This is a genomic window from Caballeronia choica, assembly GCF_001544535.1.
GTDB classification, from domain to species: domain Bacteria; phylum Pseudomonadota; class Gammaproteobacteria; order Burkholderiales; family Burkholderiaceae; genus Caballeronia; species Caballeronia choica.
Genome location: NZ_FCON02000017.1, coordinates 1 through 55427, shown reverse-complemented (window position 1 = coordinate 55427; position 55427 = coordinate 1). Strand labels below are relative to the sequence as shown.

The window sequence follows — 55427 nt, the reverse complement described above, 5'->3', positions numbered from 1 at the left end:
TCGGCGGCGGCGCGCGGCGGCAGAACAGCGTGATCGGCTTGCTCGGGCCCGGCACCGGGCTCGGTGTCTCGGGCCTGATTCCCGCCGACGACCGCTGGATCGCGCTCGGCAGCGAAGGCGGACACGCGAGCTTCGCGCCGTCGAACGAAAATGAAGACCTGGTGCTGCGCCACGCGCGCCGCAAGTGGCCGCATGTGTCGTTCGAGCGCGTCGCGGCGGGGCCGGGGCTGGAGTTGATCTATCGCACGTTCGCGGAGCGCGACGGCGTGACGGTCGCGGAACCCTTCACGAGCGCCGACGTCACGAAGCGCGCCCACGACGGCGAAGCGCTCGCGCTCGAAGCGGTCAATTGCTTCTGCGGCATTCTCGGCACGTTTTCCGGCGATATCGCGGTGACGCTCGGCGCGCTCGGCGGCATCTTCATCGGCGGCGGCGTCGTGCTGAAGCTCGGCGAACTGTTCCACAAGTCGCCATTCCGCGAGCGGTTCGAGGCGAAAGGGCGCTTCCAGCAGTATCTGTCGGGCGTTCCCACCTATGTCATCACCGCGGAATATCCGGCATTCCTCGGCGTCTCGGCGATTCTCGCGGAGCAACTGTCGAACCGCGCGAACAGCGGCTCGTCGGCGGTGTTCGAGCGGATTCGCCAGATGCGCGATGCGCTCACGCCGGCCGAACGGCGCGTCGCCGATCTCGCGCTCAATCATCCGCGCTCGATCATCAACGATCCGATCATCGACATCGCACGCAAGGCCGACGTCAGCCAGCCGACGGTGATCCGCTTCTGCCGGTCGCTCGGCTGCACGGGGCTGTCCGACTTCAAGCTGAAGCTGGCAACGGGCCTGACCGGCACGATTCCGGTGAGCCACAGCCAGGTGCATCTCGGCGACACCGCCACCGACTTCGGCGCGAAGGTGCTGGACAACACGGTATCGGCGATCCTGCAGTTGCGCGAGCATCTCAATTTCGAGAGCGTCGAGCGCGCGATCGACATCCTGAACGGCGCGCGTCGCATCGAGTTCTACGGCCTCGGGAATTCGAACATCGTCGCGCAGGACGCGCACTACAAGTTCTTCCGCTTCGGCATTCCGACGATCGCTTACGGCGACCTGTACATGCAGGCGGCGTCCGCCGCGCTGCTCGGCAAGGGCGACGTGATCGTGGCGGTGTCGAAATCGGGGCGCGCGCCGGAGTTGCTGCGCGTGCTGGAAGTGGCGATGCAGCAGGGCGCGACGGTCGTCGCGATCACGTCGAGCAACACGCCTTTGGCCAAACGCGCGACCGTGGCGCTCGAAACCGACCACATCGAGATCCGCGAGTCGCAGTTGTCGATGATTTCGCGCATCCTGCATCTCGTCATCATCGATATCCTCGCGGTCGGCGTGGCGATCCGGCGCGCGGCGCCGAAGCCGGGCGCCAAGCTGAACGAGACGGTCGAAAAGGTGCGCGATTCCGGCGACGAGGAAGCGGGCGCGGTGCTCGACTGGCTGAGCCACGGCGCATCGGGCGCGGCGCGCGACTGACGCGTTTCGTTGCAAAAGAGCAGGGCGCAAAAGCAAAGGCCGCCGGTGCGAACCGACGGCCTTTGTCATATGAACGTGCGGCGAAGTCAGGCCGTTTCGACGGTTTCCCTGTCCAGTTGCTCGGCAAGCGCGACGTAGCGGCGCATCGCGTCGTTCGCGTCGACGCCGGCGAGCCTCGCCCACGCCGTGTGCTTCGCGCGCGCCTTCGGGTCGAGTGCGGATGGCTGTGCGCCGGACGCGTCACCGTCGGTTGCCTGCTTGTAACATGCGTACAAACGCAGGAGCATGTCGTTCGACGGTCGGCGGGCAAGCGCCTTCACGCTCGACTGCGCCCGCTCGAAGCGCTGGCGCAACGCGTCGCCGCCGAGCGCGGCAAGTTCGGTCGACGGCGTGTCACACACGGGCGCGGCCTCCGACCCGCTGCCCCAGAACGCGGCTTCAGCGGCGGCGTCGTCAGGTTCGTACACGACGTGCGAAATCCGTCCGTTGCGCAGGACGAACGTCTGCTTCGCGGCGCCGTGGAACGTCCGGCCGGCGCGCGTCGCGGTGAAGGCGACATCGGCGGTGACCGTCTGCCCTTCGAAGCGGGGCTCGCCGAACGACTGCACGGCGAACGAGCCGTCCGAGCGGTCCAGCAGCGACGAGAACAGGTCGATCAGCGCGGTGCGTCCTGCGTAGTCGCGGGCAAGCGGCCCGACGCCCCGCTGCTCCCAGACCACCTCCGAGGCGAAGAGCGGCAGCGCTGCTTCGAACTGGCGCGCGCTCATCGCGCTCATGTAGCGTGCCGCCAGCGCACGCACTTCCTCGGCGGCCATCGGGACGTCGGGCTCCGCCTCGGCCGCCGGCTTGTCGGCCGCGGCCGGATCGAGGCCCAGGAAGCGCAGGATGCTCGTCGCGACGAGTTGGCGGTCGTTGTCGACGCAGATCAGGTGATAGCTGTTCTCCAGCACGACGATTTCCGCGCGCTCGACGTGATCGCGCAGGAAGTACGCCGATTTCAGGCTCGTCAACTCGTCCTCGCGGGCGTGCATCACGAGCGTGTCGCAGCGCAGCGCCCTGGCGCCGCGCTTCGCGATTCGCCTCAACCGGTCGACTTCGCGGATGCAGGCAAGCGGCACCCATCGATAGTGGAAATTGTCGCCGCGCTCGAACTTCGCCTTCACGATGGAGCGCACGAGCGCGTTCTTGATGCCGAACGGCTCGTCCTCGTCGACCCGCATGCGGTTCGGCACGAACGGCAACCAGTACATCAGATGACGGAACGCGCGATACCACGGCGTAGCCCAGCCGTCGATATAGATCGGCGGTGCGAGCGTGACGAGGCGTCCGCGGGCGTGGCCTTCCTGCGCGCACAGCGCGAGCGCGAGAAGCGAGCCCATGCACATGCCGATGACGTGCACGGTGTCGTACTGCATCACGACTTCGCGATATTTCGCCGTGACGGCCGCGAGCCACGCTTCCGCGCGCACGCCGGCGAGGTCTTCGGGCGTGGTGCCGTGGCCGGGGAGGGTGAGCGAATGCGTGTCGATGCCCGCGCGCCTGAGCGTCTTGTGCATCGAGCCGAGGTCGAATTGCGTGCCGCCCAGCCCATGGATCAGAAACGCAGCGGTGCGCCCGGTGCTCATACGGCCTCCGCTTTCGGATGGAGCCGTGCTGCGCTGGCGACCGAGGCGAATTGCTGCGCGGCGCGGGCGGTGCGCCACGTCCCGGCGATGAACGCCGTGCTTTCATCGAGGTCGCCGATTGGCTGGCTCGTATCGGTGACGAAGACCGGCGCGCCCTGCGGCGTGTGCAGGCAGAAGGTTGCTTCGCGCGTCGGCTGGCCGTCGGCGGCGCGCAGCCAGCGAGCGCGGGCGCGCGCGCGATCGTCGAGCGAAACGGCGGCGAGCACCGCGTCGAGCGTCGCGAATTCCTCGGGCGAGCGGCCCGCGATGCTTTCGAGATCACCGCCCCATTCGAAGCGGCCGGTGCGCGTGTCGAAGCAGTAGACGAGCTGGCCGCTGCCGGCGAGCGCCAGTTCCATGTTGGCGCGCCAGCGCGACGCGTCTTCCGTCGCCCGTTCGCGGTGGCCGCGCAGCGTGGTCGTGAGCAGCACGAGCACGGACGCCACGCCGAGATACATCTGCACGCCGAAGAGAGACGGGTCGTCGGGCGTGCTGCCGAACAGGCCGCGACCCGACGCCGTCTGGCCGAGCGCGATCAGCGCGAGCGCCAGCACCGACATGACGCCGCCGCGCGCGCCCCACATCAGCGCGACAAGCACGCAGAGCACGAGCGGCACATAGCTCATACCGATCACGAAGTGCTGGCCGGCCCAGTCATTCGAGAGCCAGCCGAACACCATGAGCGCGCACGGCACGAGCGCGACGAACGCGAGGGCGCCGATCACGCGCTCGGCCACGCCTTGCGTGGTCGAGCGGGTCGGCCGGAAGCGCGCCCAGGTCGTGAAGACGGGCGTGATGACGAAGATGCCGACGAAATGCGCGAACGCGCGGATCTGGAAGCTCGGCCAGAACGCCGAACCGTCCGACAGCAGCGCCGTATCGATGGCGGCCGCCAGCGCGCTTTCGATGAGCGCCGCGAAGAACAGCGCGCGCAGGAAGTACAGGCCGTGGAGCGGCACCTGCGCGAAGCGCACGACGATCGCGAGCGCGACGGCCGGCGCCGAGATCAGCGCGAGCGAGACGGCCAGCGAGAGCAGCAGGTTTGCGCCCTGCCATACGCCGAGGAGCGTCTGTGCCGCGACGATGCCGATCATCACGGCGGGCCAGCCGTTCGGGCGCGTGAGCATCAGCGCGGCCATGGCGACGCCGGCGGGCAGCCAGATCGACGCGGCGGGGCCCACGTTGGTCGAAAGAATCGCCGATGCGTAGGCGGCGAAGAAGTACGGAATTGCCCAGAGCAAGCCGCTGAGTTGAGGGCGTTGGCGCATGGAAGCCTCTGCTGTGGTGGAACCGGCGAGGCTATATGTCTGGAGGCGCCAAAAATACGAGAATGTTCTGAATTTTCGCTTTAAACGTTAAATATGTCTAAAAAGTGAGAATTTAAGACCAATCTTAGGATGATTTGTGTTCGACTACGGCTGCGGGTTTTCTGTCTTGAAGCCCCGCGTACGGCGGACATCGCGTCCGCCGCGCCTGTGGCGGTGCGCTGCACCTGCTTTCGCGTCAGTTCTCCTTTTTTGCGTAATCTTGCGCACCCGGTTCAATGCGCAATCTCTTTCTGCTGTCGTTTATCCTTTTTGCGATTTTTTTCAACGCGCCCGCACATGCTGCCGACGCCGTCAGCGGCGCAACGCCTTCCGCGCTCGCCAGTGCCGCCACGCCGGCGCGTCCCCGCATCGCGCTCGTGCTTTCCGGCGGCGGCGCGCGCGGTTACGCGCACATCGGCGTGCTGAAGACGCTCGAGGCGCTGCGCATTCCCGTCGACATGGTGATCGGCACGAGCATGGGCGCGGTGGTCGGCGGCCTGTATGCATCGGGCTTGCCTGCCGAGGAACTCGAGCGCCGCGTATCGGCGACCAATCTCGGCGAAGTCGCGTTCGACCGCATCGCCCGGTCGAGCCTGCCGCAGTCACTGCGCGAGGATGAGGTCGACTATCCGATCTCGGTATCGGCCGGCATCGACGACACCGGCAAGCTCAAGCTGCCCAAGGGCTTCGTGCGCGCCAATTCGTTTCTCGCGCTGCTGCAGGAATGGACCGCGCCGGTGCCGTCGAACCAGTCGTTCGACAAGTTGGCGATCCCCTTTCGCGCGGTGGCGACCGATCTGGAAACCGGCGAGCGCGTCGTCTTCGATCATGGCTCGCTGCCGCTCGCGATCCGCGCGAGCATGGCCGCGCCCGGGCTGTTTTCCCCGATCGAGGTGAACGGCCGGACGCTAGTCGATGGCGGGCTCACGGACAACCTTCCCGTCGACGTGGCGCGCGATCTCGGCGCGGATATCGTGATCGCGGTGGACATCGGCACGCCGCTCAAGAAAGGCGGCGACATCAATTCGCCGGCGGACGTCGCCCAGCAAATGGTCGGCATCCTGATCGGGCAGAACGTGAAGGCGCAGCGCGATTCGCTGAAGCCGACCGATATCCTGATTCGCCCCGATCTCGGTGACATCACGTTTACCGATTTCACCCGCGCACCCGAGGCGATTCGCGACGGCAGCGCGGCCGCCGAGGAACTTACCGCCCGGCTCGGTTCGTTGTCGCTATCGCCGGAGGCCTACGCTGCCTATCGCGCCGGGCATCAGCCGAAGGCCGCCGGGCGGGAGCAGGCGAAGATCGACCGCATCGAGATCGATAGCCACGGCCGCGTGCCTGCGGGTTACATCGAGCGCTACCTGAGCGTAAAGCCCGGTGACGCCTACGATGCGAAAAAGGTCAACCAGCAACTCGACACGCTCGCCACGACTGGCTATTTCGCGAGCGTCACGCACGAGTTCTCCGAGGAGAACGGTGAGAACCGGCTGCGCATCGATGCACAGGAGAAGGAATGGGGGCCGAATTTCCTGCTGTTCGGCCTCGGCGTATCGACAGATTTCAACGGGACTGGCGCCTTTGTGCTCAACATCGGGCACCGGCGGCCGTGGATCACATCGTCCGGGCTCGAATGGCGCAACGACGTGAAGCTCGGCACGGAGGAATTGGGGTTTCACACCGAGTTGCGTCAGCCTGTGCTCCAGCGTTTCGGCTATTACATCGCGCCGTATGCGGAGATATCTCAAAGGTTCGAGAGCTACTACGGCGCTCTCGACGGAATCGCCGCCGACAACAATCGGCCGATAGCGCGCATCCGACGTATCGAGTCAAAAGCGGGTATCGATTTTGCCGCACCGATTGGCCGCCTGGGCGAGTTGCGAGTCGGCGTCGGTGCCTCCGTGATCAACCGGCAGACGACGGAAAATGTCGTCGTCTTTAATCCCACCGAGGGCTTGAGCTTGGCATCGTCAACGATTGAACCGGAAAAGCAGACCTTCACGCGCGCACAATTTGTCATCGATCAACTGGATAACGCGCTGTTTCCCCGTGCCGGGTACTACGTGAAAGCGGAGGTCGAAAAATCGTTCATCGCGGGCGGCAACTACCAGCTTGCGCATCTGTCAGCCACCGGCGCGACCAGCTTCGGGCGCCACAGTTTTAACGCAACATTCGAAGGAGGCGGGTCGAAGCACGCCGCAGACCCTTTTTCCCTTGGCGGCTTTCGCCATCTCGCGGCGTATGGTGTCAACCGGTTCACGGGGAACTACCTTGCGTATGGTCAACTGACCTATCAGTATCAGATCGCCGCGCTGAACGGGCAGATCGTGCGCGACCTGTACCTGGGAACGACGGGCGAGATCGGCAACGTCACGCAGTCCGCGTCCGCGCTGCGCACCGATCCGCTCAAGAAGAGCCTGAGCGTGTTCGTCGGCACCGTGACGGCGTTCGGGCCTGCGTATGTCGGTTTCGCGGTGGCGCCGCACGGGCAGAGCAGCATCTACCTCCAGTTCGGCGCGAAGTTCTGATGCGGCACGCCGCTTTTCCGGCGCCCCAATAAAAAACGGTGCGATACCCTTTCGGATACCGCACCGATACGCGCCTCTCGCAGCAGCGTGAAAACTCTCTTGACTCTTTTCTATGTCAGCTTCGTCGATTAGAACGAGTGCTGGATACCTGCATACACGCCCGACTGGCTGTGACCCGGAAGCGGGTTGTCCGTCGCGGCAGCGGTGCCAAAGTTGTTGGCGTTCAGACCGTAGTTAGCCGACTTGCTGTTCTGCACCGTCGCGAGCTGGATGTCGAGCAGCGTGCGCTTCGACAGGTTGTACGAACCGCCAATCGTGTAGAGCGTTGCGTTGCCGCCGCCGTTGTTCGCGTTCGAGTGATAGACCGCCGCGATCAGCGCTGCCGCCGGGGTTGCCTGCCACGTCACGCCGCCCCATTCGTGGTCGATCGTGGTCGGTTCGCCGGGCAGCTGGCCCGCCATGCCCGAACTGCGGATTGCCTGATAGGCGCCCTGGATCTTGAACTGGCCGAGGAACACGTTGAATGCCGCCGTGTACTCGCGCGAGAACGCGTAGACGCCCTGTCCGACGTTGCCACCGTTGATCGGGTCATAACCGCCACCGAGCGAACCGTTGGCCGGGTTGCGGATTTCGTCGTACATGCCGCGGATCTGGAAGAGCGCCGACGTGTAGGTGATCTGCGCACCGCCTTCGCGGCCTTGCGGCGTCGTGCCGTTACCGTTCCAGTTCGTTGCATTCGACAGCGCGTACTGGCCGTAGAAGTCAAAGCCTGCGAACTTCGGCGATTGGTACGAAACGTTGTTGCTCGATTGCGGCCAGTTGCGGCCACGCACCAGCGATGCCGACGACCAGTTCGACTGACCGAACGGATCGAAGTCCCACACGCCGTTCGCGATAAACAGTTCACGGCCCAACAACAGCGTACCGAACTGGTCGTTGGCCATACCGACCGTCGCCCAGCGATTGAAGATCCCATTGTTGCCCGGGCCCTGGCCCGTCATCGTGTTGAAGCTGCCTTCCAACTGGAACACGGCCTTGTAGCCGCCGCCCAGGTCTTCGACGCCCTTCAAACCCCAGAGACTCGTGCCCCAGTCGCCGCTTTCCGCCTTGAAACGGTGCGTGCTGCTGGTGGCGGGACCATTTGCGGGACCTTGCGGAACGCCCGTCATGTATTCGAGCCCCGCGTCCAGGCGACCGTACAGCGTCACACTGCTTTGGGCGTGAGCCGCAACGCCGACCGTCAGCAGCGATGCCGCGAGCAAAGCTTTCTTCATCATCTCCTCCAACCCTGTCAAAAAATAGAACCCAAGTGCTGCCGTGTGGTTCGATGCCAGTTGCGAGCGCATCCAACCGGAAATCGTTTTCAGAGGAATGACACGCGAAGGCAGTTACGCCGTGTTTCCGCGCACTGGCGCCGTGGCGCGGGACGCGACTGCCGACCGTTGGGTTCGGTGTCTCCTCAGTTCTTTTTGAAGTAAAACTACTTTTTGTGAACATCCTTTTGGTACTTTGATTACTAATTTATCAAAATACGTTTTGGGCGCCAAAGAAATTTGCTGTTTCCCACACATGTGTCTCGAAAATGCAATGCCGCCATGTCAGGCGCCATGCGCCAGGTCCATCGGATTTGGCCTAAAGCCTTGCGGGACAAGGGTTTTATGGTTTTGTAAGGTTAGGATCAAGGAATGACTCTATTGACTGTCGATCGCTTGAGGGCTAGGGCGAATTGGCACGGCGAAAGGCGCGCCGCGCGGCAATCGTGGACATAAAAAAAGCGCCTCGCGGCGCTTTTTTGAGTTTCAACCCGACCTTCAACTACAGGAACTACAGAAAAACGGCATCACTTCAGGCTGCCCGACAGGAACTGCTTCAACCGCTCGCTCTTCGGATTGCCGAACAGCTCCTGCGGATGGCCTTCCTCCTCGATGCGTCCCTGGTGCAGGAAAACTACGTGATTCGATACGTTGCGCGCGAACGCCATCTCGTGCGTGACCACGATCATCGTGCGGCCTTCCTCCGCGAGCGTCTGCATCACCTTCAGCACTTCGCCGACCAGTTCCGGGTCGAGCGCGGACGTGGGTTCGTCGAAGAGCATGACGTCCGGATGCATCGCGAGCGCGCGGGCGATCGCCACGCGCTGTTGCTGTCCCCCCGACAGATGCGACGGATACTGCTTCTCCACGCGCGGCGCGAGCCCAACTTTCTCCAGATACGTGCGCGCGCGGTCCTCCGCGTCCTTCTTCGAGAGCCCGAGCACGTTCACCGGCGCTTCCGTCACGTTTTCCAGCACATTCATGTGCGACCACAGGTTGAAGTGTTGGAACACCATCGAAAGCTTCGAGCGCACTTCGCGCAACTGCTTCGGGTCGGCCACCTTCAGCGCGCCGGTCTTGTCCTTCTGCGTGCGGACTTCCACGCCATCGACGACGATACGCCCCTGGTTCGGCTGTTCGAGGAAGTTGATGCAACGCAGCATCGTGCTTTTGCCCGAACCGGACGAGCCGATGACACTGATCACGTCGCCGGCCTTCGCCCTGAGCGAGACACCCTTCAGGACTTCGTTGTCGCCGTATTGCTTGTGGAGATCGTCGACGAAAAGCTTTTGCAACTGTGCATTCATGTGCGGTCCTTGCGGCTTATTTGCCCTGCGGCCGCAGGTACGCGAGCCAGCGATACTCGGCGCGGCGGAACAGCCACACGAGCGCGAACGAAATGACGAGATAGAGCAGGGCGGCGATGCCGAATGCCTCGAACGACTTGTACGTGGCCGAATTCACATCGCGGGCGATCTTGAGAATGTCCGGCACCGTCGCAGTGAAGGCGACCGTCGTGGCGTGCAGCATCAGGATCACTTCATTGCTGTAGTACGGCAGCGCGCGCCGCAGCGCCGACGGCAGAATCACCCGCCGATACAGCGTGAACCGCGACATGCCGTACGCGCGCGCCGCTTCGATCTCGCCGTAGGGCGTCGCCTTGATCGCGCCGGCGAAGATTTCGGTCGTGTAGGCACAGGTGTTCAGCGTGAACGCGAGCAGCGTGCAGTTCATGCCGTTGCGGAAGAACTGGTCGAGCAGCATGTGATCGCGTACGACCTGCAGGCTGTAGAGCCCGGTGTAACAGAGCAGCAGCTGCACGTAGAGCGGCGTGCCGCGAAACACATACGTATACAGCCACACGCTGCGCGACAGGAGCCGGTTCTTCGACACCCGCGCGACCGCGAGCGGTATCGAAAGGCAGAAGCCGAGCCCGATCGATATGACCAGCAGCCACATCGTGATGGCGAGCCCGGTGATGCGGTAGCCGTCGGTGAAGAGGTAATTCTTCCAGTATTCCTGGATGATTTCGAGCATGGAGTCCGCCGCTTGTTATAGGTCTGCCTTGCGCACGCCGATCGAATAGCGGCGTTCCAGCCAGATCAGCACGAGATTCGAGACGGTCGTGATCACCAGATAGATCGCGCCTGCGAGCAGCGTGAAGAAGAAAAACCGCAGCGTGCCCTTGCCGGCGTCCTGCGAGGCCTTCACGACATCGGCGAGACCAATGATCGACACGAGCGCCGTCGCCTTCACCATCACCTGCCAGTTGTTGCCGATGCCGGGCAGCGCGAAGCGCATCATCTGCGGGAACATGATTCGCGAGAAGGTCTGCCACGGCGTCATGCCGTAGGCCGCGCCCGCTTCGAGTTGCCCGCGCGGCACGGAAAGAAACGCGCCGCGGAAGGTTTCGGTGAAATACGCGCCGTAGATGAAGCCGAGCACGAGAATGCCGGCGAGGAACGGGTCGATGTCGATCTGATCCCAGCCGAGGAGGTCGGTGAGATTGTTCAGCCAGATCTGGATGCTGTAGAAGAGCAGCAGCATCAGCACGAGATCGGGGACGCCGCGAATCAGCGTCGTATACAGCGTGCCGATGCCCGACGAGATGCGGTTCCTGGAAAGCTTCGCCGCCGCGCCGATCAGGCCGATCACGAAAGCGAACGCGAGCGACAGCACCGCCAGTTTGACGGTCTGCCAGGTGCCCGAGAGAATCAGCGGCCCGTAGCCTTGAAGCATGGTGATCCTTGATGACGTGCGGTTTGCCGCTGGGTGGATGGTCCGTGACGCCGTTCGCGCCGGCCCGGGTGGGAGCCGCGTCGACGGTCGGTATTCTAGGCGTCCAAAATTGGGGCACGGCGATTTTGAGGCGCGGTGCGGGATGCTTGCACGCCCCTCGCGCGACCGGCCGACGCGCTTTGGCGGACCCAACCCGGGGCGCCGCCTGCGAAACGCGCGGTATTTTACCCGAAGGCGCGCAGGGCGCGAGGAGAGCCGGAGTTGGCCGCGAGTGGTCCGCGAGTTGTCCGATTACGCGCGTTTTCAGGACGGTGTAGTGCCGTCGCGCCCGTTGTTCGGCGGGGCGGGCGCCCTTACATTGGATGCATCGCAAAACCAACCGGAGAAACGGGATGTTCGAGATTCGACGCGGCAATGAACGCGGTCATGCCAACCACGGCTGGCTTGATTCGTACCACAGCTTTTCCTTCGCGGATTACCACGATCCGGAGCACGTTCACTTCGGCGCGCTGCGCGTGATCAACGAGGATCGCGTCGCGGGCGGCCAGGGCTTCGGCACGCACGGCCATCGCGACATGGAAATCATCAGCTACGTGCTCGAAGGCGCGCTCGCGCACCGCGACAGCATGGGCAACGGCTCGACGATCCGTCCGGGCGACGTCCAGCGGATGAGCGCCGGCACCGGCGTGCGGCACAGCGAGTACAACGGCTCGCCGAGCGAAACCGCGCACTTCCTGCAAATCTGGATCATTCCGGACGCGCAGGGCACCGCGCCGGGCTACGAGGAAAAGCGCTTCGAAGACGACGAGAAGCGCGGCCGCCTGCGTGTGATCGCATCGCCGTCGGGCCGTGATGGCGCGGTCCGGCTGGGCGCCGACGCTGAAATTTACGCGGGCCTCTTCGATGGCGACGAGCGCGCCGGGTTCGACGTGCCGGCCGGACGGCGCGTGTATGTGCACGTGGCGCGCGGGACGGTGTCGGTGAACGGCAAGGTGCTGAACGGCGGCGACGCGGCGAAGCTGGAGGATGTGTCGAAGGTGACGCTCGATCATGGTCAGGATGCCGAGGTGCTGCTGTTCGATCTGGCTTAAAGCACCGCAAGTAGAACGCGAAAAAGCCGCGGGAGCGTTTCCCGCGGCTTTTTTAATTGCGCGGCGGCCTGACGATCAAGCGCCGATCGCTACCGCCGCCCCGCCTTCGACTTACGGCTTGGCCGGCGGCGTCGCGCCGCCCGCGTTGGGCGCGCCGTGCTGCTTGCTCCAGTGCTCATGCATCTTCTGCTCGCGTTCATGCATCTTCGCGAAATGCTTCTTCAGCGCCGTGCTGACGGTGGTTTTTTGCTGGTCGTTCAACGAGTTATAGAAGTTGAGCCACGCGGTGGAAGTCTGTTCGCGCAACTGCGCGTTCTGCTGCTCGATCTTCTGATGCGCCGCGTGCATCGCGTTCAAGTCGAGAATCGGTTGCTGCTGCATCGATTCGAACTGCTGGCGCATCTGCTTGTGGCTCTCGCGCATGGCCGCGTGGTTCTGCTTCATCGTGTCGAGCGCGGTTTGCCACAGTTTTTCCTGGTCGGCGTTAAGCTTCAGTTGGCCGTGCAGTTCGTTCAACTGCTGCTGCATGCGCATTTCCATGCGATGGCCGCCGTGGCCGCCCATCGCCATGCCGGGGCCGCCGGGCGGCGGCGCGTCGGGTGCGGCGGGCGTGGCCGCGTTGGCGGCGCCGATCGTCATGGCGAGCGCGGCGGCGGTAATGGCGAGGATTCGGGATTGCTTCAGCATCGTGGACTCCGGGTTTTTGATTTACGAGGCCGAGTCGGCGTTGCTTGGTGTCGTGTCAGGACTCACGCCTTCGGTGAGACACAGCGTAGAGTTTCCTCAGAGAGACCGTGTTACGGCAACCGTCTTGCTTGTTACGCCGCTTTACGAGCCGCTTTCGCCGTAACACCCCGTAACCCATTGCGGCCCGCGCGGCGCAGATGCGGCTGTGGCCGCGCGTTAAACTTCCTCCCATGACTACTCAAATCCTTGTCGTCGACGACGACGCCGAACTGCGCGATCTCCTGCGCGACTACCTGGTCCGGCAGGGCATCGAGGTTTCGGTGCTGCACGATGCCGGTTCGCTCGAACGGCGCATCGAACGCGAGCGCCCCGACCTGATCGTGCTCGACCTGATGATGCCGGGCGTCGACGGCCTGACGGCGCTGCGCAAGCTGCGCGCGTCCGGCGACGACATCCCCGTCATCATGCTCACCGCGCGTGCGGACGACGTCGATCGCATCGTCGGGCTGGAGCTCGGCGCCGACGACTACCTCGGCAAGCCGTTCAATCCGCGCGAGCTGCTCGCCCGCGTGCAGGCGGTGTTGCGCAGGCGGCGCACGATTCCGTCGGCGGCGCCGGAGCAGCGCGAGCCGTTTTCGTTCGGGCGTTTCCGGCTCGACTTCCAGTCGCGCACGCTGCAACAGGACGACAAGCCGATCACGCTGTCGGGCAGCGAATTCGCGTTGCTGAAGATCTTCGTCAACAACCCGATGCGCACGCTCACCCGCGAGCGCCTGCTCGAACTGCTGCACGGCCCGGAATACGACGGCACCGACCGCGGCATCGACGTGCAGGTCTGGCGTCTGCGGCGCATCCTCGAAACCGACCCGTCCGCGCCGCGCTTCATCCAGACGGTGCGCGGGCGCGGCTACGTGTTCGTGCCGGACGGCGAGCAAAATGCGCCGGCCCATTGATTCGCTGTTCGGCCGGCTCGTCGTGCTCGTCATCGGCGTGCTGGTCCTGTCGCATGTTGCGTGGTTCGCGGTCATTCGCGTCGAGCGTGACAACAACCAGACGCGCTACGCCGTCGAAGAGGCCACGTTCCTCGTCGAGGCCGTGCGCCAGCACATCGCCAATTCGCCGGACCAGCCGTTGCCGTCGCGCGTGCGGGTCGTCTCGCCGACGAGCCCCGACGTGCCCAAGCCCTTGGCCACGAACGCCACCGACGACCTTCCGCCGCCGCTAGGCCGCTTTCTCGACGACATCCGCGACCGCTTCCCGGACGGCACCGACGTGCGCCTCGGCGAGCCGGGCGCGCCGCCGAGCGTCTGGGTGCGCGGCGTCAGGGACACGAACTGGATCGTCGTGCCCGTGCAGCCACTGCGCCCGCCGCGTTCGCGCGACCGCATGCTGGTGTGGCTCGCAATCATTTTCAGCACCGCCGTCATGGCCGCCTTGCTCGCCGCGTGGCAGTTGCAGCAGCCGCTGCGCTCGCTTGCGCAGGCGGTCGCGCGCTTCGGCCGCGGGCAGCCCACGCCGCCCGTGCCCGAGCGCGGCCCGCGCGAATTGCGGCAGTTGACGCACGGTTTCAACCAGATGGTGCGCGAGGTCTCGCAGACCGAGAACGATCGCGCGGTGATGCTCGCGGGCGTCGCGCACGACCTGAAGACGCCGCTCGCGCGGCTTCGCCTGCGCGCGGAAATGATGGACGAGCCGAAAATGCGCGACGGCGTGGTGCGCGATGTCGATTCAATGGCGCATATCGTCGACCAGTTTCTCGTGTTTGCGCACGATCGCGCCGACGGCAGCGAGCCGATCGAAGTGGACCAGCAATGCGAGAAGATCGCCCGCACTTATCGCGCGGTGGCGCCGAACGCCCCGCCGATCCGCACGCGCCTCGAAGCGGGCCCGAGCTTCGTGCTGCCCGCCGCGACGCTCGACCGGATCATCTCGAACCTGCTCGACAACGCGCACGCTTATGGCGCGCCGCCGATCGTCATCGAGACATCGCGCGGGGCGCACGGCTGGGTGTTGCGGGTGGCGGACCACGGCGCCGGCATCGCGCCGGAAGATCTCATCAAGGCGAGCCGGCCGTTCGTGCGGCTCGATCCGGCGCGCGGCGGCAGCGGTCACAGCGGCCTTGGGCTCGCGATCGTCGAGCGGCTCGCGCGGCGCATCGGCGGCGAATGCGAGATCGGCAATCACGAGGGCGGCGGCTTGCAGGTGGTGATGACATTCCCGTTCGATGTGGCGACGCGCCCCGTCGCCGAGCGGCGCACGGGTTCGCAGCGGGAAGAGCGGACGATCTAGCGGATGATCCTGGCGGCGTTCTAGTCGAACAGCGTTTCCAGTGCCGAGGCAGCCTCGCTGTCGACCGTGTTGTAGGTGACCGTCGACGCCTCGAAGATGTAATGCGTCGTGTACTTGCCGAGGCGCTCGAGAATCTCCTCCTGGATGATTTCCGGCGCGACGTCGATTTTCAGGAACCAGGTGGTCGATGAGAGCCGGGTCTGGAACGAGCCATATTCGGCGAGCAGGTGGTCGAATGCTTCAGCGTCCTGATCGCGGCAGACGATGACCAGATTTCCCTTCATGCAAACCTCCTGAGGACAGCGGCGTCGGATGTCGAAATTCGATGATACCTGCTGTCGTTCTGCGCGTCCCGCAACGCTTTCAGGCTACTGCAGGGCGCTTACATGCCGGTCAGGGAGTTCTCAGCCCGGCGCGCGGACGGCATCGAATCGGCCGGGCGCACTTCGCTGCGGTCGCGTCCGCGCGACTTCGCTTCGTAGAGCGCGAGGTCGGCGCGGCTCAGGATCCATTCGGTTGCGTCGCCCTCGGCCAGTTCGGTGATGCCGATGCTCACGCTCAACACAGCGTCTTCGGGCAGATGGGCGCAATGCTCGTGGTGAAAGCGCTTTCTCAGGCGTTCGAGCACGGCCTGCGCGTCGGCGAGCGCGGTCTGCGGCAGCAGCAGCCCGAATTCCTCGCCGCCGAGCCGGCCAATCGCGTCGCTCGGGCGCAGTTGCGCGCGGCACACTTCCACGAAATGCTCCAGCGCCCGGTCGCCCGACGCATGGCCGAAGCGATCGTTGATCTGCTTGAAATGGTCGAGATCGGCGATCGCGACCGACAGCGGCGTGCCCGCCGCGCGCGCGAGTTCGACCTCGTGGCGCAGCGTATCGAGGAAATAGCGCCGCGAGAGGGCGCCCGTCAGCGCGTCGTGGCGTGCCTCCGCCGACAGCAGCGTATTGGCCGCCTGCAGTTGCTCGGCGAGATCGCGGGTTGCACGGTGCAGGCGCCGCTCGCGGGAATACGACGTCGCGATCACGGTCGCGAGCGCGACGATGCCGAGCATCGTCAGGAACACGAGGATGCGGTCGCGGCTGTGATTGCGCGTGAGGTCCGGCCAGCTCGTGAGCGGATGGACGATATGCGCCGAGAGCCCCGAGTTGAGGCCGGTGCGTTCGTCGTAGAGGGCGGGCGTCGCGCTGCCGTTGGCGGCGTAGAACGTGTCGGCGACCGCGGTCGGCAGCCACTTCTCCGTCGCGCGGATCTGCTCGCCGATGCGCGCGACCCGCAGATCGGGAAAGGCTTCGCGCCGATAGTGGTCGACCCGCTCCTGCACCGTCATTTTCGTGACCGGCGCGTTCGGCATCGCTTCGTATTCGAGGCGGCCGTCGTGCGCCATCACGACGACGCCGTTCTCGTCGGTCACGAAGGTGCCGGCGCGCGACACCCAGTGCCGCAGCCGGTCGATGCTCACCTTCGCGATCACCGCGCCGACCAGAAAGCCGTCGTCGTCGTAGACCGGCGCCGCGATGAAGATGCCCGGCTCGCCCGAGAGCCGCCCCACGCCGTACATTTCGATGAAGCCGCCCAGCAGCGCGCGGGCCACATAGCCGCGCCCGCTCATGTCGAAGCCGATGAAGCTGGTTTCGTCGTTGGCGTTGCTCGACGCCACGCACAGGCCCTGGTCGTTGACGAGCCAGACCGAATCCAGCCCGGAAAAGCCTTGCGCGTCGTGCAGGAAACTATTGACCTTCACGAGTTCGGGGCGCGACATCCACTCGTTGCGGCGCTCGGTTTCCGACGTCGGCGCCTTCGACGCATAGTGCCGCGACGCGAGGAGGGCGTGCTGCATCAAGTCCATCTGGGCGAGCGTGGCGGGAATCGCCCGCGACATCGCGAGATCGCTCGCGATGATCTGCGCCATGTTGTCGACGATGGAGGCCGCCATCTGGCGCTCCGCGCGCACCGTGGCGGTCATTTCTTGTTGTACCATTCGGTCCGACAGTGCGCCGGCCATGACCCAGCACGCGCATGCGAGCAACGCGAGGCCGAGCGCCGCGGTCACATGGTGCAAGGTTGTCTTGTTCATCGATCCTCTAGTCGCGAAGGGCGCATCGGCCGGACAATTCTTCTTTTAGCAGACAAGCCACGATTGGACGATGTTTTTGGCCGGCTATCAAGCTTCTTGTCGGTCCAGGCGGCGTGCAACGAACAAAAAGCCGAGTTTATCCGCTGCTGATAGCCAGTTTCGTGGATCGAACGCGAGGCGGGCCGTGTGAACCGCGGCCGGCCCCGGTCGCGTCTGCCGTTCGTGCTTCGGTTCGTGCTCAGGTTCGTGATTCGGTTTGTGCTTTGGTTATTGCTTTATTTTGCCTTGCGCCGGACCTTCATTTTGCCTCGCCGATGCCGATGAGCAACACTCGCTGCGCGCGATTCCGCCGGCATGTCGGCCGCGCGGTTGTGCCTGTCATCAAGGATGGTGTAGTGTCGATCGGTTCGGGGCCGGCTGGCAGCCCAGGCAAGATCCCGCACCACGCGCGCAAAGCAAATAGCCTCACGGGGAGGGCCTCTGATGGATTTTGGTTTCAATCTGAACCGCATGGCGAACGCGTCGGCGTGGCGGCTTTTGCCCAATCGCTGGGATTTCGTCGCGTTCCCGATGATCATCTGCGTGATCGCGCTCACCGCCATCGGCTTTCACGAGACGATGGCGCCGATCTCGACCCTGCAGACGCAGGCAATTTCGCTCGATCCGTCGAACTTGCCGGAATACGCGTTGCGCACCACCTTGCGCATGCTCGCCGCGATGGTCGCGTCGCTCGTCTTCACGCTCGTCTACGGCACGCTCGCCGCGAAGAGCCGGCGCGCGTCGGTCGTGCTCGTGCCGATTCTGGACATCCTGCAATCGGTGCCGGTGCTCGGCTACATCTCGTTTACGGTCACGTTCTTTCTCGCGCTGTTTCCAGGCCGCGTGCTCGGCGCCGAACTCGCCGCGATCTTCGCGATCTTCACGAGCCAGGCGTGGAACATGACGTTCAGCTTCTATCAGTCGCTGCGCACGGTGCCGCGCGACCTCGACGAAGTCTCGCGCGGCTTTCACCTCACCAACTGGCAGCGCTTCTGGAAGCTCGAAGTGCCGTTCTCGATGCCGGGCCTCATCTGGAACATGATGATGTCGATGTCGGGCGGCTGGTTTTTCGTCGTCGCGTCGGAGGCGATCACGGTCGGCAATCGCACCATTGTGCTGCCGGGCATCGGCGCGTACCTGGCGACGGCCATCAGCGAGCGCAACCTGCATGCGATCGGCTGGGTGATCCTGGCGATGACCATCGTGATCCTCGCCTACGACCAGTTGATGTTCCGGCCGCTCGTCGCATGGGCCGACAAGTTCCGCATGGAGACGACGAGCTCGGGCAACGCGCCGGAGTCGTGGCTGCTCGACCTGATCCGCCGCACGCGGCTGATTCACCGGCTGCTCGTGCCGGCCGGCTGGATGCTCGCAAAGGCGGCGCGCGTGCCGATCAAGCTGCCGGCGATACAGACTGTCCGCATTCCGCTGCCGAAAGGCACGTCGCCCGGGCGCGCCGGCGACATCGCGTGGGCCACGGTGATTCTGCTGGTCACGGCGTTCGTCGTCTGGAAGGTGACGCTGTTCGTCATGACGGGCGTGACGTGGCACGAAGTCGGGCATGTGTTCGTGCTCGGACTCATCACACTGTTGCGCGTGGTCGTGCTGATCGCGATCGCCTCGGTGATCTGGGTGCCGGTCGGCGTGCTGATCGGGCTGCGTCCGGCGCTCGCGGAAAAGATCCAGCCGGTTGCGCAGTTCCTCGCCGCGTTCCCGGCGAACCTGCTGTTTCCGGTGTTCGTCGTCGTGATCGTGAGATTCAATCTGAACCCGGACATCTGGCTCTCGCCGCTGATCGTGCTCGGGACGCAGTGGTATATCCTTTTCAACGTGATCGCGGGCGCGTCGTCCTACCCGAACGACTATCGCGAGGCCGCGACCAACTTCCAGATCAAGGGCTGGCAGTGGTGGCGCCAGGCCATGCTGCCGGGCATCTTTCCGTACTACGTCACCGGCGCGATCACGGCGTCGGGCGGCGCGTGGAATGCGAGCATCGTGGCCGAAGCGGTGTCGTGGGGCAAGACGAACCTCGTCGCGCACGGGCTCGGCGCCTATATCGCCCAGACGACCGCTGCCGGCGACTACCCGAAAATCATTCTCGGCATCGCGGTGATGTCGCTCTTTGTCACGCTGTTCAACCGACTGCTGTGGCGCCCCATGTACGCGTATGCCGAAGCGAAGCTCCGGCAGGATTGAGGACGAGTTCCGATGGAGAACGTGAAGATCATGCAAACGCCCGTGCAGCAAAAGACCGCGACTCCGCCGGCACCGCCGCGCCTGGGCGACGAGATCCTGCGCGTCGAGAACGTGAGCCGCGGATTCAACAAGACGCAGGGCGAACTGCTCGTACTCGACGACGCGAATCTTTCATTGCGCGAAGGCGAGATTGTCGGCTTGCTGGGGCGCTCGGGGTCGGGAAAGTCCACCTTGCTGCGGATCATCGCCGGGCTGATCGAGCCGACGGGCGGTAACGTCACTTACCTCGGCGAGCCGTTGCGCGGACCGGCCAAGGGCGTCGCGATGGTGTTCCAGACCTTCGCGCTGTTCCCGTGGCTGACCGTGCTGCAGAACGTGGAGGCCGGGCTCGAAGCACAAGGCGTGGGCGCGCGCGAACGGCGCGAGCGCGCGCTCGCCGCGATCGACCTGATCGGCCTCGACGGTTTCGAGAACGCGTATCCGCGCGAGTTGTCGGGCGGCATGCGCCAGCGCGTCGGTTTCGCGCGCGCGCTCGTCGTCGATCCGACGCTGCTGCTGATGGATGAGCCGTTCTCCGCGCTCGACGTGCTGACCGCCGAGAACTTGCGTACCGATTTGCTCGATCTCTGGACGCAAGGCCGCATGCCGATCAAGTCGGTGCTGATCGTCACGCACAACATCGAGGAAGCGGTGTTCATGTGCGACCGGATTCTGGTGTTGTCGTCGAATCCGGGGCGCGTGATGGCCGAGATCAAGGTGCCGTTCAGGCATCCGCGCAACCGGCTGGACCCGGCGTTCCGGCGTCTCGTCGACGACATCTACGCGAAGATGACCGCCCGCAAGTTCGGCGAGGCGACGAAGAAGGGGCTGGAGCTGGGAAGCTGGCTGCCGAATGTCTCGACCAACCTGATGGCCGGTCTGATCGAGACGCTCGCCGCCGATCCCTATCATGGCCGCGCCGACATGCCGGAAATCGCGCGTTCGCTGCATCTGGAGGTGGACGACTTGTTTCCGGTTGCCGAAGTCTTGCAGCATCTCGGTTTTGCCGACGTGCGCGAGGGCGACATTTTCCTGACGCCGCCGGCGCGCGTGTTCGCCGAGTTCGGCACGCAGGAGCGGAAGATGATGTTCGCCGAGCATTTGTTGCGGCATGTGCCGCTCGCGGCGCGGATCAAGAAGGTGCTGAACGAGCGGCCGGGGCACCGCGCGCCGCGCGTGCGCTTCGAGCAGGAGCTGGAGGATTTTCTGTCGGATAAGGCGGCCGAGGAAACGCTCGATGCGGTGATTACCTGGGGCCGGTACGGGGAGATTTTCTCGTATAACGATCAGACGGAAATGCTGAGTCTCGAGGACGTGGAATCGTAGGGCGGTGGTGTTTGGTTGGGGTGTTGTTTAACGCCGTTTGATGCGCCCAGGCTTTCATGACAGAAGGGCAAAACCATCAAACGGCGCAGCCGCCCTCAACCTCGATCGCCAGCGACCACCTGCCCCTACTGCAAATTCCCCCACCGCTCGACCGCCGGTTCCGCCGATGCCCACCGCCACCCGCTCGGCTGCTTGCACGCGGTGGCGAGGAACCAGTCCTGATGCACGCCAGGCCCATCCCCATCGGCGACCGAGAACGCGAACTCCTTGCACTCAGCAAGCGCGCTGCTGAATTCGCGCAACACCCTCACGTCACCGTGACCGTTCTCCACCGGCAATGTGTGCTTCACACTCCAGGGCCGCGTTTCGCCAATTGCCGACACCCCCGCCGTCACCGCAATCGCATCCTGCTGATCCTTGTGCAGCGACTTCATCAAACGCTTGACCGCTTCATCAGTGGCCGCCTGCACCGCGATACCCACGCCGATGCCGATCGCCGGATTGCTCGTCACGAGGCCCGTCGCGACACCCGCCGCCGCGCCGCTTGCCGCGCCAACCGACGACGATACGCATCCGCTCACGAACACGCTACTCGCGGCCGCCGCCGCAAGAATCAGGACAAGACGCACCGTCATTGCAGCGCGCCCCAGCGCGGCGTCGCCGGTTCTGCCGACGCCCACTTCCACTTGTCGCCGTCGCGGCAGACCGAGGCCACGTAGAACGCGCTGTCGGCGGCGCGATCTTGCGTGGCGTCGCGATCCACCGAAAACACGATCTCCTTGCAGTCGAGCGTGCCGCTGCTGATCGTGCGGCTCACCGTCACGCGGCCTTTCTCGTCTTCCTCGATGGGCACCGAATGCGTGGCCCGCCACGGCGCGACCGCTCCGATCGCGAGCGGCCCGGCCGCGGAGGCGATCATGTCCTGCGTATCGGTGTGGACGACGCGCTGCGAATACTGCACGCCCGCGCGGGCCGCGGCGACCGCGCCGAGGCCGATGCCGGTGGCGACCGCCGCGTTGTTGGTGATCGAGCCGGCGATCGCCGCGCCCGCGATGCCCGCGCCCGCGGTGGCGCCTTCGCTATAGAGTGAGTTGCAGCCCGTGAGGCTCGAACAGGCGATCGCGCCCGTGACTATCGCGGCCAGCGCGACGACGCTTCGCCGGCGCCGTTGAACCAATGTCTGCATGTTGCGTTTTCCTTCGTCTGCCTGTCGACCCAGAGTTAGCGATTTAGCGCTGACTCCGGTCCCAGGCAACGTAGCTGCGTTCTTTATTCTTTCGATGTGATTTCACACCGGCCGGACCCTGGTGGATAAAGCTCGGAACCCTAAGCAATCCGCTTGCCCGCGCATTTTGAAGCAAGCGCGTAAGACCGCAAAAAGGAAAATTGCAAGAAATTGCAAATGAAGGAAACGGATGACGTGGGGGAAGGCGGATGAATCAAATGAATCGGGAAGCAAGCGCGCCGACAGATCAGCCCGACGCGGCCAGCGAGCGCTGGCCGCGCTGAATCAACCTTCCGTCGGCGGCCCCGACGCGTCCGCGTCGGCGCCTTCGTTCTCGTAGGCGCCGAGCCGGTTATAGAGCGTCTTCAGGCTCACGCCGAGCGCCTTCGCGGCGCGGCGCTTGTCGCCGCCGCAATGCTTCAGCGTGCCGAGGATGATCTGCTTCTGAGCGTCGGCGAGCGGCGTGCCCACCCACACGTTCATCGCATCGCCCTGCGTGACGGGCTTCTTCACACGCGACGCCAGATGCGGATGCGCGATCTCGACCGTCTTCTCCGCGAGAATGAACGCGCGATATACGGTGTTCTTCAACTCGCGCACGTTGCCCGGCCACGAATACGTGCGCAGCATGTCGAGCGCGCGCTTGCTGAACGCCTTGCTCGTGCCTTCCTGCGCGTTCATCTCCGCGAGGAAATGTTGCGCGAGAAACTCGCGGTCGGAATCGCGTTCGCGCAACGGCGGCGCGCGCAACGGAAACACGGCGAGCCGGTACATCAGGTCTTCGCGCAGGCCGTGTTCCTTGACCGCCGCGACGGGATCGCGATTGGTCGCCGCAATCACACGCACGTCGGAATGGATCAGGTCGCTACCGCCGACCCGAAAGAAGGTGCCCGTCTCGAGCGCGCGCAGCAGCTTGACCTGCCGCACGGGCGACATCTCGGTCACTTCGTCGAGAAACAGCGTGCCGCCGTTCGCATGCTCGAAATAGCCGATGCGGCCCTGCACGGCGCCCGTGAAGCTGCCTTTCTCGTGGCCGAACAGTTCGGCTTCGATCAGGTTGTCGGGAATCGCGCCGCAATTCACGGCGATGAAGGGCGCGTCCTTGCGCGCGCTGTGATCGTGGATCGTGCGGGCGATCAGTTCCTTGCCGGTGCCGGATTCGCCGATGATGAGCGCGGTGGCGTCGGTGGATGCCACGCGTTCGATCTGCGAATACAACTCCATCATCACAGGTGACGAGCCGTATAAAAGTCCATATGACTTCAAGCCCGGCACTTCTCCCGCGTTGCGTTTCTTCTGCGTCGGCGTATCGCCCGAGGCGATGGCCGGCGGGTCCAGTTCGGTTGACGCCATGTATCTTGTGTCCTGCAAATGTTGGTCGGGCGCTCGGGTGCGGGCGGCCAACGGTGTGCGCGCCAAAACGTATCGGGTTCGAGTTCGCGCGGCGCCGTTACGGACGAATCACTCCGCGAAGGCGGCGTGCATCGGGCTGCTGCATGGCGTTTCGCGCAAGGCATTCGCCATGCCGATTCCCGGCTGCCAGCCTCGGGTCGAACCGGTGCCGATGTCCGATGCCTGCGATGCCCGAATTCCCCCTGTCGTTGCCCGTTCCGGCCACGCCGGGTGCGCAGGCGCGCGGCTATCTCAATAACGCTATTTAACCATTCGCAGCGATGTCGCGGCAATCGGCATCGGTTCAATGGCCCAATTTGTCTGATCGTGACGAGGCTTTCTGGCAACGTCCGGAAACGTTCGCCGGGCCTTCGTGAAAGTTACATGGCGACGGCGTAATTGTTACCCGCAACCGAGGGCGCCCGTGCTTGCGCGCAGTCCGCGCAGCGGTCCTGAAATGGCGCGAGGGCGTCTCCTGGCACGAAAGCTGCGGAGGGGTGGCTACCTGTACTCGAAGACGCCGATTTCGGCACATCGCCATGGAAGACTCCCTGAATTTCGACATTCCCGTTCGCGACCGAGAGCGCCCCGCGCGGCGTGCCCGAGCGGCCCGTTCGGGCAGGGCGTCGGCGGATCGGCCGGAACTCCAGGCCGGCGAGCCGATCGACATCTATCACTGGGCCGCCGTGGCGCTCGTGACGGCGCTGATGTGCGCCGTACTCGCGTACGCGGCCGGCACCCCGGGGCTTTCGCGCGCGGCGAACGTGACGAGCGTCGTATTCGGCGCGATGGGCTGTGCCCTCTTACTGGCCGGAATCGTCCGGATGCTGCGCTCCCGCCTCGGTCACGGTCGCGTTGCGTAGCGGCTGCGGCCGCTGCGTTTGCCGTGTCTAATGGAGAGTGCGCGCAGCCGCTTTTTGACATCACACACTATGCGAGGACCTCACGACATGAGTCAGACAACTGTCCAGCTTGCATTGGGCAAGCAAAAGATCATCGAAGACATCAAGATGCTGCTGAACGACTCTGAGGAGTTGCTGCGACTCTCCGCGACGCTCCCCGGCGAGGGCGTCGATGCGCTGCGCTCGCGCCTGCGCGATCACGTCGATACGGCGCGAAATGCGCTGGAAGATGCCCAGGCGAACGCGCAGTCGCGCTATCGCGCGGGCGTAGACTGCACTGAGAAATACGTGCGCGACAACCCGTGGCAGGCGCTCGGCGCGGCGGCTGGGATTGGTTTCTTCGTAGGCATTCTGATTTCGCGCTGATTTTCCGGCGAATTCACGCCGTTGATCTTTGACAAGAAGGGAGAAAACATAATGGCACGACCGAGAATCGGAATCTTCGGTGCGCTTTTCGCCGTAGGCAGCGTGTTCGCGTGGAAATGGATGCAGTCGCAGGACACCGCCAGAAAACGCGCAGCGCGCGATCTGAACCGCTGGGAAGACGAAGGCGGCAAGGTGGTGACGCCGTCGAGCGCCGCAACGGCGCCCGCCCACACGAACGGCAGCGGCGCGATCGGCGGCACGCCCGAAGCGTGGAATTTTCCGCGTAGCTGACCACGCCGAAAGCGTCATCCGCGAGCATCGACGCACGTCCTCACGGACGTGCGTTTTATCTTGATAAAGCCTTATAATCAATTGAGAAGCGGCCATAATTTCGCTATATGGCAATAATTGCGTCACGCGTTTATTGGTATGCGAACGGTCGGCAAATTTTTCATTTTCAGCGCATTTCCGGCGTTCGCCGGAAGCCGCGCTTCTGGCCTGGCGGCGTTGCGACGACTGCCCAGAGAAGCCCGCGCCGCATGCCGGCGCGTGACCTGACAACGCTTTAAAAAAGACTCAAGACGCATGCCACATGTATTGATTGTCGATGACGATCCCAGTACCCGCGAGGCACTAGCCGCGATCATCGGCGAAGACGGACTGACGACAGCCACGGCCGGCGACTTGCGCGAGGCGCGCATCCAGCTCGTGCGGCAGACGCCCGATGTCGTTTTCACCGACCTGAAGCTGCCGGACGGCTCTGGCGTCGACCTGTTCGAGGATCTCGATCCGCGTTCGGGCGTCGAGGTCATCGTAATTACCGGACACGCGACGGTCGAGTCGGCGGTGAGCGCGCTCAAGATGGGCGCGACCGATTACCTCGTCAAGCCGATCAACATGCAGCGCGTGAAGGCGATCCTCTCGCGCTTGCCGCGCCCCGGCGACCTGAAGGCGGAAATCGGCACGCTGCGCGGCGAGCTGCGCCGCATGGGCCGCTTCGGCCTCATGCTCGGCAATTCGCCCGCGATGCAGACGGTCTACGACCAGATCGGCCGCGTCGCGCCGACGGCCGCCTCGGTGCTGCTGATCGGCGAATCGGGCACCGGCAAGGAAGTCGCCGCGCAGACGCTTCACGAACTCAGCCTGCGCCGCAAGCACGCGTTCATCGCCGTGAACTGCGGCGCGATCTCCCCGAACCTGATCGAATCGGAGATGTTCGGCCATGAGCGCGGGTCGTTCACCGGCGCGGATCGCCAGCACAAGGGCTATTTCGAACGCGCGAACGGCGGCACGCTGTTTCTCGACGAAATCACCGAGATGCCGATCGAGCTTCAGGTGAAACTGCTGCGCGTGCTGGAAACGGGCATGTTCATGCGCGTCGGCACGACGAAGGAACTCGAAACCGACGTGCGCCTGATCGCCGCGACCAATCGCGATCCGGAGCAGGCCGTGCTCGAAGGAAAGCTCCGGCTCGACCTGTATCACCGGCTCAACGTGTTCCCGATCAACCTGCCGCCGCTGCGCGAGCGGGGCAAGGACGTCGAACTGCTCGGTCAGGCGTTCCTCGACGAACTGAATTCGCGCTACAACACGAAGAAGCAGTTTCCGTCGGCGGTGCGCGAAATGCTCGCGTCGTATCCGTGGCCGGGCAACGTGCGCGAACTGAAGAATTATGTGCAGCGCGCCTACATCATGTCGGGCGCGGAGTCGGACAGCACGGCGACCGTGCCGCTGCAGATCTCGCTGTCGAAGCCGTCGGCGGGAACGGCGGTGACGATCGCATTCGGCACCTCGCTCGCCGAAGCCGATCGCCAGCTCATTCTCGCGACGCTCGAGCAATGCGGCGGCGTGAAGACGCGCGCGGCGGAGATCCTCGGCATCAGCCTGAAGACCCTGTATAACCGGCTCGTGGAATACGGCGAGGACGCGAACAAGGCGGCCGTCAGCGAAGCGAGCGAACTCGGCGATACAAGCGCGAACGCCTAGCACCATTCCCGAATCGGCAGACGAAAAGCGGCGCCCGTGCATTGAACCTGCGCGGGCGTTTTTCGTTGGCAGTCCGGACCCACAGCGCCGATAATGAGATAGACGGTGGCGCGGTGGAACGCGCGAACAGGGCGGTTCGAGGGCATGGCCCTTGCTGTCAGTGAAGGGAGACTCGCTCGACGGGCAATGATGCCCTCGACTCATCGAGTCCGATCATCACTACAACAACCAGGAGCCGCCATGTCCGATCCCGCTTCCGATGGCACGAACGACACGAACGACGCGAATTCGACGCTCAGCGCGCAGACGCCGCAGGTGCCGGATCCGCCGGTGACGCCTCCCGACGAGCCGCCGCCGCCGCAGATTCCGCCCGACACGAACCCGGACCCGACGCGTGAACCGCCGACTCCGCCGATGCAGCCGATCGGCGATCCGCCGCCGGGACCCAACGAGACCCCGCACGTGCGGTAAGGTGCCGAGCACCATTAAACAAGCCGCTAAACACGGGACAAAAAGCGCAAAAAAGGGCGCATTCCCCGAAAGCGTGCAAGGGTTGAAGAAATTTCCACGTTCGCTGTAGCCATTACAACGAACGGCGCAACAATGACCGGCCCGCGCACGCGGAGCCGGTCGTTTTTTCGCTTGAAGCCTGGTCGCCGCCGACTCCTTCAACGACGGCCTTCTCTCCTGGAGGCACCATGAGGCACCCCGCACTCCGACGCTCCGCGCGTCATTCGTCCAAGCGCGAAGCGCGCGTCGAAGGCACCAAGGAAACACCGCCGCCCGTCGAGGCATCGGACCCGTCGCTGCACGATCCCGCCGGGCAGAACCGCCGCGCGCCTGACGCCCCGCCCGATGGCGAGCACAACCAGGGCGGCGTACGGCGCGAAGGAATCGAGTATCAGCGCGACCTCGGCTCGGAGCAGGACGCCTGATACTTGGGCGACATCCGCGCGAGCGCCCATACAGATTTTTCTCCGCGACACTGGGCGGTCGCGTGTTTCCGTTCGTCCGTAACATCCAAATACAAATTTCATTCTGCGGATTGAGACATTCGGCACATGTCTTGCATACCTTCAATCGCCAATTCGAGCGTGCAACGACAACTGATGAGGTGACGCTGTAATGAGCAGATTGATCGTGGTATCGAATCGCGTCGCGCCGATCCAGGAAGGCAAGCCCGCAGCCGGCGGCCTGGCGATCGGCGTGCTGGACGCGCTAAAGGAGACAGGCGGAGTCTGGTTCGGGTGGAGCGGCGAGATCGTGGGCGAGGCGTCGGCGCCCGTCATCGAGAAGCGCGGCAACGTGACCTACGCGACCGTCGGCCTGACGCGCCGCGATTACGACCAGTACTACCGCGGCTTTTCCAACACCACCCTGTGGCCGACCTTCCATTACCGCAACGACCTGTCGCGCTTCGATCGCGAGGAATACGCCGGCTACGCGCGCGTGAACGCCATGCTCGCCGCCAAACTCAAGGCGCTGATCGAACCCGACGACATCATCTGGGTCCACGACTACCACCTGCTGCCGTTCGCGCAGGAATGCCGCGCACTCGGCATCAGCAATCCGATCGGCTTTTTCCTGCACATTCCTTTCCCCGTTCCCGAGGTGATGCGCACGGTGCCGCCGCACGAGGAACTGATCAAGTCGATGTGCAGCTACGACATCGTCGGGTTCCAGACCGAAGCGGACAAGCAGTCGTTCGTCGACTACATCGAGCGCGGCGGCGTCGGCCATGCCAGCGACGACGGCATGGTCCAGGCCTACGGCCGGATGCTGAAAGTGGGCGCGTATCCGATCGGCATCTATCCGGATGTCATCGCCCGTGCCGCCGAACAATTTTCGAATCGCAAGCCGGTGAAGAGCCTGCGCGACAGCATGCGCGGACGCAAGCTCATCATGAGCGTCGACCGGCTCGATTATTCGAAAGGGCTCGTCGAGCGTTTTCAGGCGTTCGAGCGCCTTTTGCTGAATGCGCCCGGCTGGCATGGCCGCGTGGCGCTCGTGCAGATCGCTCCGCCGACGCGCTCCGACGTGCAGACCTACCAGCGCATCCGCCAGAACCTGGAAGGCGAGGCGGGCCGTATCAACGGCCGCTTCGCGCAACTCGACTGGACGCCGATCCAGTACCTGAACCGCAAGTACGACCGCAACCTGCTGATGGCGTTGTTCCGGCTGTCGCAGGTCGGCTACGTGACGCCGTTGCGCGACGGCATGAACCTCGTCGCGAAGGAATACGTGGCGTCGCAGGACCCGGCCGATCCGGGCGCGCTCGTGCTGTCGCAATTCGCCGGTGCCGCGGACCAGTTGCCCGGCGCGCTGGTGGTCAATCCGTTTGATCTGTCGCAGATGTCCGAGGCGCTGGAACGCGCACTGTCGATGCCGCTCGCCGAGCGTCAGGCGCGTCACGCCGACATGATGGCGCCTTTGCGCGAGAACAACCTTTCCGTCTGGCGCGATTCGTTTCTGAGTGATTTGCGCAGCGTCGCGACGGCGGCGTCGATGACGAAGAAAACCGTGAAGCAGGTGACCGAAGCGAAGCCGCGGCCGGCGAAGGTATCTAGCTAGGGTTTCGCTTTTTTTCTTGTAAGCCCCGCGCCGGGTTGACCGGCGCGGGGCTTTTTTGCTGTTTTGGGAGTTGTCTGATAGATCAGTTGGGTGGCAGGCCGATAAAAGTCCGGACCTCAAACAAATGAAAACAAAAAAGGAACGGACCTGTGAGACGGTATTACATCAAGGTAGGCGACAAGACAACAAGTGGCGCCCGAGTTACCGACGGCATGGATTGCATGACTCATCATGGAACGATGTTGTCGTTCCTGGGCGCAAAGGTCTATTGCCCTGCGTGTGAATCCGAGGGCTATATCGTCGGCACTGGCCCGCGCTGGCCGGACGATCTGATGGGGAAGCGTGCGGCATTGGACAATGACATCGGCATGTGCAAATGCCAGCCGACGCCGCGCCTGATCGCGTCACAAGACGACTTGTTCCAAACGTTTGAAGCGCATGAGCTGGCCGAGATGGGATTTGCGCCAACCGGCGTGCTATTGCCGAAGCCGCCACTCGGAACCTTCGATGAGCGTGTGCGAATTGTCGACGCGGATGGTAAGCCCATTTCTGGCGTGCCTTATCACATCAAGGATCGGTCAGGCCGCACGTACAAGGGACTAACCGATGCCAGTGGATACTGTCCGCGTGTATTCACTGAAAACCGACAAGACCTTTTAGTAAGCGTCGGCATCAAGGCATTGGAGCAGTGGAAATCATGAGCGATTATCAGTATCCAGTTCCAACAAACGAGCGGCCAAGTTCGCAGACGGATGTGCTCGGGTATTTGATGCCAGCGCGTCCGTTCTTCTTTGTAGTGGTAGAAGAGGTGGGAAAGGACGGCTTTCTCGTGCGAAAGATCTATGCTGCGCCAGATAACCTGTATTTACAGAAGATGGATTTGTCACCCGCACAGCAAATACGCGAACTCTTTCCTGAACGGTACGGTTTGTCGCCGAAAGACTCCGAGTCCGTGACAAGCGTCGCAGAGCACGTCATGGGAAACAACAAATCCGCGTTTATATCCACCAGTGAGCTTTTTCCCGGGGGTTCACCTCGCTTCGTCGGGAAAAGCATTTACATTGACATTGCGAAGGCAAAGCGATCGGGTGCGACGCTGATCGACACCGGCGGGATTCTTCGCTCACTCGAACAATATGGCGCCCAGAATCCGCACCTTGACAGGCGGATAACGAAAATTGCAACCTATGTGCGCGACATCGACAAGGAAATACTCATTAAGGGAAAGCGGGTTCCGGCCAGCGCAGTTTTCACGGATCGTTCGCTGAAAGCGACGATGGGGTTCACAAAGTATGCTCGCGTCGTTCAGGTCGTCGGCATCGTGTTCACCGCTTATGATTTGAGCGTCGCGGCGGATGAGTCATTTCGGACCCAACGCGTGGAGCCGATAGCCAAAGAAGTAACCAGGCAGACCGGCGGCTGGTTGGGGGGAATTTCGGGCTTCAGGATCGGCGCCGCGGCGGGGGCGATGGTTGGCATCGAAACGGGACCGGGTGCCTTCGTCACCGGTCTGATTGGGGGCATCGTGTTCGGCGCGATTGGATATTTCGGCGCTGAAGCTGCGGCCGAGCAGCTCCCGAACTAACAGAACACGAGAGACATTATGGTCGGTATAAGGAAGTTGCTCGATATGCGCATTAACCGGGAGCGCACGCGTGCGCTCGAATGCATCTTCGACACTACGCATAAAGAACTGCGGCACAACTTCCTTGTCGCCCCGCCTGGTTTTTTGGACTCGAAACCTCCAGTGTTTCCGAGCGCGCAATACCTCGGCGATATTGACATCAAAGCGACGGTAACGACGTTTCAGATTGAAAAGCAGCAGATACCTGTCATATACGGTGTTATTGAGGGATGCGGTTTTGTGTCCGTGAGGCCCGGGATTTATGTCGGCAACAAGTCTGAACACGATATACGTAAGGTACAACTGACAATAACGAACCGCTTCGGTGGTGCGGTTGTCTCCGTTCTCTCGAATGACATGGACGCGCTATGGAAGTTGCATGGCGCACAGCTTAATCCGCCACCGCCGTGGATTGCCTTTCCCGACACCGACCCGGACAGCCTTGGTTCTTTACAAGGCGTTATCGAATATTGGTGGACCACCTTCTGGAATCCGTTTTGGGATACGCTGGATTCCGCGAAACAGGATGAGTTTTTGCACGATCGGAACGCCACCCTCGCGTGGCGTGAGTGTGTTTTCGCTCACCATTCAATCGCGCGACGGCCCTGAGACAATGAAGGCCCGCAAACCCGGTTTACCGGCGCGGGGCATTGTTTTTTCGAGCGCCGCCCGCGCGGCACGGCCCTTGCGATCCCGTTCAAGAACGATCAACGGAGGTCGATGATGAGCGGAAGCACACTGAACCCGCCCGACGAGGGCGGCGTTACGATCGGCAAGGGCCACGGAACCGGCGCACTGGGCCCGAGCGATTCGTCCGACAGCGGCTCGGACGTGCAAGGCGAAAAGCGCTACCCGGGCGATATCGAAGACGAACTCGATGCGCACGCGCTCGGCCAGTCGGCGGCCGAACTGGCGAGCGATACCGACCGCTACGGCACGGGAGAGGCGGCATCGGCCGACGGCGACAACAATCTCCGGGCCGACGCCGATATCCTGCCGGACGACGTCGAGGACGAAACGCGCGACATCGGCGACGAAACGGCTGACCCGGCCGACGACGAGAACCTTTAGCCCAGACAGACAGGCTGGAATGGAGCGGCGCGTTCCCCTCGGAACGCGCCGCTTTTTTGCGACTGGCGTTACGATCGGCGTTTCGAGCTTCCCGCGCCATCACGCCGACGATGAACCACGACATCACTCCCAATCCCGCACCGATCGCCGAAGGCCGGACGTCGAAGCTGCACGGCTGGCTGTCGTGGGTCGTGGACCCGGTGACGCAATGGACACAGGACCATTGCTCGATGTTTTCCGCTTCGATCGCGTTCTTCGCGGCATTTTCGATCGCGCCGACGCTCGTCATCGTGATCGCGGTCGCGAGCATTTTCTTCGGCGCCGACGCCGTGCAGGGACGCCTCTTCGGCGAGATCAGCGGCGTGGTGGGCACGGACGCCGCGCGCGCGCTCGAAGCGATCGTCGCGAACGCGTGGCACGCGGACATCGCCCGGCGCACGGCGATCCTGTCGGCGGCGGGCGTGCTGATCGGCGCGTCGGCGACGTTTTCGTCGCTGCATAGCGCGCTCAACGTCATCTGGCCGACGCCGATTGTCAGCACGCGCGAGACCATCGTCGGGCTGTTGCGGGTGCGGGTGATGTCGTTCGGGCTCGTGGTGGGCGCGGGGCTGCTGATCGTCGGGCTGCTCGTGCTCGATACGCTCGTCGAACTGGTCGGGCGGGTGGTTTTCGGCGACAGCAATCCGTTCCTCTTTCTCGCGAGTGTGACGCAGCGCGCGATCTCGCTCGCGATGCTGATGCTTGCCTTCACGGTCCTGCTCAAGTTCCTGCCGAGCACGCGGATGAAGTGGCGCGACGCGGCGCTTGGCGCGCTCGCGGCGGCGTTGCTGTTCGAAGGCGGCAAGCGGCTGTTCGCGTTGTACCTGAGCCATGCGGGGACGGCGAACATGTTCGGCGCGGCCGGCTCGCTCGCGGTCATCCTGATGTGGCTGTATTACTCGGCGGCGGTGTTTTTGCTCGGCGCCGAGCTGGCGGCGACGGCCGCGCGCAAGCGGATGCATCGGGAAGCGGGCTGGCGGTAGTTGATAGCCGGCGCTCGGGTTTGGGTGTGAGCACAACCCGCGGTGCAAAGAAAAACGCCTTCGAAACAAGCCTCGAAGGCGTTGGAAACAGAACAGAACACCGCGACGCTCAAGCCTGCCGACGCAACTCCGCCGGCGGCACCTTCATCAAATGCCGGTACTTCGCCACCGTCCGGCGCGCGACGATCACGCCCTGGTCCGCGAGCATCTTCGCGAGGCTCACGTCCGACAGCGGATCGTTCGAATTCTCCTTCGCGATCATCTCCTTGAGCAGCGCCCGCACGGCCGCGGCCGAACACGTTCCGCCGCTTTCCGTGCTGAGTTCGCGCGGGAAGAAGTGCTTGAACTCGAAGATGCCGCGCGGCGTCGCCATGTACTTGTTGCCCGTCGCGCGCGAGATCGTCGATTCGTGCAGTTCGAGTTCATCCGCGACATCGCGCAGCACGAGCGGCTTCAGCGCGATCTCGCCGTAATCGAAGAACGCCTTCTGATGCGACACGATGCATTCCGCGACGCGCTGGATCGTCGTGAAGCGCTGCTGCGCGTTGCGGATCAGCCAGCGCGCCTCCTGCAACTGCTGCGCGAGCGGCGAGCGGCTCGCGCCCGCCGACTGCGCGAAAAGCTCCGCGTACATCCGGTGAATCCGCGCACGCGGCAACACGGCCGGGTTGATCGTCACGACCCAGCTTTTCTTCACCTGCCGCACGATCACGTCCGGCACGACATAGTTGTCCTCGGCCTGACCGTAGTTTTCGCCCGGCTTCGGATCGAGCTTGCGTACCAGCGCGCAGGCGATGCGCAGTTCATCGGCGCTGCAGCCGATCTTCTTTTGCAACTCCGCCTGCTCGCGACGCGCGAGCCGCTCCAGGTGATGGCTGACGATTTCCAGCGCGACGGCGCGTCCCGGTGTCGTCGACGGCAGCGCTTCGAGTTGCAGCGACAAACATTCCGACAGGTTGCGCGCGCCGACGCCCGGTTTGTCGAGCGACTGCACGAGCTTGAGCGCGATCGTCAGTTCGTCTTCGTTCAACTCGGGCTCGATGTCGACGAGCGCGGCAAGCTCGGACAGGTCCTGGCGCAGATATCCGTCGTCGTCGAGCGCTTCGATGATCAGTTGCGCCACTGCGCGGTCGCGATCGTTGAGCGGGTACAGGCGCAGGGTGTCGTGCAGCGTCTCGTGCAGCGACGGCTCGATCCGCACCCAGTCCGCCGGGTCCGAGCCCTCGCCGTCGCCGCTGTTGCGCGACGCCGAGCGGCCGAATGGATCGGACGAGAACTCGCTCATCGAATCGTCGTGGGACGAGGAGTCGCCGCTGTCGGCTGTGTCCGCGGCGACTTCCGCGACGAGCGGCGCCTCACCGGCATCGTTCGCGGCGGCGGGCGTCGTTTCGGTCATCGAACTGCCGTTGTCGTTGCTGAGCGCGTTGTCGTCGGTCTGCGACTCGTCGTATTCGAGAAACGGATTGGTATCGAGCGCGTTGCGCAATTCCTGCTGGAACTCCAGGGACGAAAGCTGCAGCAGGCGGACCGATTGCTGAAGACGCGGCGTGAGCGCAAGGCTTTGCTTGGCACGAAGTTCTAGGGTGGGCATTGCGTGATGATCCTCGTTTGTTCTTTGGCGGAACCGGCTTTCGTGACGCCCTGATAAGCAACGGTCGTGCCATGTTCGGTCAAAGCCGCATGGCGTCTGGTTTCCGCATTGCGTGCACGAGGATTGCGGAGCCCGCCGCGACTCGCTTCCGCGCAGTTTTTACACAACTTCCGACAAAAGCGCCGCAGGGTCCGTCGCGTATTCGTGTGATGTCCAAATGGTGAAATGTGCGTGTCGAGGAAGTGTCCGCAGTGAGCTGCGATGCCCGGCTGGGCGGGCGTTCGAGGCAATTGGCGCGCTCGCTTTGCGCCTGCTCTTTAAGGCCCCGGCACGCAAGTTGCGGAACAGCCTGCACGATCGCGTCACTACGGGGCGTGACGTACAAGAGCAGCACTCATAGACGGCCGGCTAGCAGAACACATCGGCGCGGCCGTACTTTTAAAACCGAAAAGAAGGAGAGTTTCCATGAAGACGACCCAATTCCTGAAGGCCGCCGGCGGTATCGCAGCAGTGGTGTTCGCGCTCAACGTAAACGCGCAGACGACCTCCGCATCGGCCCCGGCCGACACGTCGGTGGGCCAGAAGGTCGACGACAGCGCAATCACGACCAAGGTCAAGGCTGAGCTGCTCGGCGCGAAGAACCTGAAGTCGACGCATATCCATGTGAAGACGGTCAAGGGCGTAGTCTCGCTGACGGGCACGGTGCCGTCGGCCGCGGACAAGTCCACGGCGACGGAAGTCGTCTCCGCCGTGTCGGGTGTGGCGTCGGTGAAGAACCATCTTAAAATTGCCGCCGAGTAGTGGCATAGTTGTGCCGGCCCGGTGCGCCTGCGTGGCTTGATTCCAGCGCTGGCCGGCCGGGCGTTTCAAGGACCCGCGCGGGTCGCGAGTGCCGGTGGATCGGCATCGCGGCTCGCGCGGGTCTGTATCTGAAGCATGGCGAGTGCGCCGGTTGAAGAGGGAGGCGTCTCGATCACTACGTGCACGGCCGAGATACGGAGCGCGAGGCAAAGCATGAAATACGGCTCTCGCATACCCGGTTCGATGCAGGCGGTCCCAAGGAAAAGGAGATTTCAATGAAAAGCACGAAAAAACTGGCATTGATCGGCGCGCTGACTCTCGCATTCACCGCTCCTGCCTTCGCTCAGACCGCGGGCGGCGGTCAGTCGACTGGCGCGTCGGGCACGCCCGACGCGGCGGCGAAGCCCGCGAAGGGCACGACGCTGCATCAGCAGAACAAGGCGCACAAGCTGCATGGTGCGTCGGCTGCGGCTGCGGCTTCCGCGCTCGGGACTAACGACAAGGGCCAGCCGCAGTAATATCGAGATTCGCCGTCGTGGACGGTTGTGTGAGGAGCCTCGTTGCGAAAGCAGCGAGGCTCTTTTTATTTGGCCGTGCTGGGCCGCGGTGGTAATGAAAAGCCGCCAATGCCGTGAGGCAAAGGCGGCTCGTTCCTCCATGCGGCCTGGGTTGGTCAACCGAGGCCGCTGCGCACATCCTATGACTTCGAGGCTGCGTATTGGTCGCGCAAGTCGCGGATGCGATCGTGGTTCTGGATCACGCCCTGATACTGGCGTTCGACGATCGCGCGCACGTCAGCCGGAAGGTCCTTGTCCAGCGCGTCGCGATAGTTTTTCTTCGCGACATCTTCACCGCGCTCGCATTCGGCGAGAATGCCGTGGTCGTCGCGGCCAGTCACGGCGGACTTCACATCGACCCAGCCGCGATGCAGTGCGCCGCCCACCGTGCCGCCGGTTTCGGGTTTGCCGCCCAGGCGCTGGACCAGATCCTGTAGTTCCCGAGCGCCGCGGCCGCAGTCTTCGGCGCGGCCCTGGAACAATTGCTTCAGGCTCGGATCACGGGTGTCTTCGGCTGCTTTAAGAAAGCCCTTTTCGCCGTCCTTCGACGTTTCAACGAGATCATTGAGTACCGATACGATATTCGTGCTCATGTAATTGCTCCTTTTGATCGAGGTTGCCCGCAGATGAGATCCCTGTGCGGGATGCGGTCTTGGAGCTGTTGCACGTGGCGTGCCCGGGGCGGGATTTTTTGAGGGTTTCGAGGCGGGAGCTGCATCGACTAGCGCCGCACCATGGCACAAACTGCTGCGGTTCACGCAGGAACAAAAAAGCGAAAGAGCCGCCCAGCGGGCGGCTCTTTCGCTTTTGCTTCAAACCAACGCGTCAAGCGCGACGCTGCGCGTATTCCCCCACCGGATGCGGCGGCTGCAGCGGGTCGAAGTCGCTCCAGCGGCCCTGCTTCCAGCGCCCCGACGCGCGTTCGATGTCCATGCCGCCCGCATCGCGCAGGATCGATGCCGCGTCGGTCGCCGTTTCGGGCGACACATGCACGGCGACGAGCACGCCCGCGTGCCGCGCGTTCTCCTCGTTGGCGAGCGAAGTGGACGAGCCCGGCCTCGGCTTGCGCGTGTGCGACATCGCGCCCGCCAGCGAGCCGATGTACGCGCCGACGCCCGCCGCCACCACCGACACGAGCAACGGCGCCTTGAAGACCGCGAATACCGCCGCGCCGACGACCGCACCGATCACCGCGCCGATCGTCACGCCGCGGCCCGCACCTTTGGGCGCGGCCGCTGCCCCGGGGTCGGTGCCGACGTCGCCGCCGATCGGATGGCGCGCATGCTGCCCGCTCGGGTTGACGAAAAAGAGCGTGACGTCTTCCTCGACGAAGCCGCGCGCAAAGAGCCGCTGCGACGCGGCTTCGGCGGCCGGAAAGGTCTGGAAACGGCCCGCGATGATGAGCGACATGTTGCCTCCGTTTTCGTTGGATGAGGGATGCGGGAAGGGAATCCGCGCGCTTACTTCGGCTCCATCCCCGCAACGCGAAAGAGCCCGCTTCTCAACACCACCGGCTGACCGCCGTTTTCGTCGAGTGCTTCGGCGCAGACCGCGCGGATTCGCGCGCGGCCCTGCTCATAGGCGGGCAAGACGTGCTCCTCCCGCGCCGACGCCGCGCCGAAGTGGTCCTCCAGTGCTTCGACCGTAATCGCGCAGACCACCGGCTGGCCGTCGACGAGCGCGGTGAAGTTGATCTCCAGGTCGACGCCGTCGAAGATCGGCGGATCGTCCGAGAAAGTGATGTGCATGGTCGAGTCCTCATAGGCCGGACGATGGGGGAAAGCGGTCCGGGCGCTCATGCCTTCGCCTTCGCGAGTTGCTGCGCCATCTCGTAGTGATGCTCGATGATCGGCAGGGCCTTCGACGCCGCGTTCTTCAACTGCGCGTCGTTGCCGCTCTCGCTTTCCTTCTTGAAGAGTTCGACGGCCTTCTGATGGCCGCCAACCGCAACCTTTTCAATATATGCCTTGTCGAAGTCGGCGCCTTGAAGATTTTGCAAACTGCCGACGACCGCCGAGTCCGCACCCGGCGCCGCCGTGATGCCGTGGCGCTTCGCGATGACGTCGAGATTGCGCGCGAGCTTCGAGTGATCCGCGATCATGCGCTCGGCGAAGCCTTTCACCTGCGCGTCGCTCGACTTCGTCAGCGCCAGCTTGCTCGCGGCGATTTCGGTGGCGCCGGCCTGACCGGCGTCCTGCACGAACTGCTGATCGGCAGCCGACAGTTTCGCCGGGTTGTCCTGGGCTTGCGCGCCCGGAACGATCCCCGCGCCAAGCGCGAGCGCGGCGACGCTTGCGCCGGCAAGCCACTGGCGCATGCGTGCGCGGCGTGCGGGCGAAGTGCGTCGGGAGTGGAAAACCGGGTCGTTCGGCATGCGTTCCTCCTTCCTTGCGGGATGCTTCGATGATTCGTCGCGCGCGTGTTTCATGCGCTTGTTTCATGATTCCGCGCCTTCCGCGTCACGAGAACCAGGCGCGGCGAATCCTTCGTTTCACGCGGCGTTCTTGCGCTTGCCGAGCGCGTCGATCAACGCCTTGTTGAAGGCCGGCAGGTCGTCGGGCTTGCGGCTCGTGATCAGGTTGTCGTCGATTTGCACTTCTTGGTCGACCCAGGTGCCGCCCGCGTTGCGGATGTCGTCCTGCAGGCTCGGCCAGCTCGTCAGCGTGCGGCCCGCAACGATGCCCGCCGAGATCGGCAGCCAGCCGCCGTGGCAAATCACGGCGATCGGCTTCTTCGCCTGGTCGGCGGCTTTCACGAAGGCTTGCGCCTGCGCGTCGAGGCGGATGGCGTCGCCGTTCACGACACCGCCCGGCAACACGACCGCGTCGTAATCCGCTGCCTTCACCTGGTCGAACGTGGCGTCGACGGAGACTTTCTCGCCCTTGTCGACATGCTTGAAACCCTGGATCTGTCCCGGCTTCTGCGAGATCACGTGAACTTGCGCGCCGGCTTCCTTCAGGGCACGTTGAGGCTCGACGAGTTCGGCCTGCTCGAAGCCGTCGACCGCGAGAATCGCGACCTTGCAATCATTCAGCGAAGTGACCATGAAAACACGCTCCTTGTTGCTGGATAAGGCTGTAGGACCGTTCCGGCGATGCGGAACACGTCCTTCGAAGTCAGCAAGGGGTGTGCCCAGAGCGGGCGTGGGGAGTCTGGTGGAACGTGAGGCGAGGCGTACGCTCAGGCCGCTTCCGCGCGCCGCTTGCCCGCAAGCCGCATCAAGCTCACGACGGCTGCCGCGGCGGCGAACGCAGCCGCGGCGAACAGCGTGATGATCGCGCCATGCTGCGGCGCGACGCCGAAGATCAGCGCGACGAGCGCGGCGCCGAGCGTCTGCCCGGACAGCCGCGCGGTGCCGAGCATGCCGCTCGCGCCGCCGCTGCGATGGCGCGGCGCGGATGACAGCATCTGCCGGTTGTTCGGCGACTGGAAGAGCCCGAAGCCAAGCCCGCAGACGGCCATCCGCCAGGCGATGTCGAACGGCGTCGGATGCGGGCCGGTCGTCGCGAGCAGCAGGAGGCCGGCCGTCAGGATCGCGAGCCCGATGCCGCCGAGCATCCCCGCCGAGTACCGATCCGCGAGCACACCTGCAAGCGGCGCGACGAATACGATCACGAGCGGCCACGGCGTCATCAGGAAACCGGTCTGCACCTGCGTCATGCCGAAGCCGTCCTGCAACAGGAACGGCAGCGAGACGAAGGTCAGCATTTGCGCGGTGAACGAACAAAACGACGTCGCGATGGAGAGCGCGAACACCGGAATGCGCATCAGGTCGACGGGCAGCAGCGGCGCGCTTTGCGTCAACTGGCGTCGCACGAAGAAATAGCCGATCACGCCGGCCACGATGAATTCCGCGATCACGTACGGACGATGCTCGCCGTGGCCGAGGCCGTCGACCGCCGTGATCGCAAGGCCGAAGACCAGCGCGTTCATGATCGCGCTGGCGTAGTCGTAGGGCTGCCGATGGCCGGGCGTGCGCGGCAGCGCGCGCGTCCCGACGGCGAGCGCGGCGAGGCCGATCGGCACGTTGATCGCGAACAGCCACGGCCACGGCGCGACGGCGAGCACGCCGGAAGCGACGGTCGGCCCGATGACCGAGGAGATCGCCACCACCGTCGCGTTGATGCTCACGCCGCGTCCGAGCTGGTCCGGCGGGTAGATCATGCGCACGAGCGCGGTGTTGACGCTCATGATGCCGGCCGCGCCGAAACCCTGGACGACGCGCGTGATGGTCAGCGCGACGAGCGAGCCCGACAGCGCGCAGCCGAACGAGGCGAGCGTGAAGAGTGCGAGCCCCGCCATGTAGACGCGCCGGTAGCCGATCCGGTCGCCGAGCGAGGCGAGCGGCAGCAGCGAAATGGTGATGGTGAGCTGATAGGCGTTGACGACCCAGATGGAATCGGCGGGTGTCGCGTTGAGCGTGCGGGCGATGGTCGGAAGCGCGACGTTGGCGATGGCGCCGTCGAGCACCGCGAGCGTGATGCCGAGCGCGACGACGAGGATCGCCCAATAGCGCTGGGGTAAAGGTAGGCCTTGTTCTGCTTCCATCGATCGGCGTTGAGTGAAGGGGCGGCGGTTTTTTCATACGGCGCGGCTTGTGCGCCGGTTGCGTCGTGCGGTTCGCGCGTGTCTCGCGCCGCGATGGAGTCGCGCACCGGGCGGTCCGTCGCCGGGTGCGCGTGACGCGTCACTTCAGCTCGTAAAGGCCCGTGTAAGTCGCCGAATCGATTTCGTTCAGGTGCGTCATGAAGCGCGCGACCGCGTTGGTCGCGTTGGCGTCGAGCGCGAGGTTGGCCGCCTGCAGCGCGTGAATGCGGAAGATGTAGCGATGCGTCTTGTCGCCGCGCGGCGGCGCCGCGCCGCCGAAGCCGACCGTGCCATAGTCGTTGCGCAACTGCAGCGCGCCGGCGGGCAGGAGGCTCCCGTCCGCCTTGCCGGCGTTGCGCGGCAAGGACCGGACGTCGGCGGGAATGTTCACGACGACCCAGTGCCAGAAGCCGCTGCCGGTAGGCGCGTCGGGATCGTAGACGGTGAGCGCGAAGCTCTGCGTTTCGGCGGGCGGATCGCCCCACTGCAAGGCGGGCGAGATGTTCTCGCCGGCGCCGCCGAATGCTTGCTGATCGAATTCCTGCGCCTTGGTCATGAAGCCGTTCGCGGGAAATTCGTCGGACCAGATGCGGAAATCAGCCATGAATCGTGCCTCCATTCAACAGGTTGAAATAAGCGGCGCGCGGCGTGCACGCGCGGGGTTTGCGCGGAGTTAGCGACTTGGTGCAGCAAACATGCCCGACGCCGGACTTCCGTGAAAGCGCGGCCGAGGCAGGGCGCAGGGGCTTATCGAGTGTAGCATCCGGCCCCGGATAACGACGCATCGGCCGATCAGCGCTTCGCGCGCCTCACCGCGCCACGAGTGCCGAAAAAATGGCGCGTTAGAATAATGAGACAAATACGACGCCGGCGCGAGCCGAGAGGATGACCATGCACAACGACGTGCGGCAAGCCGCCCGACCAGCCGTCCGACCCATCGCAGCCGAGCGCACGCCCGGCGACGACGCCGACATGTTCGACCTCGCGCCCGTCTCGCTGTGGCTGGAGGATTTCAGCGCCGTGCGCGAACTCTTCGAAAGCTGGCGGGCGGCGGGCATCACCGACCTGCGCGCGCATCTGTCCGCAGACCCGGCGCGTATCGTCGCGTGTTCGTCGCGGATTCGCGTGATCAAGGTGAACCGGCGCACGCTGACGCTCTTCGGCGCGAAGGATGTCGATCATCTCGTGCAGAACCTCGCCAGCGTGTTTCGCGACGACATGCTGCAAACGCACGTCGATGAACTGGAGCAACTGTGGTCCGGCAAGCCGCAGTTCGTCAGCCAGACGGTGAACTACACGCTCGACGGCCGGCGCCTCGATGTGCTGCTAAAAGCCGTGATCCTGCCGGGGCACGAGTCGCGCTGGGATCGCGTGCTGGTCACGATCGAGGACATCACGGAACTCGAAGGCGTCAGGCGCCGGGCGGCGCAAAGCGAACTCTACGCGCGCGGCCTGTTCGAGCATTCGCCGGTGTCGCTGTGGGTCGAGGATTTCAGCTCGGTGAAGGCGCTGCTGGATGACTTGCGCGAGCGCGGCATCGTCGATTTCCGCACGTTCACGAACGTGCACCCGGAGTTCGTCGAGCGCTGCATGCAGGAGATCCACGTCCTCGACGTGAACCAGCACACGCTCAGGATGTTCGCCGCGCCCGACAAGCTGACGCTCCTCGCGCGCCTCTCGGACATCTTCCGCGACGACATGCAGCAGCACTTCCAGGAGCAGTTGGTCGACCTGTGGGATCACAAGCTGTTTCATCAGCGCGAGGTGCTCAACTATTCGCTCGAAGGCGCCGAGCTGAACGTGCACTTGCAATTCTCGGTGTTTCCGGGCCATGAGCGCGACTGGGACCTCGTGCTCGTCGCGCTCACCGACATCACCGCGCGCAAGAAAGCCGAGGCGTACCTGGAGTTCCTCGGCAAGCACGACGCCCTCACGAAGCTGAAGAACCGCTCGTTCTATATCGACGAAATCAACCGGCTGGAACGCAAGGGCCCGTTCCCGGTGACGGCGATCGCGGTCGACGTGAATGGTTTGAAGGCGGTGAACGACCAGTTGGGCCACGCCGCCGGCGACGCGTTGTTGCGCCGCGCGGGCGAGGTGCTCGGCAAGGCGGTGGAAAAGCCGTTCCAGGCGGCGCGCATCGGCGGCGACGAATTCGTGCTGCTGCTGCCGGGCACCGACGAACGCGGCGGCGAAGCGGTGATGGCGGGCATCCGGCAACTGGTGGAGGTGAACAACCAGTTCTACTCGGGCATGCCGCTCAGTTTCGCGATGGGCGCCGCGACCGCGCAGGACGGCGAGCGCCTGGAAGCGATGCTGCAACGCGCCGACGCGGTGATGTACACCGAGAAGCGCGCCCATTACGGCGATCCGTCCGACGAGCGGCGCGCGGACCCGCTCTGATCGCGACTATTGCGCTATCGGACTATTGCCCGCCGGTCACTTCGTCAATACCCCGGTCGAGCGCCGGGCAAGCCTCGTGGAGTTCCTTCGCGTACTCGGCCGGATTGCTCGACTTGAGCTTCGCGAAGCGGTCGACGGCCGATTGCGCTTCCGCATAGCCGAGGTTCCAGGCGCCGTCGAAGTCGGGCGCCGCCGTGAAGTTCTGCCGGGCCGCTGCCTTGAAGCGCTCGATTTTCGCGGCGTCGATGTGGCAGACGTCCGCCGCCCCGCGCGCGATGTTGCCGCAGGTGCGCACGCCTTCCATCGCGAGGCTCTCGGGCGAGGGCGCCTGTTGCCCCTGTTGCTGCGCCCGCTGCTGGGTTTGCGCGCTTGCGGCGCAGCCAATGACGGCAACGAACACACCGGTCAGAACTGTCTTGGGAGTCATGCGATTCCTCGTGGGTTGCCGCGCGAATTATAGGCGAATGCCCTTCCCGGCGACGGCGCGACTCCCGGCCGGACGGGCCATTTCACCGTGCTAGAATCGATCGTCAATGCTTCTTCCAGCCAGGCAACTACCCAGAACAATGAAAAAAGGAAGTAAGGCCGCGATGGCCGCCAGTACTGCGCCTGAGACGCGGCGCAAGTACGATCCGGAGGAGACCAAGCGCAACATCCTCGACATCGCCACGCAGGAGTTCTCGGCGATGGGGCTGTCGGGCGCGCGCGTCGACGCCATCGCGGAGCGCACCAACACCACGAAGCGGATGCTGTACTACTACTTCGGCAGCAAGGAAGGGCTCTACGAAGCGGTGCTCGAACAGGTGTACGGCGACATCCGCGCGCTCGAACAGGAACTGCAACTCGGCGAGATGGAACCGGAAGCGGCGCTGCGCCACTTCGTCGAATTCGCGTTCGACTATCACGACAAGCATCGCGATTTCGTGCGGCTCGTCACGATCGAAAACGTGCATGCCGCGAAATACATCGAGCAGTCGAAGACTTTCAAGAACCGCAATTCGAGCGTCGTGCGGACGATAGAAGACCTGATCGCGCGCGGCGTGGCGGCGGGCGTTTTCCGCGACGATGTCGATCCGATCGACTTGCACCTGATGATCAGCTCGTTTTGCTTTCACCGGGTGGCGAACCGGCATACGTGGGGCGCGGCATTCGGGCGCGATCCATCCGGGCCGCGCTCACGCGCGCGGCATCGCGAGATGATCGTCGATGCGGTGCTGCGATTCATGCGGCGCGACGGCTGAAGACGGGAAATATGACGGCGACCCTGGGTCGCCGTTTTTCATTTGTGCGTGGCCAATCTGGCTTACTGCGTTGCGTCATCTTGTGTGCATGAAGTGCATGAAATTGCCCGTCCGCGTTTCTCCCAATTTGTACGATCTAGTTAGTTTAAGATACCATGGGCGACGACCTCAAAGTCCGCGGCACGCTTCGCGTCGTATCGGCATCTTTGCCGGGCCTTGTCGCAACGTACTTTCCACTGCATTACAAGGAGGCGGCGATGCCGCGTTCAATTCGCACTTCCATCGCGACGGTATCGATCAGCGGCACGCTCGTCGAGAAGCTGAATGCGATTCGCGCAGCGGGATTCGACGGCGTCGAGATCTTCGAGAACGACTTGCTCTATTTCGACGGCACGCCCGCTGACGTGCGCCGCATGGCCGAAGACCTCGGCCTTCAAATCTACCTGTTCCAGCCGTTTCGCGATTTCGAGGGCGTGAGTGCCGAACGCCTCGCGCGCAATGTCGAGCGCGCGAAACGCAAGTTCGACCTGATGCATGAACTCGGCACCGACCGCATGCTGGCGTGCAGCAACGTGTCGCCGGACACGATCGGCGACGACGCCCTGATCACCGACCAGCTCGGTGTCCTCGCGCGCCTGGCGGGGGAGGCGGGCGTGATCGTCGGCTACGAAGCCCTTGCGTGGGGGCGGCACGTCAATTCGTACAAGCATGCGTGGCGGCTCGTCGATGCGGTGAATCACCCGAGTCTCGGCCTCGTGCTCGACAGCTTCCACACGCTGTCGATTGGCGATTCCGTCGATGAAATCGCATCGATCCCCGGCGAGCGCATCGCGTTCGTGCAGATCGCCGACGCGCCCGTGCTCGCGATGGACGTCCTCGAATGGAGCCGCCACTACCGCTGTTTCCCGGGCCAGGGCGCGTTCGACGTCGCAACCTTCACCGCGCGGGTGCTCGAAGCGGGCTATACCGGGCCGCTGTCGCTCGAAATCTTCAACGACGGTTTTCGCGCGGCGCCGACCGCCGCCACCGCAGCCGACGGCCATCGGTCGCTGCGCTTCCTCGAAGAGCAGACCCGCGCCGTGATGAAGCAAACGGCGCCGGAAATCATGTTCGACCCGCCCGCGGCGCCCGAGCATATCGGCTTCCAGTTTCTCGAATTCGCCGTCGACGAGGCGACGCGCGTCGCAGTGGCCGACTGGCTCGGCAAGCTCGGTTTCCGGCTGGCCGGCCGGCATCGTTCGAAGGACGTCACGCTGTATCGGCACGGCTCCGGCTCGATCGTGCTCAACGCCGAGATGGATTCGTTCGCGAGCGCGTTTTTCCAGCAGCACGGGTTGTCGCTGTGCGCGTCGGCGTTTCGCGTCGACGATGCCGGGCGCGCGTTCGAGCGCGCCGCGGCCTACGGCTACACGCCGTTTTCCGGGCGCATCGGCCCGAACGAGCGCGTGCTGCCGGGCGTGAAGGCGCCGGACGGCAGCCTCGACTATTTCGTCGACGAAGCACCCGGCGCGCCCACGCTGTGGGAATCGGATTTCGTGCTGATTGATATCGACGGGCCCGACAAAGCCGGGCCGCTCGAACGGATCGATCACGTGTGTCTTTCGCTCCCCGCCGACGCGCTCGACACCTGGGTGCTGTTCTTCCGCACGGCGTTCGGCTTCGAAACCGAACCCAGCGTGCTCGTGCCCGACCCATATGGCCTCGTGCGCAGCCGCGCGGTGCGGAGCCGCGACGGCTCGGTGCGGATTGCGCTGAACGCTTCGATCGACCGTTACACGGCGGTCGTCGAGTCGCTTGCGACGTATCGCGGATCGGGGTTGAACCACGTCGCGTTCAGCACGCCCGACATCTTCGATGCGATTCCGCGCCTTGCCGCCGACGGCGTCCAGTTCCTGCGCATCCCGCGCAATTACTACGACGACCTGGCGGCGCGCTACGCGTTGCCCGACGAACAGATCGACGCGATGCGCGAGCACAACATCCTGTACGACCGTGACGAGCGCGGCGGGGAGTTCTTCCACGCGTACACGGAGCAGCTCGACCAGCGGTTTTTCCTCGAAGTGATCGAGCGGCGCGGCGGTTACGACGGTTACGGCGCGGCGAACGCGGCGGTGCGGCTCGCGGCGCATGCGCAGTTGCAGAAGGCGCGTCGCGGATGAGGGCGTGCGGCGCTCGCTGACCTATCATTGAGACATTGCTGCAATCGGAAACGGAGGGCGCCATGCCGGAATTCACGAATCTTCTGGTTGGTCTCGCCGGGCTGGCGGCGGTCGCGATCGTCGTGTTCGCTCATGACTGGCGCGAAGAGCATCGCCAGCGGATGCTGATGCGGCCCGCCCGACATCACGCGGTTCGCGACTGGTGGATGCGCCACAGGCATTGAGGCGAGGCGGTCGGTTTTTATCGGCCGGCTGGAGTACAGCAAAATGGCCGTTCCGGAAGGCTCGGAGCGGCCTTTGTATTCGTATTATCCGAAGTCGGCGCGGCGATGTGCGTGCATCCGCTGCGCACGGCCAGGCTTTTCCGGTGCTCAGGCGCCGCGCAGCGGTGGCTTTCTCGCGCGACCCGCCGCAGTGACCTGCAACGGCCCGGCTTGAGCTTGGGTTTCGGCCTCGGCGGCGCGAAGCCTGTCGTTTTCCCTTTCCCGGCTGATCGCTTCGAACGCTTCGACCTGCAAGTACAGCCGATGAACCGCCTGAATCTGCGTATGCGAAAGATGCGACGCCCGCGTGATCACCGCCAGCCGCTCGCGCCAGTACGACGGCGGCAGTTGCAGCGGACCGCCGGAATCGCATACGAGCGAAAGCCGCAGCACCAGTTCGAGGTGCGCCAGGTCCTTGTCTGCCAACAGCGCCGAAAACGCGCCTTGAGGCTTGGGATGGGAGTGGTCCATCACTGAGTAACGGCAGCGATCGCGCGCGCTGGATGAGTACTTTCCCTTAATGCACTTGTCCTGGAACGCGGCGGATTGCGCGATCGTCTTTGATATACTCTGCGCTCGCTGGCTTTGCCGCTTGTTGCGATTGTCGGATAAAGCCAGCGCCGGCGCCTCGATTAGGAAGAGGCATCAAAAGCCGGACGGCGTCAGGACGAACATCGGCCGCAACGGCCCGTCCCGCTCCCGTACAATCGGTTTGCTCCCCGTAGTTCAATGGATAGAACGAGTGCCTCCTAAGCGCTAAATGCAGGTTCGATTCCTGCCGGGGGGACCAGCACGATGGCCGACAAGTTGGTCTGCCAGGTTGGAAATACTTCGGATCAGGTATGAATAGGTTGCCCGCATCGGTCGACGCCGCGCTTTGGGGAAGGTCGCGCCCGCGCAGCGCATAAGAAGAAATGATCAACGGTAACGTAATCGAGATTACCGAGGTTCTCGAAAGATCCGTCCAGGGATCTACATTGCCGTTTTTGTGTCGTGGAGCAGACGACCTCCTCTACTATGTCAAAGGCCGCGGGGCCGGTCGCCGTAGTCTTATCTGTGAGTGGTTAGCCTACAGCCTTGCGTCTGCATTCGGCCTTCCAATTGCGGAATATCGCATCGTAGAAATTCCCGAGTCGATGTCGACGTTGGGTCTGCCCGATTTCCCCGATCTCGGTACGGGTTTTGCATTCGGATCGCTGTATCAGCCTAACGCTATTGATCTACCATGGTCTTATGTAGATCAGGTTCCGATCGGTGTTCGGAGAGATGTTGTGGTGTTCGATTGGTGGATACGTAACGAGGACCGAACGCTCACTGAGAAAGGTGGCAATCCAAACATGCTATGGGATGTGGCGCGGCAGGAGGTCGTGATCATCGACTACAATCTTTCGTTCGATGACACGTTCGATGTCCGCAGGTTCTGGAGTGCGCACGCGTTCTGTGGCGACTGGAACGATGTTTTCCAGGATTGGCTCGCGCGTCCGGTCTACGAGCAGCGAATCTGCAAGGCGCTCGAGTCGTTCGAGAGGGCGTGCGACAAGATGCCGGACGAGTGGCTCGAAGTCGCCCCGGGCGTACCGAGCACATTCACACCCGATGATGCGCTTCGAATTTTGGAGCGAATTGACCAGCCTGGATTTTGGGATCAGCGATGAAACATGCTTGCAGATACGCATTAGTGCGCTTTATGCCGTACGCACAGACCGGCGAATTTGCGAACGTCGGCGTCGTCCTGATGAGCCAAAGCGCCCGTTTTTTTGGATGCAGGATGCTCGACCGGGTCGGTCGCATTACTGCTTTTTTCGATGAGCTTGACGTCGGCGTCTACAAGCGCGCCCGTGATATTTTTCGGGACGAACTTGCTCGCGTCGGCGAAATGGCACAGCGCGCATTCATCGGGGCGGTGAACGGTCCCAGCATCGACTTCGCGAACTTTGCGTTTGACGAGATCGTCAAGCCTCGCCAAGCGATCATCTACGCTGACACCCACCGAGCTGTTCTTGCTGATGACCCGTCGGAAAAGCTCAATGAACTTTACGAACATTACGTCGGTCGGTCGTTTGTCACGCCGGTGTACCAAGAGCGGATTGTTGAACAACGAGTACGCAGCATCCTTCGGGCGGCAGACCTGCAAATGGCTTACCAGGCAAGGGTGCTCGGGACCGGCTACAAAGCGAAGCTACCCTTTGTTCGTGTGAACGAGGACGGAGTGGCGATCAAGTTGATCAAGCCACTCGATCTGGGCCAGGATGATCCAACCCGTCTCTACGATCATGGATGGGAATGGGTGGGGAAAGTGAAAAAGCTTCAACGAGACGGCGAGCTTCGCGGAGATGCTCTATTCGCGGTCCGGCCGCCACAACAAAACTTCGGTGCTAGTGCGTCTGCGTTTGCGGACTTAAAGCAAGAGTTCGAGCGAGCGGGGATCATTACCTCACACGACGACGATCGCGAGAAAATCCTCGAATTCGCTACCTCCGATTGAGCCACATCGGGTGGGGCTTTTGAATAGGCCGTGAGTTTGAGTCACCCCCGATTTCGCCCTGCGTTTCGGAAAACTCCCCGCCGCGTTCATCCCGCGAACCCGCTCATGACCGAAATCGAATCCGCCTCGCTGGTGTTCGTCCTGCTGCTCGCCAGCACGGCACTCGGGGCATTCGTCAGGCCGCTGCTTCCCGAAGAGCACAAGGCGCAGGAGACGGTCCAGCTCGTGCAACTCGTGGTCGGCATGCTGGTCACGTTCGCGGCGCTGGTGCTCGGCTTGCTGACGGCATCGGCGAAAACGGTCTTCGACACCACCGATAGCGACATCCGCGGCTTTGCGTCGTCGCTGATCCAGCTCGACCAGGCGCTGCGAGAATACGGCCCCGAAGGGGACGAGTCACGCGCGCTGCTGCGCGCCTACACGGCTGCCGCGATCGCCAGCACGTGGCCGGGAGAGCTGCCGCCACGCGGCAACGACTACCCCAAGCTCGCGGAAAACGACGGCCGCACGGACAACCTCGACAGCCAGAAGCTCGGCGCGCTCCTCGAACGCGGCCAAGCCCAGGTGCGCCGGCTGCAGCCGCGCGATCCCTACCACGCGAAGCTTGCCAACGAAAACCTCGATCGCTTCGACCGGCTCATCGCATTGCGCTGGAAGCTGATCGAAGAGGCGCACGGCTCGATTTCGTATCCGTTCGCGCGGATTCTCGTCGGCTGGCTGCTGATCATCTTCTTGTGTTTCGGACTGATCGCGCCGCGCAACGCGCTGTCGCTCGTGACGATCACGCTCGGGGCGTTGTCGATTGCGCTCGCCGTGCTCGTGATCCTCGATCTCGACACACCGTTTTCCGGCCCGATCATGATCGCGAGCCAGCCGATGCGCGACGCGCTCGCCTACCTGAACCGGTAGCAACGCCGCGACGTCACGACGTCTCATGCCGATCTGCGCCTTGAATCGCCGATCCCGCGAAAATCAGAACTCCACAGCCGCGAAATCTTCCTTGCCCACGTCGCACAGCGGACAGCGCCAGGTGGCGGGGATATCGGCGAAACGGGTGCCCGGCGCGAGCCCTTCCTCGGGGATGCCGTCTTCTTCGTTGTAGATCCAGCCGCAAATCAGGCAGACCCAGCTTTTGTATTCCAGAACTTCACTCACGACAGACTCTTTTGTTTCGTTTCACAAAATGCAACCAACGGCACGACAGGCGCCGAATGGTGCAGCGAACCCGGCATATTCCCGGAACCGTGAAAATGCTTCCCATGCGGGCGGAAAGTGTCAGGAAAACGGCGTTTGTCCCGAATGGGCGCTGCTGCAAGCTCGGTGTATGCTCGCCGTTGCGGCATGGCAGTCGGCCGCGCTTCGGTTGGTCGGCGTGAAACACGCTTTCGGCCGCTTTGCTCAAAGGAGAAAAACGATGTTGAACAAGCTAATGGGAGCGGTGCTCTCGGGGACCTTGCTCATTGCAACGGCGGTACAGGCACAGGCGCCGGCACGCGTGTTTTTCGTCGAGCCGAAAGATGGCGCGACCGTGACGAGCCCCGTGCATGTGAAATTCGGCGTCGAAGGGATGCAGGTCGCACCCGCGGGCACGACGACGGAGAAAACCGGCCACCATCATCTGCTGATCGACGGCGGCCCGCTGCCGAAGGGCCAGGTCATCCCGGCCGACGACAAATCCCTGCACTACGGCAAGGGCCAGACCGAAGCCGACGTGAAACTGCCGCCCGGCGATCACACGCTGACCATGCAGTTCGGCGACGGCGCACATCATTCGTATGGCCCGGAAATGAGCCAGACCATCAAGGTGCATGTGAAGTAACGCTGACACAACACTGCGCCCCTTGTCTCGAAAACGCGGCTCCGGCCGCGTTTTTCGTGGGGCGCCCGGCCGTTTGCCTTGGTCGGATGGCTTAGGCGACGGGCCGCGACGGGCAACACCGGTACAATGGCCGCTTCCAGTTTTTGCACTTTTCCGGCTGCCCTCATGTCGCTTTATTCCATCTCGGACGCGCAACTCGCGTTCGGCCACGTCGCATTGCTCGATTACGCCGATTTCTCGCTGGAAGCGGGCGAACGCGTCGGACTGATCGGGCGCAACGGCGCGGGCAAGTCGTCACTGCTCAAGATCGTCGCCGGCCTGACGAAACCCGACGACGGCCTCGTCACGCGTCAGAGCGAACTGACGACCGTCTACGTGCCGCAGGAACCCGAATTCGATCTGGAAGCGTCGGTGTTCGACGTCGTGGCGTCCGGTCTCACCGATGCACGCGCGCTGCTCGACGAATACGACGAGGTCGCGCACAAGCTCGCTGACACGCCCGAAGGCGCCGAGCACGACGCGCTGCTCGCGCGCATGAACACGCTGCAGTCGTCGCTCGACCTGCACGACGCCTGGAACTGGCGCACGCGGGTCGCGACCACGCTGGCGCAGATCGGTCTCGACGGCGACGCGCGCTCGGGTTCGCTCTCGGGCGGCATGAAAAAGCGCGTCGCGCTGGCGCGGGCGCTCGTCGTGCAGCCGGACGTGCTGCTCCTCGACGAACCGACCAACCACCTCGACTTCGACGGCATCCGCTGGCTCGAAGACCTGCTCGTGACGCTGCGCACGGGCCTCTTGTTCATCACCCACGACCGGGCATTCCTCGATCGCGTCGCGACGCGCATCGTCGAACTGGATCGCGGGCGCCTGCTGTCGTATCCGGGCAATTTCAGCGCCTATCAGACGAGGAAGGCGCAGCAGCTCGAAGTCGAGCAGGTGGAAGCGGCCAAGTTCGACAAGCTGCTCGCGCAGGAAGAAGTGTGGATTCGCAAGGGCGTCGAGGCGCGGCGCACGCGCAGCGTCGGGCGCATCGCGCGGCTCGTCGAGATGCGCCACGAGCGCGCGGAACGGCGCAACTCGCTGGGTAACGTGAAGCTCGATGTCGGGCAGGGCGAGAAGTCCGGCAAGATCGTCGCGGAACTGACCGACGTGACCAAGCGCTACGGCGAGCGCACGATCGTCGACAACTTCACGGCCACCGTCATGCGCGGCGACAAGATCGGCTTTGTCGGGCCGAACGGCGCGGGCAAGACGACGCTGCTCAAGCTGATCCTGGGCGAGATCCAGCCCGACGCGGGCCGCGTGCGCGCCGGCACGAACATCCAGGTCGCCTACTTCGACCAGATGCGCGCGCAGCTCGACCTCGACAAGTCGCTCGCCGATACCATCAGCCCGGGCAGCGAGTGGGTCGAGGTGAACGGCGTCAAGAAGCACGTGATGAGCTATCTCGGCGACTTCCTGTTCGCGCCGGAACGCGCGCGTTCGCCGGTGCAGTCGCTGTCGGGCGGGGAGCGCAACCGCCTGCTGCTCGCGCGCCTTTTCGCGCGGCCGGCCAACGTGCTGGTCCTCGACGAACCGACCAACGACCTCGACATCCCGACGCTCGAACTGCTGGAAGAACTGCTCACCGACTACGACGGCACCGTGCTGCTCGTGAGCCACGACCGCGCGTTCCTGGATAACGTCGTGACGTCGGTATTCGCATCGGAAGGGGCGGGCAAGTGGCGCGAATACGTCGGCGGCTTCAGCGACTGGCAGATCCAGCGCGAGCGTTCGGAGCAGATCGCGCAGGACGCTGCCCGTCAGAACGCGAAGGAAGCACCGAAGGAAGAAGGGCCGAAGGACAGCGCGGCGGGCCGCAACGCGCAGCGCACGGTGAAGCTGTCGTTCAAGGAGCAGCGCGAACTCGACGCGTTGCCCGAGAAGATCGCCGCGCTCGAAGCGGAGCAGAAGGCGATTTCCGCGCAACTCGAAGACGGCTCGATCTTCGCGAAGGACGCGAAGGAGGGCGCGCGGCTGAGCGAACGGCATGGCGCGATCGACGAGGAATTGCTCGCCGCGCTCGAACGCTGGGAAGAGCTGGAGGCCAAGCGCAAGTAAGCAGCGCCGTTGCTCCCTATATCGAAAACAGTAAAATACCTCGCGTTTTATGTGTGTCCGCGTTTGACGGGCACCGCATTACCGCTATTCTCCAAGCAGTCCGGCGTTGTCGGCCGGGCTTGCCCGATGTGTTCACGCATTCGCCGGTGACTCGGCCGCCTTTCGGCGAACCAACGCGGAAAGACCGCCGGACACCGGACTCACGTTCAGTCATGTCCACGAAAAAACCCGACAGCGGCAAAAGCAGCGGATACAGCGAAGCATCGATCAAGGTGCTGAAGGGCCTGGAGCCGGTCAAGCAGCGGCCCGGCATGTACACGCGCACGGAAAATCCGCTGCACATCATTCAGGAAGTCATCGACAACGCCTCCGACGAAGCGCTCGGCGGCCATGGCAAGCAGATCATCGTCACGCTGCATACCGACAATTCGGTTTCCGTCGAGGACGACGGTCGCGGCATTCCGTTCGGCATGCACCCGGAAGAAGGCGTGCCGGTCGTCGAGATCGTATTCACGCGCCTGCACGCGGGCGGCAAGTTCGACAAGGCGGCCGGCGGTGCCTACACGTTTTCCGGTGGGCTGCACGGCGTGGGCGTCTCGGTGACGAACGCGCTTTCGACGCGGCTCGACGTCACCGTCTGGCGCGAGGGCAAGGTCGCCGAGATCGGTTTTTCGAACGGCGATGTCATCAAGCCGCTTGTCACGCGCCCGGGCGAGCGCGGCGAGAAGAAGTCCGGCACGCGCGTGACCGCGTGGGCCAATCCGAAGTATTTCGATTCCCCGCATCTGCCGGTCGGCGAATTGCAGCGGCTGTTGCGCTCGAAGGCGGTGTTGCTGCCGGGCGTCGAGGTGGTGCTCGTCGTCGAGAAGACCGGCGAGCGGCAAACCTGGAAATACGAAGACGGCTTGCGCGGCTATCTGCTCGAAGGCATGGGCGGCAGCGACCTGCTGATTCCGCTTTTCGAAGGCGAACGCTTTGCCGAAAGCTCGCGTTCCAGCGAAGAGACATTCGCCGAGGGCGAGGGCGCCACGTGGGTGGTCGCGTGGAGCGAGGAAGGGCCGCTGTTGCGCGAGTCGTACGTCAATCTGATCCCGACGCCGGCGGGCGGCACGCACGAATCCGGCCTGCGCGACGGCTTGTTCCAGGCGGTGAAGAGCTTCGTCGAGCTGCACAACCTGCAACCGAAGGGCGTCAAGCTGCTTGCCGAAGACGTGTTTGCGCGCGTGTCGTTCGTGCTGTCGGCGAAGGTGCTCGATCCGCAGTTTCAAGGCCAGATCAAGGAGCGCCTGAACAGCCGCGACGCGGTGAAACTCGTCTCGTCGTTCTCGCGGCCCGCGCTCGAACTGTGGCTGAACCAGCATGTCGAGTACGGCAAGAAGCTCGCGGAACTCGTGATCCGCCAGGCGCAGGCGCGTACCCGCGCGGGGCAGAAAGTCGAGAAGCGCAAGAGTTCGGGCGTGGCCGTGCTGCCGGGGAAACTCACCGATTGCGAATCGACGGATATCGCGCGTAACGAACTTTTTCTCGTCGAGGGCGATTCGGCGGGCGGCTCCGCGAAGATGGGCCGCGACAAGGAATTCCAGGCGATCCTGCCGTTGCGCGGCAAGGTGCTGAATACGTGGGAAACCGAACGCGACCGGCTCTTCGCGAACAACGAGGTGCATGACATCGCGGTTGCAATCGGCGTCGATCCGCACGGTCCCGATGACAAGATCGATCTCTCGAACCTGCGTTACGGGAAGATCTGCATCCTTTCCGATGCGGACGTCGACGGCGCGCATATTCAGGTCTTGCTGCTGACGCTTTTCTTCAAGCATTTCCCGCAGCTTATCGAGCGCGGGCATGTGTGCGTCGCGCGTCCGCCGCTCTTTCGCGTCGATGCGCCGGCGCGCGGCAAGAAGCCCGCGCAGAAGCTTTACGCGCTTGACGAAGGCGAACTCGAAGCGATCCTCGACAAGCTGAGGAAGGACAGCGTGCGCGACACGCAATGGACGATCAGCCGCTTCAAGGGCCTGGGCGAAATGAGCGCGGAGCAGTTGTGGGACACGACGATGAACCCGGATACGCGGCGCTTGTTGCCGGTCGGGCTGGGGGATCTCGGGTTTGATCTCACGGTCACGCGGATGACGATGCTGATGGGCAAGGGCGAGGCGGCATCGAGGCGGAGCTGGCTTGAGGAGAAGGGCAACGAGGTCGAGGCTGATATTTGAGGGTTGGTGCTGGCGCTTGGGTTGGGTTTGGGGTTACACCGTTTGATGCGCTTGGGCTTCCATGGAACTTGCTTTGTTTTTGGTTTATTAGCTCTGCCCCTGTCCGGGGCGGGACTCACTTTCTTTGCTGCTGCAAAGAAAGTAAGCAAAGAAAGCAGCTTCCCACCGCCAATTCTTGCCATGCGCCTCCAGACCGCTCCCTCGGAGTGGTCCAACCGGGGGAGTGTCGTTAGCGGGGTTTCA

The 55427-nt window shown here is 63.9% G+C and carries 54 protein-coding genes and 1 tRNA gene (1 of these 55 running past the window's edge); 32 read left to right on the top strand and 23 right to left on the bottom strand.

What is annotated here, in order from left to right; genetic code table 11:
* Window positions 1-1520: the 3' portion of a bifunctional transcriptional regulator/glucokinase gene (locus tag AWB68_RS10565; RefSeq protein ID WP_087644288.1), read on the top strand. Its footprint begins 403 nt before the window's first position; only the last 1520 of its 1923 coding nucleotides appear in the window; the start codon falls outside the window, past its left edge; its stop codon occupies window positions 1518-1520.
* A gap of 86 nt (window positions 1521-1606) precedes the next feature.
* Here the strand turns inward: AWB68_RS10565 and AWB68_RS10560 are convergent, their stop codons facing one another.
* Window positions 1607-3145, bottom strand: coding sequence for an acyl-CoA-binding protein (locus tag AWB68_RS10560; RefSeq protein ID WP_087644287.1), 1539 nt, complete (start codon window positions 3143-3145; stop codon window positions 1607-1609).
* Entirely contained in the window at window positions 3142-4452 is a 1311-nt protein-coding gene (locus AWB68_RS10555) for an MASE1 domain-containing protein (RefSeq protein WP_087644286.1), read from the bottom strand. The genes AWB68_RS10560 and AWB68_RS10555 overlap by 4 nt, the downstream gene beginning before the upstream one ends.
* Window positions 4453-4727: 275 nt before the next feature.
* Here AWB68_RS10555 and AWB68_RS10550 point away from each other — a divergent pair, with 275 nt between their 5' ends.
* Window positions 4728-7019, top strand: a complete 2292-nt coding sequence (locus AWB68_RS10550; protein ID WP_087644285.1) for a patatin-like phospholipase family protein — start codon at window positions 4728-4730, stop codon at window positions 7017-7019.
* Between the two features lie 128 nt (window positions 7020-7147).
* Here AWB68_RS10550 and AWB68_RS10545 read toward each other — a convergent pair whose 3' ends face one another.
* The 4 genes from AWB68_RS10545 to AWB68_RS10530 all read right to left on the bottom strand — a co-directional run bounded on the left by AWB68_RS10545 (window position 7148) and on the right by AWB68_RS10530 (window position 11071).
* On the bottom strand, window positions 7148-8293 hold the full coding sequence (locus AWB68_RS10545; protein WP_087644331.1) for a porin: 1146 nt from the start codon (window positions 8291-8293) through the stop codon (window positions 7148-7150).
* A 566-nt stretch (window positions 8294-8859) separates the two neighbouring features.
* Entirely contained in the window at window positions 8860-9639 is a 780-nt protein-coding gene (locus AWB68_RS10540) for an ABC transporter ATP-binding protein (RefSeq protein ID WP_087644284.1), read from the bottom strand.
* A gap of 16 nt (window positions 9640-9655) precedes the next feature.
* On the bottom strand, window positions 9656-10369 hold the full coding sequence (locus AWB68_RS10535; RefSeq protein ID WP_087644283.1) for an ABC transporter permease: 714 nt from the start codon (window positions 10367-10369) through the stop codon (window positions 9656-9658).
* Window positions 10370-10384: 15 nt separating this feature from the next.
* Entirely contained in the window at window positions 10385-11071 is a 687-nt protein-coding gene (locus tag AWB68_RS10530; protein WP_087644282.1) for an ABC transporter permease, read from the bottom strand.
* A gap of 392 nt (window positions 11072-11463) precedes the next feature.
* On the opposite strand from AWB68_RS10530, the gene AWB68_RS10525 reads away from it, so the two are divergent.
* Window positions 11464-12162 (top strand): pirin family protein, encoded by a 699-nt coding sequence (locus AWB68_RS10525; RefSeq protein WP_087644281.1) that lies wholly within the window; start codon window positions 11464-11466, stop codon window positions 12160-12162.
* Window positions 12163-12273: 111 nt separating this feature from the next.
* Here AWB68_RS10525 and AWB68_RS10520 read toward each other — a convergent pair whose 3' ends face one another.
* Entirely contained in the window at window positions 12274-12849 is a 576-nt protein-coding gene (locus AWB68_RS10520) for a Spy/CpxP family protein refolding chaperone (RefSeq protein WP_087644280.1), read from the bottom strand.
* 230 nt (window positions 12850-13079) lie between these two features.
* Here AWB68_RS10520 and AWB68_RS10515 point away from each other — a divergent pair, with 230 nt between their 5' ends.
* Both AWB68_RS10515 and AWB68_RS10510 read left to right on the top strand, forming a co-directional pair.
* Window positions 13080-13802 carry a response regulator gene (locus tag AWB68_RS10515; protein WP_087629040.1) on the top strand — a complete coding sequence of 241 codons (723 nt, stop codon included), beginning with the start codon at window positions 13080-13082 and terminating at the stop codon, window positions 13800-13802.
* The gene (locus AWB68_RS10510; protein WP_087644279.1) at window positions 13786-15138 is read left to right on the top strand and encodes an ATP-binding protein; all 1353 of its coding nucleotides are present in this window, start codon (window positions 13786-13788) and stop codon (window positions 15136-15138) included. Before AWB68_RS10515 ends, AWB68_RS10510 begins: the two co-directional genes overlap by 17 nt.
* Window positions 15139-15158: 20 nt before the next feature.
* Here AWB68_RS10510 and AWB68_RS10505 read toward each other — a convergent pair whose 3' ends face one another.
* Together AWB68_RS10505 and AWB68_RS10500 are read right to left on the bottom strand one after the other, a co-directional pair.
* Window positions 15159-15422: a double-stranded DNA-specific endonuclease gene (locus tag AWB68_RS10505; RefSeq protein ID WP_087644278.1), complete on the bottom strand. Its 264-nt coding sequence runs from the start codon at window positions 15420-15422 to the stop codon at window positions 15159-15161.
* 98 nt (window positions 15423-15520) lie between these two features.
* On the bottom strand, window positions 15521-17209 hold the full coding sequence (locus tag AWB68_RS10500; RefSeq protein WP_087644277.1) for a sensor domain-containing diguanylate cyclase: 1689 nt from the start codon (window positions 17207-17209) through the stop codon (window positions 15521-15523).
* A gap of 483 nt (window positions 17210-17692) precedes the next feature.
* Between AWB68_RS10500 and AWB68_RS10495 the strand changes: the two genes are divergently transcribed.
* Both AWB68_RS10495 and AWB68_RS10490 read left to right on the top strand, forming a co-directional pair.
* Window positions 17693-19444 (top strand): ABC transporter permease, encoded by a 1752-nt coding sequence (locus AWB68_RS10495; protein WP_087644276.1) that lies wholly within the window; start codon window positions 17693-17695, stop codon window positions 19442-19444.
* A gap of 12 nt (window positions 19445-19456) precedes the next feature.
* Window positions 19457-20809, top strand: coding sequence for an ABC transporter ATP-binding protein (locus tag AWB68_RS10490; protein WP_087644275.1), 1353 nt, complete (start codon window positions 19457-19459; stop codon window positions 20807-20809).
* A 125-nt stretch (window positions 20810-20934) separates the two neighbouring features.
* On the opposite strand, the gene AWB68_RS10485 is transcribed toward AWB68_RS10490, so the two are convergent.
* From AWB68_RS10485 to AWB68_RS10475, 3 genes are all read right to left on the bottom strand, one after another.
* A complete protein-coding gene (locus tag AWB68_RS10485; RefSeq protein WP_087644330.1) occupies window positions 20935-21444 on the bottom strand; it encodes a hypothetical protein in 510 nt (169 codons plus the stop codon).
* Window positions 21441-21995 (bottom strand): hypothetical protein, encoded by a 555-nt coding sequence (locus AWB68_RS10480; protein ID WP_087644274.1) that lies wholly within the window; start codon window positions 21993-21995, stop codon window positions 21441-21443. The genes AWB68_RS10485 and AWB68_RS10480 overlap by 4 nt, the downstream gene beginning before the upstream one ends.
* A gap of 324 nt (window positions 21996-22319) precedes the next feature.
* Complete coding sequence (locus AWB68_RS10475; RefSeq protein ID WP_087644273.1) at window positions 22320-23387, bottom strand: sigma-54 interaction domain-containing protein; 1068 nt, start codon at window positions 23385-23387, stop codon at window positions 22320-22322.
* A gap of 578 nt (window positions 23388-23965) precedes the next feature.
* Here AWB68_RS10475 and AWB68_RS10470 point away from each other — a divergent pair.
* The 12 genes from AWB68_RS10470 (at window position 23966) to AWB68_RS10415 (ending at window position 32968) form a co-directional block, all read left to right on the top strand.
* Window positions 23966-24289 (top strand): hypothetical protein, encoded by a 324-nt coding sequence (locus tag AWB68_RS10470; RefSeq protein ID WP_087644272.1) that lies wholly within the window; start codon window positions 23966-23968, stop codon window positions 24287-24289.
* Between the two features lie 87 nt (window positions 24290-24376).
* A complete protein-coding gene (locus AWB68_RS10465; protein ID WP_087644271.1) occupies window positions 24377-24694 on the top strand; it encodes an ElaB/YgaM/YqjD family protein in 318 nt (105 codons plus the stop codon).
* Between the two features lie 51 nt (window positions 24695-24745).
* Window positions 24746-24985 (top strand): hypothetical protein, encoded by a 240-nt coding sequence (locus AWB68_RS10460; protein WP_087644270.1) that lies wholly within the window; start codon window positions 24746-24748, stop codon window positions 24983-24985.
* Window positions 24986-25279: 294 nt separating this feature from the next.
* On the top strand, window positions 25280-26680 hold the full coding sequence (locus tag AWB68_RS10455; RefSeq protein WP_087644269.1) for a sigma-54-dependent transcriptional regulator: 1401 nt from the start codon (window positions 25280-25282) through the stop codon (window positions 26678-26680).
* Between the two features lie 240 nt (window positions 26681-26920).
* Entirely contained in the window at window positions 26921-27151 is a 231-nt protein-coding gene (locus AWB68_RS10450) for a hypothetical protein (RefSeq protein WP_087644268.1), read from the top strand.
* Window positions 27152-27378: 227 nt separating this feature from the next.
* On the top strand, window positions 27379-27615 hold the full coding sequence (locus AWB68_RS10445) for a hypothetical protein (protein WP_087644267.1): 237 nt from the start codon (window positions 27379-27381) through the stop codon (window positions 27613-27615).
* Window positions 27616-27805: 190 nt separating this feature from the next.
* Complete coding sequence (gene otsA / locus AWB68_RS10440; protein WP_087644266.1) at window positions 27806-29251, top strand: alpha,alpha-trehalose-phosphate synthase (UDP-forming); 1446 nt, start codon at window positions 27806-27808, stop codon at window positions 29249-29251.
* 149 nt (window positions 29252-29400) lie between these two features.
* On the top strand, window positions 29401-29952 hold the full coding sequence (locus AWB68_RS10435) for a PAAR domain-containing protein (RefSeq protein ID WP_087644265.1): 552 nt from the start codon (window positions 29401-29403) through the stop codon (window positions 29950-29952).
* Window positions 29949-30836 carry a hypothetical protein gene (locus tag AWB68_RS10430; protein ID WP_087644264.1) on the top strand — a complete coding sequence of 296 codons (888 nt, stop codon included), beginning with the start codon at window positions 29949-29951 and terminating at the stop codon, window positions 30834-30836. Before AWB68_RS10435 ends, AWB68_RS10430 begins: the two co-directional genes overlap by 4 nt.
* 18 nt (window positions 30837-30854) lie before the next feature.
* Window positions 30855-31484, top strand: a complete 630-nt coding sequence (locus AWB68_RS10425) for a hypothetical protein (RefSeq protein WP_087644263.1) — start codon at window positions 30855-30857, stop codon at window positions 31482-31484.
* A gap of 111 nt (window positions 31485-31595) precedes the next feature.
* Entirely contained in the window at window positions 31596-31946 is a 351-nt protein-coding gene (locus AWB68_RS10420) for a chemotaxis protein (protein ID WP_087644262.1), read from the top strand.
* Window positions 31947-32056: 110 nt separating this feature from the next.
* Window positions 32057-32968, top strand: a complete 912-nt coding sequence (locus tag AWB68_RS10415) for a YihY/virulence factor BrkB family protein (protein WP_087644261.1) — start codon at window positions 32057-32059, stop codon at window positions 32966-32968.
* 109 nt (window positions 32969-33077) lie between these two features.
* Here the strand turns inward: AWB68_RS10415 and AWB68_RS10410 are convergent, their stop codons facing one another.
* Window positions 33078-34559, bottom strand: a complete 1482-nt coding sequence (locus AWB68_RS10410) for an RNA polymerase factor sigma-54 (protein ID WP_087644260.1) — start codon at window positions 34557-34559, stop codon at window positions 33078-33080.
* A gap of 465 nt (window positions 34560-35024) precedes the next feature.
* Between AWB68_RS10410 and AWB68_RS10405 the strand changes: the two genes are divergently transcribed.
* Together AWB68_RS10405 and AWB68_RS10400 are read left to right on the top strand one after the other, a co-directional pair.
* Window positions 35025-35360, top strand: a complete 336-nt coding sequence (locus AWB68_RS10405) for a BON domain-containing protein (protein WP_087644259.1) — start codon at window positions 35025-35027, stop codon at window positions 35358-35360.
* A gap of 275 nt (window positions 35361-35635) precedes the next feature.
* Window positions 35636-35878 (top strand): hypothetical protein, encoded by a 243-nt coding sequence (locus AWB68_RS10400; RefSeq protein ID WP_087644258.1) that lies wholly within the window; start codon window positions 35636-35638, stop codon window positions 35876-35878.
* A gap of 179 nt (window positions 35879-36057) precedes the next feature.
* Here AWB68_RS10400 and AWB68_RS10395 read toward each other — a convergent pair whose 3' ends face one another.
* The 7 genes from AWB68_RS10395 to AWB68_RS10365 all read right to left on the bottom strand — a co-directional run bounded on the left by AWB68_RS10395 (window position 36058) and on the right by AWB68_RS10365 (window position 41108).
* Window positions 36058-36510: a PA2169 family four-helix-bundle protein gene (locus AWB68_RS10395; RefSeq protein ID WP_087644257.1), complete on the bottom strand. Its 453-nt coding sequence runs from the start codon at window positions 36508-36510 to the stop codon at window positions 36058-36060.
* Between the two features lie 232 nt (window positions 36511-36742).
* A complete protein-coding gene (locus AWB68_RS10390) occupies window positions 36743-37327 on the bottom strand; it encodes a hypothetical protein (RefSeq protein ID WP_087644256.1) in 585 nt (194 codons plus the stop codon).
* A 50-nt stretch (window positions 37328-37377) separates the two neighbouring features.
* The gene (locus AWB68_RS10385) at window positions 37378-37716 is read right to left on the bottom strand and encodes a DUF1488 family protein (protein WP_235028275.1); all 339 of its coding nucleotides are present in this window, start codon (window positions 37714-37716) and stop codon (window positions 37378-37380) included.
* Window positions 37713-38234, bottom strand: a complete 522-nt coding sequence (locus AWB68_RS10380) for a DUF4142 domain-containing protein (RefSeq protein WP_087644329.1) — start codon at window positions 38232-38234, stop codon at window positions 37713-37715. Before AWB68_RS10380 ends, AWB68_RS10385 begins: the two co-directional genes overlap by 4 nt.
* 174 nt (window positions 38235-38408) lie before the next feature.
* Window positions 38409-38963, bottom strand: coding sequence for a type 1 glutamine amidotransferase domain-containing protein (locus tag AWB68_RS10375; RefSeq protein WP_087644254.1), 555 nt, complete (start codon window positions 38961-38963; stop codon window positions 38409-38411).
* 134 nt (window positions 38964-39097) lie between these two features.
* Window positions 39098-40465 carry an MFS transporter gene (locus tag AWB68_RS10370; RefSeq protein ID WP_087644253.1) on the bottom strand — a complete coding sequence of 456 codons (1368 nt, stop codon included), beginning with the start codon at window positions 40463-40465 and terminating at the stop codon, window positions 39098-39100.
* A gap of 139 nt (window positions 40466-40604) precedes the next feature.
* A complete protein-coding gene (locus AWB68_RS10365) occupies window positions 40605-41108 on the bottom strand; it encodes a YbhB/YbcL family Raf kinase inhibitor-like protein (protein WP_087644252.1) in 504 nt (167 codons plus the stop codon).
* Between the two features lie 287 nt (window positions 41109-41395).
* Between AWB68_RS10365 and AWB68_RS10360 the strand changes: the two genes are divergently transcribed.
* Complete coding sequence (locus AWB68_RS10360; RefSeq protein ID WP_374729567.1) at window positions 41396-42907, top strand: sensor domain-containing diguanylate cyclase; 1512 nt, start codon at window positions 41396-41398, stop codon at window positions 42905-42907.
* A 22-nt stretch (window positions 42908-42929) separates the two neighbouring features.
* Here the strand turns inward: AWB68_RS10360 and AWB68_RS10355 are convergent, their stop codons facing one another.
* Complete coding sequence (locus AWB68_RS10355; protein WP_235028273.1) at window positions 42930-43334, bottom strand: hypothetical protein; 405 nt, start codon at window positions 43332-43334, stop codon at window positions 42930-42932.
* A gap of 139 nt (window positions 43335-43473) precedes the next feature.
* On the opposite strand from AWB68_RS10355, the gene AWB68_RS10350 reads away from it, so the two are divergent.
* From AWB68_RS10350 to AWB68_RS48170, 3 genes are all read left to right on the top strand, one after another.
* Window positions 43474-44148, top strand: a complete 675-nt coding sequence (locus AWB68_RS10350; protein WP_087644250.1) for a TetR/AcrR family transcriptional regulator — start codon at window positions 43474-43476, stop codon at window positions 44146-44148.
* A gap of 269 nt (window positions 44149-44417) precedes the next feature.
* Window positions 44418-46307 (top strand): bifunctional sugar phosphate isomerase/epimerase/4-hydroxyphenylpyruvate dioxygenase family protein, encoded by a 1890-nt coding sequence (locus AWB68_RS10345; protein WP_087644327.1) that lies wholly within the window; start codon window positions 44418-44420, stop codon window positions 46305-46307.
* A 62-nt stretch (window positions 46308-46369) separates the two neighbouring features.
* Complete coding sequence (locus tag AWB68_RS48170; RefSeq protein ID WP_160109994.1) at window positions 46370-46531, top strand: hypothetical protein; 162 nt, start codon at window positions 46370-46372, stop codon at window positions 46529-46531.
* Between the two features lie 147 nt (window positions 46532-46678).
* Here the strand turns inward: AWB68_RS48170 and AWB68_RS10340 are convergent, their stop codons facing one another.
* Window positions 46679-47041 carry a hypothetical protein gene (locus AWB68_RS10340; RefSeq protein WP_235028272.1) on the bottom strand — a complete coding sequence of 121 codons (363 nt, stop codon included), beginning with the start codon at window positions 47039-47041 and terminating at the stop codon, window positions 46679-46681.
* A gap of 244 nt (window positions 47042-47285) precedes the next feature.
* On the opposite strand from AWB68_RS10340, the gene AWB68_RS10335 reads away from it, so the two are divergent.
* The 4 genes from AWB68_RS10335 to AWB68_RS10320 all read left to right on the top strand — a co-directional run bounded on the left by AWB68_RS10335 (window position 47286) and on the right by AWB68_RS10320 (window position 49964).
* Window positions 47286-47360 (top strand) — tRNA-Arg (locus tag AWB68_RS10335).
* A gap of 124 nt (window positions 47361-47484) precedes the next feature.
* Window positions 47485-48225, top strand: coding sequence for a HipA family kinase (locus AWB68_RS10330; RefSeq protein WP_087644249.1), 741 nt, complete (start codon window positions 47485-47487; stop codon window positions 48223-48225).
* Complete coding sequence (locus tag AWB68_RS10325) at window positions 48222-49055, top strand: DUF3037 domain-containing protein (RefSeq protein WP_087644248.1); 834 nt, start codon at window positions 48222-48224, stop codon at window positions 49053-49055. The genes AWB68_RS10330 and AWB68_RS10325 overlap by 4 nt, the downstream gene beginning before the upstream one ends.
* Before the next feature lie 105 nt (window positions 49056-49160).
* Window positions 49161-49964, top strand: a complete 804-nt coding sequence (locus tag AWB68_RS10320; RefSeq protein WP_087644247.1) for a bestrophin-like domain — start codon at window positions 49161-49163, stop codon at window positions 49962-49964.
* 63 nt (window positions 49965-50027) lie between these two features.
* On the opposite strand, the gene AWB68_RS10315 is transcribed toward AWB68_RS10320, so the two are convergent.
* On the bottom strand, window positions 50028-50210 hold the full coding sequence (locus AWB68_RS10315) for a rubredoxin (RefSeq protein WP_087644246.1): 183 nt from the start codon (window positions 50208-50210) through the stop codon (window positions 50028-50030).
* A 259-nt stretch (window positions 50211-50469) separates the two neighbouring features.
* Here AWB68_RS10315 and AWB68_RS10310 point away from each other — a divergent pair, with 259 nt between their 5' ends.
* The 3 genes from AWB68_RS10310 (at window position 50470) to AWB68_RS10300 (ending at window position 55184) form a co-directional block, all read left to right on the top strand.
* Window positions 50470-50874, top strand: a complete 405-nt coding sequence (locus AWB68_RS10310; protein ID WP_087644245.1) for a DUF4399 domain-containing protein — start codon at window positions 50470-50472, stop codon at window positions 50872-50874.
* Between the two features lie 165 nt (window positions 50875-51039).
* A complete protein-coding gene (locus AWB68_RS10305; protein WP_087644244.1) occupies window positions 51040-52974 on the top strand; it encodes an ATP-binding cassette domain-containing protein in 1935 nt (644 codons plus the stop codon).
* A gap of 212 nt (window positions 52975-53186) precedes the next feature.
* Window positions 53187-55184 (top strand): DNA topoisomerase IV subunit B, encoded by a 1998-nt coding sequence (locus AWB68_RS10300; protein WP_087644243.1) that lies wholly within the window; start codon window positions 53187-53189, stop codon window positions 55182-55184.
* The last annotated feature ends 243 nt before the right edge of the window (window positions 55185-55427 follow it).

Bases quoted from the DNA above. Each gene is read 5' to 3' on its own strand.
- AWB68_RS10560 (WP_087644287.1), bottom strand. From the start codon at position 3,145: ATGAGCACCGGGCGCACCGCTGCGTTTCTGATCCATGGGCTGGGCGGC.
- AWB68_RS10555 (WP_087644286.1), bottom strand. From the start codon at position 4,452: ATGCGCCAACGCCCTCAACTCAGCGGCTTGCTCTGGGCAATTCCGTAC.
- AWB68_RS10550 (WP_087644285.1), top strand. From the start codon at position 4,728: ATGCGCAATCTCTTTCTGCTGTCGTTTATCCTTTTTGCGATTTTTTTC.
- AWB68_RS10545 (WP_087644331.1), bottom strand. From the start codon at position 8,293: ATGAAGAAAGCTTTGCTCGCGGCATCGCTGCTGACGGTCGGCGTTGCG.
- AWB68_RS10540 (WP_087644284.1), bottom strand. From the start codon at position 9,639: ATGAATGCACAGTTGCAAAAGCTTTTCGTCGACGATCTCCACAAGCAA.
- AWB68_RS10535 (WP_087644283.1), bottom strand. From the start codon at position 10,369: ATGCTCGAAATCATCCAGGAATACTGGAAGAATTACCTCTTCACCGAC.
- AWB68_RS10530 (WP_087644282.1), bottom strand. From the start codon at position 11,071: ATGCTTCAAGGCTACGGGCCGCTGATTCTCTCGGGCACCTGGCAGACC.
- AWB68_RS10525 (WP_087644281.1), top strand. From the start codon at position 11,464: ATGTTCGAGATTCGACGCGGCAATGAACGCGGTCATGCCAACCACGGC.
- AWB68_RS10520 (WP_087644280.1), bottom strand. From the start codon at position 12,849: ATGCTGAAGCAATCCCGAATCCTCGCCATTACCGCCGCCGCGCTCGCC.
- AWB68_RS10515 (WP_087629040.1), top strand. From the start codon at position 13,080: ATGACTACTCAAATCCTTGTCGTCGACGACGACGCCGAACTGCGCGAT.
- AWB68_RS10510 (WP_087644279.1), top strand. From the start codon at position 13,786: ATGCGCCGGCCCATTGATTCGCTGTTCGGCCGGCTCGTCGTGCTCGTC.
- AWB68_RS10505 (WP_087644278.1), bottom strand. From the start codon at position 15,422: ATGAAGGGAAATCTGGTCATCGTCTGCCGCGATCAGGACGCTGAAGCA.
- AWB68_RS10500 (WP_087644277.1), bottom strand. From the start codon at position 17,209: ATGAACAAGACAACCTTGCACCATGTGACCGCGGCGCTCGGCCTCGCG.
- AWB68_RS10495 (WP_087644276.1), top strand. From the start codon at position 17,693: ATGGATTTTGGTTTCAATCTGAACCGCATGGCGAACGCGTCGGCGTGG.
- AWB68_RS10490 (WP_087644275.1), top strand. From the start codon at position 19,457: ATGGAGAACGTGAAGATCATGCAAACGCCCGTGCAGCAAAAGACCGCG.
- AWB68_RS10485 (WP_087644330.1), bottom strand. From the start codon at position 21,444: ATGACGGTGCGTCTTGTCCTGATTCTTGCGGCGGCGGCCGCGAGTAGC.
- AWB68_RS10480 (WP_087644274.1), bottom strand. From the start codon at position 21,995: ATGCAGACATTGGTTCAACGGCGCCGGCGAAGCGTCGTCGCGCTGGCC.
- AWB68_RS10475 (WP_087644273.1), bottom strand. From the start codon at position 23,387: ATGGCGTCAACCGAACTGGACCCGCCGGCCATCGCCTCGGGCGATACG.
- AWB68_RS10470 (WP_087644272.1), top strand. From the start codon at position 23,966: ATGGAAGACTCCCTGAATTTCGACATTCCCGTTCGCGACCGAGAGCGC.
- AWB68_RS10465 (WP_087644271.1), top strand. From the start codon at position 24,377: ATGAGTCAGACAACTGTCCAGCTTGCATTGGGCAAGCAAAAGATCATC.
- AWB68_RS10460 (WP_087644270.1), top strand. From the start codon at position 24,746: ATGGCACGACCGAGAATCGGAATCTTCGGTGCGCTTTTCGCCGTAGGC.
- AWB68_RS10455 (WP_087644269.1), top strand. From the start codon at position 25,280: ATGCCACATGTATTGATTGTCGATGACGATCCCAGTACCCGCGAGGCA.
- AWB68_RS10450 (WP_087644268.1), top strand. From the start codon at position 26,921: ATGTCCGATCCCGCTTCCGATGGCACGAACGACACGAACGACGCGAAT.
- AWB68_RS10445 (WP_087644267.1), top strand. From the start codon at position 27,379: ATGAGGCACCCCGCACTCCGACGCTCCGCGCGTCATTCGTCCAAGCGC.
- otsA (WP_087644266.1), top strand. From the start codon at position 27,806: ATGAGCAGATTGATCGTGGTATCGAATCGCGTCGCGCCGATCCAGGAA.
- AWB68_RS10430 (WP_087644264.1), top strand. From the start codon at position 29,949: ATGAGCGATTATCAGTATCCAGTTCCAACAAACGAGCGGCCAAGTTCG.
- AWB68_RS10425 (WP_087644263.1), top strand. From the start codon at position 30,855: ATGGTCGGTATAAGGAAGTTGCTCGATATGCGCATTAACCGGGAGCGC.
- AWB68_RS10420 (WP_087644262.1), top strand. From the start codon at position 31,596: ATGATGAGCGGAAGCACACTGAACCCGCCCGACGAGGGCGGCGTTACG.
- AWB68_RS10415 (WP_087644261.1), top strand. From the start codon at position 32,057: ATGAACCACGACATCACTCCCAATCCCGCACCGATCGCCGAAGGCCGG.
- AWB68_RS10410 (WP_087644260.1), bottom strand. From the start codon at position 34,559: ATGCCCACCCTAGAACTTCGTGCCAAGCAAAGCCTTGCGCTCACGCCG.
- AWB68_RS10405 (WP_087644259.1), top strand. From the start codon at position 35,025: ATGAAGACGACCCAATTCCTGAAGGCCGCCGGCGGTATCGCAGCAGTG.
- AWB68_RS10400 (WP_087644258.1), top strand. From the start codon at position 35,636: ATGAAAAGCACGAAAAAACTGGCATTGATCGGCGCGCTGACTCTCGCA.
- AWB68_RS10395 (WP_087644257.1), bottom strand. From the start codon at position 36,510: ATGAGCACGAATATCGTATCGGTACTCAATGATCTCGTTGAAACGTCG.
- AWB68_RS10390 (WP_087644256.1), bottom strand. From the start codon at position 37,327: ATGTCGCTCATCATCGCGGGCCGTTTCCAGACCTTTCCGGCCGCCGAA.
- AWB68_RS10385 (WP_235028275.1), bottom strand. From the start codon at position 37,716: ATGAGCGCCCGGACCGCTTTCCCCCATCGTCCGGCCTATGAGGACTCG.
- AWB68_RS10380 (WP_087644329.1), bottom strand. From the start codon at position 38,234: ATGCGCCAGTGGCTTGCCGGCGCAAGCGTCGCCGCGCTCGCGCTTGGC.
- AWB68_RS10375 (WP_087644254.1), bottom strand. From the start codon at position 38,963: ATGGTCACTTCGCTGAATGATTGCAAGGTCGCGATTCTCGCGGTCGAC.
- AWB68_RS10370 (WP_087644253.1), bottom strand. From the start codon at position 40,465: ATGGAAGCAGAACAAGGCCTACCTTTACCCCAGCGCTATTGGGCGATC.
- AWB68_RS10365 (WP_087644252.1), bottom strand. From the start codon at position 41,108: ATGGCTGATTTCCGCATCTGGTCCGACGAATTTCCCGCGAACGGCTTC.
- AWB68_RS10360 (WP_374729567.1), top strand. From the start codon at position 41,396: ATGCACAACGACGTGCGGCAAGCCGCCCGACCAGCCGTCCGACCCATC.
- AWB68_RS10355 (WP_235028273.1), bottom strand. From the start codon at position 43,334: ATGACTCCCAAGACAGTTCTGACCGGTGTGTTCGTTGCCGTCATTGGC.
- AWB68_RS10350 (WP_087644250.1), top strand. From the start codon at position 43,474: ATGAAAAAAGGAAGTAAGGCCGCGATGGCCGCCAGTACTGCGCCTGAG.
- AWB68_RS48170 (WP_160109994.1), top strand. From the start codon at position 46,370: ATGCCGGAATTCACGAATCTTCTGGTTGGTCTCGCCGGGCTGGCGGCG.
- AWB68_RS10340 (WP_235028272.1), bottom strand. From the start codon at position 47,041: ATGGACCACTCCCATCCCAAGCCTCAAGGCGCGTTTTCGGCGCTGTTG.
- AWB68_RS10330 (WP_087644249.1), top strand. From the start codon at position 47,485: ATGATCAACGGTAACGTAATCGAGATTACCGAGGTTCTCGAAAGATCC.
- AWB68_RS10325 (WP_087644248.1), top strand. From the start codon at position 48,222: ATGAAACATGCTTGCAGATACGCATTAGTGCGCTTTATGCCGTACGCA.
- AWB68_RS10320 (WP_087644247.1), top strand. From the start codon at position 49,161: ATGACCGAAATCGAATCCGCCTCGCTGGTGTTCGTCCTGCTGCTCGCC.
- AWB68_RS10310 (WP_087644245.1), top strand. From the start codon at position 50,470: ATGTTGAACAAGCTAATGGGAGCGGTGCTCTCGGGGACCTTGCTCATT.
- AWB68_RS10305 (WP_087644244.1), top strand. From the start codon at position 51,040: ATGTCGCTTTATTCCATCTCGGACGCGCAACTCGCGTTCGGCCACGTC.
- AWB68_RS10300 (WP_087644243.1), top strand. From the start codon at position 53,187: ATGTCCACGAAAAAACCCGACAGCGGCAAAAGCAGCGGATACAGCGAA.